Origin of the sequence: Sphingobacterium sp. N143 (assembly GCF_030325625.1) — a bacterium.
In the GTDB taxonomy this organism is placed as follows: domain Bacteria; phylum Bacteroidota; class Bacteroidia; order Sphingobacteriales; family Sphingobacteriaceae; genus Sphingobacterium.
In genome coordinates, this window is the sequence record NZ_JACAIS010000013.1 from 1 (window position 1) to 57,671 (window position 57,671).

Genomic DNA, 57,671 nt, shown 5'->3' on the forward strand with positions numbered 1-57,671 from the left:
AGAGGAGTTTGCTAGAAAAATCAATAAACAAAATATTGCAGCTTAACTATGTGTCCATTTTATTGTTGCAATTCCAACTCTATACCAAAATAAGTTGTTATGCAAAAAATAATTAAAGGCATTATTATAACCCTAATGGCAACAGTCCTATATGCTTGTAGTAAGGATGAAGATGACACTATGCCGCCGACTGAAAATTATGTTCAGGCAAAAATTAATGGCAAATTAGTACAATTCAAATTAAACAGTAGTCACCAAAATAATACGAACTCAATCAGTGTTGTCGGTAATACGGCTGATATTAACAACAGCAATGAGAATACGCATATTCAATTGGCTATCATCAGTGCAAAGGCGATCGAACCTACGACCTATGAGTTGGAGAAGACCTCGACTATGGTTATAACCTATGGTGTGATTAAGAAAAAGGCTGATGGAACCATGGAACAGGACAATTACGTTGCTTCCACCGGTTCGGCCAGTGCTGGTGATCACTTTACGGTCAAGGTTGACAAATTCGCTGAGGGGCATGTGAGCGGTACATTTTCCGGCACCGTAGTGGGAAGTTCCGTGGTTACTATTTCAGAAGGAAAGTTTTCCGTTCCTATTGACTAATGTGGCAACATAATTTTTGATCATTTACGAATGGAATAGGTTAGAGAGCCTTATTCACCAAAGTTTACAATTTCATTATAGGGCAGGTAGAACTCACCATCCGTAATGACCATCTTATCATTCATATTGTTTTCATGGCTAATAGTCCCCTTAAATTTACCCTTAATACCATTTGATTGGTTTATTTCGGTTATTTCCAGTGTAAAATCGCCTGTGTCACGGGCATCATATTGAATGGTACCTTCCTTTGTCTGGATGAAGTATTCCATATCGATGCTGTAAGTCTCGGCTCTTATATCATCGATCCCTTTCCAGGCGCCTCCGTTTTGGGTATAGGTACCTGGGGGGAAATCACCGCCTTCATTCCATAAGTCAAAACCAAATGAATGGGGCTGTTGTTCCAGGGGCTCACTGCCATCCGTCGCCGAAACAAATCCATGGATGACAACATGTTGCCATTTATGGTCATTTCCCCCACCCTGAAACTTTGCCAAGTGTAAAAAATCATGCTGCTCGCCATTGACCTTCGCCTTGAAATAATACGTATTGTTGTCAGTAGAACCGTTGTCGTCCTTGCTACATCCCATAAACAACGTGCCAGTCATCAATATCCATATCGTAACAAATAACAGGGACCATGGCAATCTATTTTGATCGTTTTTCATTTATATATTTTTTTAAGATGCTCAGAGAGAGCTCTCCAAAGAATCATTTTTGACAAGGTTTATTTCATTAAGTTTTAATTTATGGCACAGGTTTGTGACCTGCGCCAGGTGAGTCTCCGGTTTCGACTATTTCATTTTAATAGTGATCCGGTTATCTTCCACTCCCGTGATCTTGTCTTTAGTGATCATTCCACCAGAGTTTTTGATCAGTGTAGTGATGAGCTCTTCCGGGCTTTCATTATGTTGAATGGTAAAGAAAGAAGTAGCGTCCTTATATTTAAGGGACGTTTTCTGCACGCCGGGAGCTGTTTTTAGTTTTGCATTTAATTCGTTCATCTCCGGATAGGAAGCATTCTCAATCACCACTACGGTGGAAACTTCGCCTTTGTTATCTTCGGATTTCTTCTTGCCAAATAAACCGCCTAGTTTTTTTCCCAGCTTATCTGCTTTGTTGGCTCTCTCGGTATTCTTGTCTAGGGTTCTTGAGGTTTTGTCTAGGTGTCTTTCAATTTTATCCAATAGTCCCTGTGCACGAACCATCGTTGTAGAACTGAATGCTATTACAGCCAAAATTAAAAAGTAAGTTTTCATAACATAAATTTATTGTTCATACCAAAGTTATGTCCATAATCAACGGGCAACAATACCTAAGGTTAGGGCTTTTTAACCTCCTAATAATAGGATGTTTAGGAGACTATATCATCTTATGTTCTACAAGCAATACCAATAACTCAGCGATGTTTTTGACGGCGAATTTTTGTAGGAGGTTCTTGCGATAAGTATCCACCGTAAGTTTGCTGAGAAAAAGTTCGTCAGCAATTACTTTGGTTGTTTTTCCCTGTGCCAGCAGTTGCAATAATTGTTTTTCACGTTTGGTCAAGGAGGGGAGTGGGTGGGCTGAAGTGGTGGGTGTCGTCATTATTTGCCGGACGTTGGAGCTCAATACCACCTCGCCCTGCAGGGCGGAATAAATGCCCGTAAGGATCTCTTCGGCAGGAGAGTCCTTGAGGATAAAGCCAGAAGCACCTTGCTGGAGTATCTGCAAAATCGTACTTTGTTCCGCCTGGTTGCTTAGTGCAATTACGATGGTAGCGGGATATTGGGTTTTGATGGTTTTACAAATATCTATACCGTTAACGTCGGGTAATACAATATCTAATAATACGATATCAACCGTATTTTTATCTAAAAAAGACAATATGCTTTTCCCGTTCTCAAAACAGAGCAGATAGTATGGTACTTCGTATTTAACAAAAAGTGAACGCAAGCCCTCCAGCACAATTGGGTGATCGTCCACCAAGGCCAATGTAATACTTTTTTTAGACATAGATTTCAATGTTTACGGTAGTTCCCTCATCAATCGTCGAATCGATCTGAATGGTTCCTTTCATAAGATTTACTCGGTTTTTGATATTGACCAGGCCTATTCCATTGACCTGTTCTTGAGCTTTTGGATCAAAACCACTGCCGTTGTCTTCCACAGTAATCAGGATATTGTTCTTCTCCTGGATGCATTGAACGATAATCTTCGTCGCTTTGCCGTGGCGTAGCGAATTGTTCAAGAGCTCCTGTATCACCCGGTAAATATTAACCTGTACCTGCACAGGAATAGTATCTTTTATGCCACTTGGCTGAAACTCCACTAAGATATTGTCAGATGAGATGGAAACACAAAGATCGCGCAGTGCTACTTCCAGTCCTGAACGGATCAATGTTTCAGGCATCATATTTCTAGATATGCGACGCAATTCGCCTATCGAATTTTCAAGCTGACGGACGGTATCATCAATAACGGAGGATGAAGCATTCTTCCGTTCGGCCGAGAGTTTGATTTTGATGCCTGATAGTGTACCTCCCAATCCATCATGGAGGTCACGTGCAATACGCGCCCGTTCTCTTTCCTCGGCGAGGAGTACGGCCTGGGTAAGTTCAAGTTCTTTCTGTTTTTCCAGCTCCTGTAGGCGGGTGGAGGTCTGTTGCTGTTTGGTTCGGTATATATAAACTGCGAAAATAAAAGCTAAGAGAAAAATAGCTGCACCAATGCCCAAAAGCCAATTGAGCAGGCGGTGGTTTTTCTCGGTTAGCTCTGCTTCTTTTCGTTCTGCCTGAAGTTGTGAAATCTGCCGTTCCTTTTTGGCTGTCTGGTATTTTTTTTCCATTTCCACGATATCGGCCCTGTTCTGGGAGGTATGTAGGCTATCGTTAATGCTGATAAATTTTTGAGACCAGGTATAGGCTTCTTTCATGTTTCCCGTATGGGCATAGGTCTGTGCCAAAAGGTTGTAATATGAATTTCGGTCATTGATGAGCAGAATATTACTCCTTAGCAGATCCTCCATAACCGCTATCGCCTGTTGGTTCCGGCCGAGTTTTCTAAGTATGTTGAACTTAGCATACTTTGCTCTGTTTATATAGTAGTTTTCACCTACATCGGCCTGTATGGCAATGCCTTTGTCATAACTTGTTATCGCGTTTTCATACCTTTCTTTTTTTTCATAATACAGTCCCTCGGGAAAGTAATAAAACAAAAAGGCGTTGGATGACGGGTATTTTTTCAGTATGGTGTAAGCCCTGTCAAGATAAAGTTTTCCTTGATCTGGTCTATCCATGAAAAGGCTATTTTCGGCAAGCACGAGCAGTACTTCAACAAGCGCCCCTTCTCTCTGTGCTTTGTGATCTGTTGTCGATCGTTCAAAATTAACCAAGGCATCAGTCAGGTATTTGTTTGCCTTTGGCCGCTGTTCTGCATTCAGCAGACTGATACCGACAAACTTATTTGCATTGGCAATAGTAAAGGTGTCTTTTGATCGAATGGAAAGGGGTAGCGCATGATTGATATAAGCATCCAGTCCCTGTTTTTCGTTACCCTGCATCTGTTCGAGCACTCCCCTTAAAACCCAGTTATGGCTTCTAAGCCTATATGCTTCGGAATTGTCATAGCGAGAAAGTATTTTATCTGCCTCCGTCGAATAACTGCGGATCATGTTCAGATCTTGGGCTCCCATCATGATATAAGCTCGGTAGTAAAGAGAGGCTCCTTTTAGAAAGGGTATGTTTCCGCTGAGTGAAGTGCCTTTTTCAAGGTATTCTTTAGCTTTTGGTAAATTCTTTACCCGCTTGTAAGCAGAAGCTAATTGTAGTGCAGCATAAGACTTGCTGCTGTCATTCTTTGCTAATGTAAAGCGGTCTTGTAATTTCTGGATATAGCTGCTGTCTTCATAAAGTTTAACGACTATCTGCGCGTTTGCCAATGTACAGCTGAAAAACAGGATAATGAGGAGGAATTTCACGTTTATAAAAGATAATTATAGTCAAATTTATTCATTTTAACATATATATGAAATACCTAAAAGTAGGATGTTATGGACTTATTACAATCCAAAATATAATAACAATTTCATCAAGCGCCTTACCTGTTCCCAAAAACTGAAGCAGAGAGTTCCGATGTGAATTACTAATTTGAAATAGAATGAAAATTGATAAAAAATCCAACTTAATGTTTTGGAAATAAATATAATTACGTTTTCTAAATGCTTTACAAATTGGTGGAGAGAAGCAGGTGGTGCTCTTGAAAGAATAATTCTTGTCGCTTAAATTTATTGAACATTATTAGTATATTCGTGTACCGGTTAGGAACTTTTGTTGGTATAAGTTGGATAGAGTTAACACCATTTTAGCACTGATTACTAGGAGCTTTAGTTATATCAGCTATTTAAAATACCAAAACCTACGCGCCTTGAACCTTGTACGCAGCAGGATTGGCTACCGATATAGGCCTATACCAGCCAAAAGCTATTTTTGGTAAATTATTTTAGAGAATCAATTATTAAAGGAAAAAATGAAATATTTACTGTTCTATTCACTTTTGTTCGGAGCGTATTCTATTACTCATGCACAGGAAAGCCTTAATTTTGGAAAAAAGAAAGAAATCATTTCGCCGGAAGTCAACGGTAAAAATGTAACCTTTCGTTTGTTCGCTCCAAAGGCGACAACCGTAAAGCTCCAGGGGAACTGGATGCAGGGCCAAGGTTGGGAACCGGGAACAGTGGAGTTAAAAAAAGATGCTGATGGAATCTGGTCTTTTTCTAAAGAAGATTTTAGCCCTGATATCTATACGTATTCTTTTATTGTAGATGGGGTTAAGGCCGATGATCCCAGCAACTCCTATCGCGTTCGCGATGTTTCATCGGTAATGAGCATGTTTCTGGTCGATGGACCACAGTCCGCGAACTTTAAAGTTCAGGATGTGCCACACGGTACGGTTTCCAAAAGGTGGTACACTTCAAAAGGCCTGAAAGTTGAACGCAGACTGACTGTCTATACACCGCCCGGTTACGAAGCATCAAATGAAAAATATCCCGTTCTTTATTTGCTGCATGGTATGGGGGGAGATGAAGAGGCATGGATGACTTTGGGAAGAGCTTCACAAATACTTGACAATCTGATCGCGCAAGGAAAAGCGAAGCCGATGATTGTTGTCATGCCAAATGGTCATACTAGTAATGCTGCTGCACCGGGAGAATCTGCAAGGGGTTTTTATAAAATCGATATGCGAACCCCTGATATTTTTAGTGGTGATATGGAAACCTATTTCCCAGAGATTATGGATTTTGCAGAGCAAAATTACCGTGTAAAACAAAATGCGGCAGATCGAGCGATAGCAGGCCTCTCTATGGGCGGATTTCATTCATTATATATTTCTGCCAACCAGCCTAAGACTTTTGATTATGTTGGTCTTTTCTCTCCCGCAATATTACCACCGGAAAACAGTCAGAGCCAGATTTATCATGATCTTGATGCCAAACTAAAAAAACAGAGAGCCAATTCCTATCGGCTGTATTGGATCGGTATCGGTAAAACAGATTTTCTCTTTAAAAACGTATCCGATTATCGTCAAAGACTTGACAAAATGGATTTCAGCTACCAGTATATGGAATCTGAAGGTGGACACACCTGGAGCAATTGGAGAACTTATCTAAGTGATTTTGTCCAGAAAATATTTAAATAAAAAAATTGATGCCGACACTAGACTTATTGCATCGGTTCCATTGAAGACTCCCTGATCGAGGACCTTTAAGATACAATGCTGAAGTCAATTTGACTTCAGCTATTTAGTGGATCAATCCATTTATCAACAGCACTTTCCATGCATCCATGACACGACCGTTTTCCAACATATCCTTGGCTTTTAAATGCAGGCGTGTGCTGCGGTTATCGAGGGGCACATCAAGCAATTCCTTCATTTCATCTGTTTTGCTGAAGGCTTCTACCTCCGCTTCAGTGGGTAGGGTGTTGACCAGTGCTAATAGCCCCAGATTATTCCCGGTTAATACGTTCGAGTATTTAACATCCTTTGGAAAAGCATCTACACCGATCCCCATTCCGGTATAATCTGTTGGTTTGGCAATTTTAAATAAATTAGCCTTATTTACCCGACAATACCAATCACCACCCAGACGGGCCACGGGATCCATTTGATGTGGATCTATTCTACCATTCGCGTCCAAGATATCCGCATTGATGTGCATCCGTTTCACCTCGGCAATAATCAAATTACCTGCTCCGCCGTTTTTCCCCAGCGATATCACATCATTCACGGCACATTCCAATTGAATGTGCGATTCCGCTACCCGGGGAGGTTTCACTGTTTCTGACGCCAGTTCTGTAAACCCCGTTTTTGCAAATTCGTTGACGTCTTTTGGATAATCCGCACTCGTTAAATAAGTCTGCTGAACCATATCGTAGTGTACCATATTAATGACACATTCTGGTATGTCCAATACATTTTCAAGTGTATGCTTTGTGCTGTTATCCCGTGCCCTGGTTGTCACCGAGAATACGCATATCGGCGGATTGACACTGGCCACATTAAAAAAGCTAAATGGACTTAAATTAACTGCCCCATTTTTATCCACTGTGGATGCAAAACATATCGGCCGGGGAGCAATGGCATCGTGCAGATAACCTTGTATTTCCTTTGCTGTTGCTGATGATACATCAATAGTTTTTAACCTCATTCAAATTTTTATTCACGTGCATTCCGGAAAAGAAAAGTTTATAAAAGCAAGCAAAGGAGATGGCTTCTGGTATCCTCTGCGTACGGATGAAAATACAGAACTTTTGTGAATATTAAAAATGCTGTTTCATAAGGAGCCTCATGTGAATTAATTCTTTTTGCAACTTTGTGTATTTTACAATCATTTTTTTTATACCTTTGTTGCAACTAAATTGCAATTAAAGATATTTTACAATTTCACAAACATTAATGAGCAGGTCCTTTCTACTTTTTTCACTCTTTTTTATTCAGGGAAGTTTTCTAAACCTATATGGACAGGAAAAATTAGAAAGAGAAATAGACCTACAGGAAGTCCGAGTGGACGGTAACCGGTATAAGCACGCTATGGAAGGACCTTTATCCGTAAGCTATATCCACATAGATTCCTTGCAGAAGTTTCAGGGCGGTAGTTTAATGCAGACATTGAGTAGGATACCTGGAGTCGGTTCGATAGGCATCGGAGCGAGTCAATCGAAACCCCAAATTAGGGGATTGGGTTTCAACAGGGTGATAACCGTCGAAAACGGCATAAAGCATGAAGGACAACAATGGGGGTTGGATCATGGCCTTGAGATTGACCAGTACAGTATTGGATCTGCTGAAATTATAAAAGGCCCCAGTTCATTTATGTATGGTTCAGATGCAATTGGTGGTGTTATACGATTATCTTCAGTTCAAGAACCAGAGGAAGATGGGGTCAATGGAAGCCTCAATCTTATTGCAAAGTCCAATAACGGTACCCTTGGCAGCTCAGCACAATTTGTAGCCAAGGAGGGGAAATTTGTATTTGGCGGGGGGATTACCCATCTTAATTATGGTGATTATCGGGTTCCGACCGATACAGTGTACGTTTATAATTATGCTGTCGGCTTGAAAAATAACTATGTCCGAAATACGGCCGGCAGGGAAACCGATTTTCAAATAAGAGGGGGATACATCACTGAACGATTTTCCTCCATTATATACTTAAGTAATTATGATACTAAGTTAGGCTTCTTTGCCAATGCGCATGGTCTTGAACCCAGAGGGGTAAATACTGCGCTGTATGACAAATCAAACAGAGATATAAGCTATCCAAGCCAAAAAGTGAATCATTTTAAGATCATCAATAGGAATTATTTTGAGACCGATGACCAAAAAATATGGATTGATATAGCTTATCAGCGGAATAATCGGAAAGAGTTTAATCATTATGTAGCCCATGGTTACATGCCTGCAGTCTTCCCCGATAATATGGGGATTCCAGAAGATCTGGAAAGATTGTACGATAAAAGCATCTATAGTATTCATGTAAAAGATCAATTTACGAAAGGATCACATCAAATTACTGTCGGCGGTAGCGCAGAAATCCAGCATAACCATATTGGAGGGTGGGGGTTTCTTATTCCGGAGTATGATCAACGCGCTGCAGGACTGTTCGCACACGACCAATACAGCATTGATCAAAACACCATGTTGTACGCTGCATTGCGGTACGACTATAGTCACAACCAAAGTAAGGCTTACCGCGATTGGTTTGAATCTGAAACAGAAGATGGAACCCGGGATAAAATTCTACGGGCCGAACATACCTCGAAAACGTTCAATAGCCTGGTTTGGGGCCTTGGTCTTGCAAAGCAATTTGGAACTATAGAAGCCAAGTTAAATATTGGTAAGAGCTTCCGAAATCCAGCTACCCAGGAATTTGCCTCAAACGGTGTCAATTACCATTATTATAGTTACGATATAGGGGATAGAAATCTTTCACCTGAGCAATCCTATCAGGCAGACCTATCCATAGGTTGGAGAAAAGAGGCAGCTGATATTGTCATAACGCCATTTTATAATTATTTTTCAAACTATATCTACCTCAATCCAACATCTCGCTTTGATCAATTTCATGGCGCTGGTAACCAGATTTTCAAATACTCCGAAAGTAAGGTACTTCGATATGGCGGTGAAATTAATGCCAATTTTCGCTTTGTGAAAGATTGGAAACTGGAGGTCTTAGGTGAATTTGTCAAATCAAAACAGCTTTCAGGTTCCAAGAAAGGATACACCTTACCATTCTCTCCTGCGCCATCCGTTTTGATCGGTTTGGACTGGTATCCAAAAATACATCAATTTTTAAACGGTACCTATTTCGCTGTGGACTGCAAGTGGACTGCGGAGCAGAATAATATAGTACCTCCGGAAGAAAAGTCGCCCAGTTATACGCTTTTCAATTTTAGAGCTGGAACAGATTTTAAGGTCAACAATTCAGTCGTCCAATTAAGATTTCAGATCCAAAACCTGCTAGATACAAAATATATGGACCATACGAGCTTTTATCGTCTGATTGCACTACCCGAACAGGGAAGAAATCTCATTTTATCGGCGCGTGTGCCCTTTGGAAAAAAATAATAAACTAGATCATACTATGAATAGAATCAGCAAATCCATCTTGATGTTGTTTTTTTTGACATCCATAATGGCATGTAAAAAAGACAATGAAAGTATAGATGACGAAAAGCCAAAGATCGATTTGACAGCGGAGAATGCCTTTCCGAAACAATGTAGTCAAATTAAGCGTGGAGAATCTTTTAAATTTCAGATGCATTTATCTGACAATGTTGCCTTGGGAAGCTACAGCATTGATGTACATCATAATTTTGATCACCATTCCCATTCTACTGAAGTTGAAGAATGTACCCTTGATCCGGTGAAAAAGCCTATCCAGCCATTTACCATGGTAAAATCAATGGATATACCTGGGGAACCGAAAGAATACATCGCTCAATTGCAAATTGATGTTCCAGCGGATGTTGATCCTGGCAATTATCATTTTATGGTACAAGTTACAGACCTATCTGGATGGAGCACCCAGCGTGGCATCAGTATCCGTATAACAGAATAAACTTGAAAATTATAAATTAATAGATTTTTTAAACTAAATTTTTTTAAATGAAAACTACAAAAATTGGCTTTATTACGCTTTTTACCATGCTCATCTTCGGATTGTTGTCCTCCTGTAAAAAAGATAACGATGATATTCCAGCATTATCAAAGCCGACTATCGATACCATGGAAATCGGCACTGATAACAGTAAGACAGCAGCTGCTGGGGCAGATTTGCACCTGGAGGGAAATATTGTTGCAGAAGCTTTGATCGATAAAATAGCGATAGACATTCATCAAGAAGGTGGCGGAAGTTATAAAATAACTAAAACCTATACAGAAGGAAAGTATGTAGGTGTCAAAAATGCAGTTTTTCACGAGCATATTGATATTCCTTCAGTTGCACCAGCAGGAGAGTATCATCTACATTTTACCGTGACTGACAAAGCCGGCAATTCTACTACAGTTGAGTCGCCTCTAACAATAACGGCAGCAGCAGCTAAGGCCGCTTTTAAACTTGTCTTCACAGAAGTTAAAGGTGAGGCCCATGGCGATCATTTCCATGATTTAGCGGATATAGAAGGAGTAGAGCCTCTTTCGGTAAATTTCGATGCATCAGGCGAACCTATCGGCCATGGTCATTTTCATATCAGTCCAAGCGGAATTTACAGAGTGGAATTGAAACAATATGACGCAACTGGAGCTGAGATCCAAGGACAATATATAAAAGACAAGGCTACTGCGGATAGTTACAAGGCTTTCATTACAGGTGGCGCTTTTATTTTGAATCCAAATAGCGAAAACGCCACCGGTGCAATTTTCCAGCCCAAAGAAACAACTTACAGTGATGGGACCGCCATCCCTTCTGGAGCGATCGAGACAACAGGAATAATTTCATATTTTACTGCCGGAGCAGCTAATACTGGTGAAAAAGAGGTGAAATTTGTACTTAGAAAGCTTAAGGATAAATCAACTAAAGCCAAAATCACGAGAACAGACTGGAATTTATCGAATTATGAGGTGAAGTTTCCAGGAGAAGATGTCTTTCGTTTATCTTTCGAACTGCATGCCGAGGACGGAGCATAAATCATCATTAAAACATAGCCCATAATCATGATGGGCTATGTTAATCTCCCCGCTGTCCAGTTTTTAACGTCCTTCCCCCTGATCAATCCGTTTCTGTATCAAGTTCCAATCGTAATAGTGAAAAACCTTGCCATTGCTCATGGCAACCAGCATTCCTTTCGGGAATTCCCCTCCCAGATCCAGTGATGTTGCTTCTGCTCCATCACATTCAACAGCTGAGACAGGAAAATCAGCAAGCTTTTTGTAGGCATTCGGATTACCGTTTGTTCCTTCTCGCGGGTAGACCACAAAAGAATTGTTCTGCTGGTTAGACAATAATATATAACCGGTGCTATCACCAGTTTTATAGATGGCAATGCCTTCATGGTCAGATTTTGTATCCTGCTGACCAAAGAAGGCAAGTTCTTTATTATCATTTCGTTCCGGGTCGGCATAATATTTCCGGATACCAGACTGCTCATCTGAATAGTACACATACCCGAGCTCGTTATCTACAGCGATGGCCTCTATTTCTTTCTTGCCACTGTATGTGCCGAATTTGCGAACTACTTCACCTTTGACAGAACCATCGGCGTTACCACTGATCTTATATTGCCAGAGGTACGACCCTGAAGGTCCTGATTTGCGCCCGACAATGGCATAGATCGCCGAACCCGAGGAATCTCTCTTTGTATAGATTGCAATCCCCATACCGTCCCTGTTTTCCTCTCCCTCGAATACAGGGATACCTCCATTGTCAACCGATTTTAAATCTGGTAACGTATATACGCGTATCGTATGTGCTTTGCGTTCGGTGGTAATGGCGATATCGACTTTTCTACCATTTAGGTCCAGGCCATAGGCAATATCCACATTATTGGGGCGCTGCAGCCCCGTTACCTTGTTAACGATCTTTCCCTGCAGATCGTATAGATACAATCCGCCACCGACTTCCTTGTCGGTTCCGACAATCAGGCTTTTTGCTGGGTCTGCCGTATTGATCCAAATGGCAGGGTCATCCGTGTCAAACTCCGTCTGTTCGGTAACCACCGTCGGAACTATGGCATCGGCAGCCACAGGTGCAAGCCCCGAAGAGCAAGCTGTCATCATTGCTGCAGATGCTATTATGATCAGTATAGCTAATTTTTTGTTCATTGTCTGTTTGTTGAATAGTAATAAGTTGTTTCAGTTAAACGTAACGCATGCTGTTTTTCTACCCTAGAGGTCTAATTTGACCCCCAGGTTGAATCGGGCCTGATAATATTCCATTTGCATCGTCCTAGCAGATATTCCCTGATAGTAACGGAGAGGTTGGTTTGTTAGGTTGTTTGCCTCCATGAAAATACGGAACTTTGCTGTGATTTTATAGGCTGCATTAGCATCCAAAAATAATTGTTTGTCGTAGTAACGGTCGTCAAATTTGTTGCCACCCAATTCGTCAATATAAGAAGATGTATAGTTGAGCGATACACGGGAAGAGAATTTGCTATTCTCCCATGACAGCGACCCGTTAAACATATGGGGCGCTGCGCCGGGTAACTTCATGTCTTTACGTTCTTCTCCATCCTCATTCGTAATCCCTTTGGCTTTGGAACCAGTGTTCGTATAGTTCAGATAAATACCAAATCCTTTTAGGAAACGTCCCGGAAGGAAATCCAGCTGACGTTGAAAAGCGATCTCAAATCCATATACATCCACATTGTCTCCATTCCTTTGCTGGATAAACTTATACTTATCGCCTGTTGAAATCGGGTTCTTTTGGTCAGGAAAGTCTTGTGCAAAATCATCTGAAGTGTATTGAGTATTGCTATAAGTATAGATAAAATTCTTCAGGTTCTTATAGAAAATACCTGCTGAAATAATACCAACGGAATGAAAATAATGTTCTGCCATTAGGTCGCCGTTATAGGAAAAGGTCGCATTTAGGCCGGGGTTACCGGCTGTTACCAGGCGGTCTTCTCCGCCCACTACACTCACATAGGGCGCTAGGGCGTAATAATTAGGGCGGGCAAGCGCCGTTGTAAATGCGGCACGAACTATTGTGGAAGGGGAAGCCTTATATTTGAAGGACAAGCTGGGCAATAAATTGGTATACGCATTTTTGTTGTTGATCTCGTTAAGCAGTTCTTCCTCGTCCATGACGTAATTTCCGGTATAATCAATTTTTGTATGTTCAATACGTGCGCCCAAAATCATAGCGAGCTTATCATTGAAGTCCTGGTCCCAGCGTACGTATCCGGCATAGATCCGTTCTTTGGCCATGTAATTAGCTGTCAGGTATTCATCGGGTTTGGCCTCTTTTTCATATGCATCTGGATTTTCCAGTTGGAGCCCACCTAGGTAACGATTTGGGACAAACCGACCCGGGACATACTGTTCTCCGGGGTTAAAACCTTTACCTCCATAAAAATCGCTGGCGATATCCGCAAATGGACCTAATTTATCAACCGGCGAATATTCGTAAAAGATATTGTCACGTGATTTTTCCTTTATCCGCAGACGTACCCCGGTACGCAGGCGTCCCTTTTGGTCTTGTATGATGGATAATGGGAAGCGGATATTGGCTTTGAACCCAAATTCTTTTTCCTCGGTGAAATTCTCATTCTCCGTAATCTCATCTAGTTTGAATGCATTCACGTCCTCATTCGCTGACAGCACAGGTTTCTTTGGGTCTTGTAGATCCATATCCATCTGTACTCCTGTTTGCTCGAAACCAATATAACGTTCATTCGGCCTGAATTCGCTTGCTATGGCATAGTTTGCTGCCCAGTCCAGATCAATTTTCGAACTCAGCAGGTGCTCTCCTCCCAGTCCATAGTTCTGAACTTTTTGGCGTTCCAGGCGCGCATTCTTATTTGTTTTGTTGTCAATTCCACCTTTTGTTTCACGGGTTATGGTACCCTCGTATCCATTATCCGTTTGTTTGATCTTCTTATAGGACACACGGTATCTGTTTTCCCTGTCATCACGCCAGTTATACATACCATTGGCATACAATGTATTCCTGTCATTGATCTTATAATCAAATGCAAGTGCTGTACTCCGACGGATACGCTGTACGTCATATTTACGGATTTGTAATTCAGATAGATAGGGCTGGTCTTTATCGGTAAGTGCCCAGACACCTTCGACATTGTCGGACCCGAAACGGTTGTTGTTCAATGAGCCGCTCAAGACGATGCCGATTTTATTATTGGCAAAACGATTTCCATAAACGAGCCCAGCGGTATAGTTTGCTTTCTCTCGGATTGGTCCATAACCGCCTGCCAGTGTCGCTGAGATACGTTGTCCATTGGGGGAAGCTCTAGTGATCAGATTGACGGAACCGCCAATAGCGTCGGCATCCATATCCGGTGTCAAGGTCTTGTTTACCTCAATTGTTGAGATCATATCTGCAGGTATCAAATCCATCTGCACGTTACGATTGTCACCTTCAGCAGATGGAATACGGTCACCGTTCAATGTGATGGAATTAAGGTTGGGGGCTAGACCACGAATAATAATATTGCGAGCTTCACCCTGGTCATTCTGCATCGTGATGCCGGGAACACGTTTCAGGGCATCCCCGATATTGGCATCAGGAAAGCGACCTACCTGATCGGAGGATATAATGTTCGAAATATTCTGATTGTTTTTTTGCTGATTGAGGGCACGGGCCTGACCTTTCAGTATGTCCCCCATGATCAGCACTTCAGAGAGCGTATTGCTAGCAGCTGACAATGTAAGCTCAATGTTGTTCCTTTGGCCGTGTTTCACGGTGACCTTTTTTTCCAGCGGTTGGTAGCCCATATATACAACCGATAAGGTGTAGTTACCTTCCGGGATATCCAAAAATTCAAACATACCGTTCTGTCCTGAAACTGTATATCTGTTACCTTCCAGAATACGGATTGTAGCACCAGGTAAAGAGAATTTATCTGTATCATCGGTTACTTTTCCCGTCAGTACGGTACTTTGCCCATAGGTTATCAGGGTGATAATGGTTAATAATAAGGTAGCGAAAAATTTCATGATTAGTTTTAAATTTTGACAAACCTAGGCAGTTAGTTTTAATGACAGGTAAACCTAATATTAATAATAGGTTAATATCGTAGTGGGTTAAGGAAAGATCAGAAGTAATATTAAGAAATTATGATTTTTTTTCTTTTATATCGGGTTTTAGCCTCTTTGTTTATATATTGAAACCGTTCTCTGGATTACATGGCGTTAAGTAATCTCGAAAGGAATTATTATATTATACACCAAATAGGACGTGCCCTTGATTGTCAATTTTAAACTGAAGTGATTACCAATTAGATTAAAACAATATGAAACGATGTAAATCAGGTTTACTGATCCTCATGAGTATCGTAAGCCTCTTTCTATCTTGTAAACAACAGGTACTTGAACCAGAAGGAGTAGATTCCGTTCAGCCTCGTCTGAAAGCAGCAGTGGCAGAAGCAGCCGGGCTTCCGACAATTGTATTTGCCAGCTATAATGTACGTGTTGATGTTACGGCAGATGCACCAGCGCATAAATGGTCGGACCGCAAAACGATGATAGCTAATCTGATTAAAACACACAAGTTTGATATTTTTGGTGTGCAGGAGGCAAAGGACAATCAAATGGCAGATCTACAAAGCTTACTTCCTGATTTTAACCATCTGGGGTCGGGAAGAGAGGCAAATGGCACGGGAGAACATACAGCCATTTTCTATAACAAGAGCAAGTTTAGTATTCTGGCCAGTGGTAATTTTTGGCTTTCGGAAACCCCAACTGTAAAAGGAAGCATTGGCTGGGATGCCGTACACCCGCGGGTATGTACCTGGGCTAAGATTAGAGACATCGCGTCCAATACCTCTTTCTTTTATTTCAACACCCATCTTGATCTGACAACATTGTCACAGACCAATGGTGTAAAGCTGGTTTTAGCAAAAATCAAGGAAATTTCGGGCACCAATCCAGTGGTCCTATCAGGCGATTTCAATTCTAATCAAACCACCAACCAGTACAATATCTTGCAGACCTCAGGAGTGGTAAAAGATGCCTACACGCTGAATCATTATCCGTATAACCCCAAGGGGCACACCTATAATGGTTGGGATATCAATAGAGTGGCAAATAGCCGGATTGATCACATTTTCGTTTCGTCCCATTTTCAGGTAGATCAGTTCAATATCATTATTGATACGTATAACAACAGCTTACCGTCCGATCATTATCCCGTCCGTGTACGTCTGAACCCTGCGAGCCAGCCCGACCAGCCGGGTACGGTGAGCATTCCGGTCGGCCGGACGATTAGTATCAAAGGAAGTAATGGCAAGTATGTGACAAGCAATAACGGGACAGCAAATATGCGTTGTGACCGTACTACAGCTGGGAGCTGGGAACGTTTTGAAGTGATCAGTGCCGGCACGGGTAAGGTATACCTGAAATCCATGGGGAAATATGTTTCTTCCGAAAATGGTGCTAAACCGATGATCTGTAATAGAGCGACTGCTTCGACCTGGGAAGCTTTCGACTGGATTCCCAATGCTGATGGTACATTTTCACTACGGGGGGCAAATGGCCGATATGTACGATCAGGTGGCGGTACTGACGATATGACCTGTACGGCACCTGAGGTCAGAAGTTGGGAAAAATATACCTACCAGTAGACCGTGTACAGCCATTTAAATCGTACATTATTGTTACGATGTTTTAGAGTTTAATATCCTTCATAAGGCCCTGTTGATAAAATTTTCAGGGCCTTATGAATTGCTAGTTTAATCTATTCTCGCATCCTTTTCCAGCTTTTTGGGCTGCTTTGTAGAGAAGGTTTTTCCGAAATTATAACTTAAACTCAATTTTGCGTATCTCGACTTCAATTTATTCATTGACTCAATCGAAATGACATGACCTAAACTGGCAATAGGAACTTTTTGCAAGTTAAAAATATCTTCAATAGTCAACGATATGTTCAGCTTGTCCCTGAACAATTTTTGTTGTACCCCTGTCGTAATATAGCCTGTTGCCCCATATTTCATCTGGAAACTATTTCTTTTCGATGCATAAAAGCCAAGTATTTGAACCGTAGTCTTTGGCAGAATAGTGATAAAAGTATTGATCGATCCATTAAAGTTTACAATTCCGGGTAACAAAGCATCTTCCGAATTGTTCGATTTGAAAGCCGGGCGTTGGACCGATAAATATGTACTGACATTCACCCTGGCTCCAAACTTGTTTTGAGACATTAAATAACCCCCAATTTGGTTTAGATTGTAATCATTATAATAGTTAAACTCCGGGCTTGCTACTTCCTGATTATACCTCGTGACATAGGTAAACATGTTCTTTGAAGAGTTGCCATATACAGAAAGTATCAGTGAGTGGTTGCTATTAAACTTATGCGAATATTGCGCATCCAACCTATTAGTAAAATAAGGCTTTAAATGTAGGTTACCATTGCTAAAATATCCAAGCGTATTTGTCACCACAAATGGATTGAGCATACTATAGCCAGGCCGTTCAATTCTTCTATTCCCCGATAGTGAAACACTGTTCTTTTGGTCTTCGAAATCATATCGTACATAAAAATTGGGAAATAAATTAAGATAATCATTTTTTATCTGTTCGGCAGTTGAAACGGACCGTAATTTATAATTGAAAGATTCCAGCCGTAGACCAACATCGAAGGAGATGTGCCTATATTTACCACCAAAAGAAGAATAGGCAGCACGAATACTCTCGTTATAGTGAACATCATCTCTACTATTTTTTTCTCCACTTGTGATATTTCCATTGATGGCCAAGTTCCTAAAGTTACTTTCGGTATTCGCGTGGTTATATTTTGCTCCCAGTTTCAGACCAAAGCCTTTTCCTACCTTATGTTCATAATCTGCATTAAATGACCAGACATCATAAGGTCTGATAATAATAAAATTTCGGCTATCGTTTTCTGAGGAATTTATTCCAATGCCAGAAAGATCATACGCCTTTCTCCAAAATGACATATTATTCTCATTGGCGTATTTAGCATAATTTACGCCGATCGAGAGCTTGTTATTCTTTTTAAAATTTTTATCATAGACCAGATCAACAATATGGAAATCATTGTCCAAAAAGTTCAGATCACTCTGCTTGATGAGCCGTTGAAACTTATCATCTCTATTATATATACTGGCGATCCTTTCATTGGGGTTATTACTAAAGAGATAAGCATACCAATAGTTCAGGGAAATGGTGCTCGTCGAATCAATATTATAAAGTAGGTTGGATTTAACGGAATGGGTCCGTTGGGATCTATCGGTAATCTGCTGTTGCCTAAACAGGAAACTAGAATCAGGTAAGTAATAGTTCCTTATGAGATCATTTCTTCTATAAAGGTTTTCCACGTACGAAAAACTATAGCCTAATGAAACATTGAACTTATCCTTTTTGAGATTTAAGTTAATTGATTCGTCTGTTCCCCAAAGCGTAGAAATACTAGCATTTGCCGATCCAAAGAAACCCAAATTGGAATTTTTCTTAAGTATGATATCTAATATACCGCCATCACCTGTGGCATCATACGCTGCGCCCGGATTAGTAAGCACATTAATGGAGAGTACATCGTTGCTTGGCAGAGATTTTAAGTAGTTCAACAGGTCTCGACCTCCCATGTTGACTTTACGACCATTTATCAGTACAGTAGCTCCTTTTCCAAGCAATTGTAATTTACCTTCCATCTCATCGACAGCTAGTCCCGGTACCTGCTTGAGCAGTTCAGCCATATTTGTGCTGTTTCCTATTATGTTATTTTCAGCATTGAATTTATAGCCACCGGTAATAAGCTCTAGGGTTGGTCTCTTGGAAGAGACTGCACCCTCCTCCAGTTTATTGTCTATCTTATGCAGTCTTATAGTACCGATATCTATATTGCTCTCATTCAGCGTTGCAATTCTTCTGATCTGAGGCTTAAACCCCATATGGTTGATTTTGATGTAAATCGGAAATCGATTGTGCTCCAATCGGAAGTTTCCAGTTTCGTTGGTCATAGCTGTTTTTACAGGGCTGTTATTACTTTGATGGACCAACAAGTATATTGAAGCCAATTGAACGGGCTCTTTGGTGATAGAATCGACCACTATACCCGTAACAATAAAAGTTGAATCGATACGGTGAATGTTCGTTGTATGGTATGAACCATAAGATATAGAGAAAAACAACAGAGATGGGATCGCCAGAAGCAATTTTTTGAATAAATCCATACATTTAAGTTTCTTATGCTAAAGCTTGATGACAATTATTTATAGCTAATAACTACGAATAAGTCGAGTTTAGCGTTAGAATGTTGCATAATCTGTCTGAATGAGATTCTGTGAAGTAGTTCTCCTTGTGAACCTTGTTTCTGCCTGAAAAAATATTATATTTATTTCCATGGGCATGAGAAATATGTCGAAGCCAAACAGGTGGTTACGAGTAACTGGAGTGCTATTAATAATAAATGGATAGATAATGACCAATTATAGACTAATATTAAGACCCGATAAAAGTGAATATCCTTCGTATTCTCAGGCGTATTTTGACCTGATCAAAACAGACACGGATATATTGCAGGAATTGGACGATAATTTTTTTAAGCTAAAAAAACTGATTTACTCCTTGCCTGCTGATAGATTGTTATACCGGTATGCTGAGAATAAATGGACCATCAAAGAAGTATTGGTCCATAATATTGACGATGAACGAATTTTTTCATATAGGGCGCTGCGTTATGCAAGAAACGACAATACGCCTTTGCATGGTTTTGAAGAAAACGATTATACCAGATATGCTTATGCCAATGAAAGAAGTTTAGAAAGTATTTTCGGGGAATATGAAACCATCAGAAATGCGACCTTAACACTATTTCAGAATCTGCCGGAAGATTCTTTTATGAGAAGTGGTGGGATGATAGATGTAGGAGGACGTATCAGCAATATGAGGACCGTGAGAGCATTAGTCTATCATATCGCTGGGCACGAACTAAACCATGTCAAAATAATCAAAGAACGATACTTGAATATGCCGATAGAAAGATATGTTTTATAATTCCGAAAAGAGTAGGTCATATGGTAATGACAATTCTGTGCCATTTTTAATTTTTACCATTAATATGCCTTACCCCATTTAAAGTGCCAAACCATATACTCCCATCGTTAGCTTCCGTAATTCCAAAAATCTGTGCTTCACCCGATCTGATGATCACGGGAGGAGTGGTAGGATCCAATAACGATTTTGAATTATATCGGGAGAGGATCCAGCTTGTTACCTTCGTAGCTGGTTGTGAGACATGTTTGAAGTCTCTATTTACTATACTATCCGAGCTAGTCCAAATATTTCCATGTTTATCTTCGTAGATATAGCCAACGAATTGGCGTGTATAGTTTGTGAAGGTAGTACCATCATAGCGCCATAGTCCATCATTTCCACCCAGCCAGATATACCCTTTTTTATCTTCCACGATGGTACGAACATTTTTGAAAGGTTTGCCCTTGTGACTTAGGGTTTTATATCTTTTACCATCATAAACGTAAGCGTACTCACCTGTCCCAAACCATAGTTTTCCTATCTGGTCCTCCGTGATCCAGTTGATGCTGTTGTTGGATAATCTGTCTTTTGACGCAAAATTCTGAAAAGACTGTCCATCATAGCGACTTAATCCCGCTTCAGTACAGAACCAAATATGACCAGCCTTATCCGCATAGATTTCAGTGACCCGGTTACCAGCAAGACCTTCTTTTGTCGTAAAATTGCGAAAGGACTTCCCATCATAATAGTAGACACCTGATCCGACCGTGGAGAACCAAAAGTTTCCTTTTTTATCTTCCAGTATGGAAAAAAAGCGGGCTGAACTGATTGCAGCTGTTATATTGGTAAAGGATTTTCCATCGTATCGAAAGATACCTTTCCAAGAAGCAATCCAAATATTGCCCCTTCGATCTTGTTTTACCGTTCGCACGATTCCACTGGGGCCATGTGTAGCGTCTGCATCGTTGAATAAAGACCTTGAATGATGTATCTGTTGTTTTTCCTGGTTGATCTCGCTGCAAGAGCTGATAAAAAAAGAAAACAGCAGTAAAATAGAGATGTTTTTTGCCTTGTTCATATGCTATCAAAGTTGGTTGAGCGAAAATACTTTGATATCTTTATAGCAGACCGTTCAGGATTGTAAATTAAATTGTAAACTTTGTAAATAATGTCCTCTTATGCGATATGATTTCAAAAATCTCCTCAACAGAAAACGTAGATACATCATTGGTCTAACATTTGTATTCCTGTCCATGGCCTTTATCGGATTGGCCTTCAGTATAGAGGGGAGAAGCGACTTTGATGACTCCAGAACAGAAATCTCACTCCGTAAGCTTGGACATCTGTTACTCTTACAATCGGGTGATAGTACCTCAAGGGTACTTCCTATAGAAAGGATTACAGCAGATGAATACCAGATTAGATTTGAACAGCATCTTACCTTTCAGCCCGATTCCCTGTTAAACACGACGAAAGATCTGTTGGCTAAAACCCCGTTTAGAGGTGATTATATTGTTAATGTCCTCAACTGTGGTACTCGTACGGTAACCTATGGCTTTGCTATAGCTGGAGATAAACACGACGATATTACACCTTGTTTGGGGAGAGAGCAACCTCGTGGCTATTATGCCATTAACATTAAATTCAAGCCAGCAGAACAAGGAGCAGCGAAAGGAACATATATTTTGGGGAGCCTGTCTGCATTGGCCTTTGTTTGTTTTGTCTTTTTTAGACCTGTTGCACAACGAAAAGTTCCCAAAGACGGTCGAGCTGCTCAGCTGATCACGTTAGGGGCATTACAATTTGATCCACAGGAAAAGCAACTGAAGATAAATAACGAAAGTATAGATCTGACCCGAACGGAAGCAAGACTATTGCATATTTTTGCGCTGTCTCCTAATGAGACAATAGCTAGGACGAGACTACAAAAAGAGATCTGGGAAGATGAAGGGGTAATAGTGGGACGGAGCCTGGATATGTTTATCTCAAAGCTCAGGAAAAAATTGGAAACAGCTTCCGATATCAAAATTGTTGTAGTCCGTGGCAAAGGCTATAAATTAGAAGTTAGCTATAAAGTATAATTTTCCAATCAATTTCTTTCAGACGACCAGCGACTTAAATAATATATGGATGAATAAGTGTTGATCAGATACTGCTATTTTTAAATTCTTATATTCTTGCAAAAATTGATATCTTTATTTCCTATAGACCATTTCATATTTTTATTTAAATGCAAAAGTTGAATCAAGATCCCTTTTTATGGACTGAATTGCGGTATGCAATTGTATTCAATCGAGACCAACTTGCATTTAAAACTTTATTCAAAAAATTTTATTCTGATTTATATGAATTTGGCTATGCAATTATTAAGTCACCAGAACCTGTTGAAGATATTATTTCAGAAATTTTCATGAAATTGTGGTTATTGGAAGATAAATTAATGGAAATAGAAAACATTAAAACTTATCTTTTTAGGTCTGTGAGAAATAATGCCATAAAATACCTTGAAAGACAACATTCGCATGTGGATATTTCAGAAATTATTGATTTTAACTATCAATATCCAAGTGTAGAACAAGAATATATCTCCAGTGAAAATCTGAAGGTTATCCAACAGATCATTGACGAATTACCTTCTAAGTGTAAAATGGCTTTTACCTTAGTCAAGGAACTTGGCTGTACTTATCATGAAACGGCTGCCATTATGGAAATTTCTACAAATACTGTTGACCGGCATATCCAACTAGCTCTCCGCCGCCTCAGGGATTCTATTACTTTGAGAAAAATAAAAAGTTAGTAGTCAGCTTTTTAATGTTTATTTTTAATTTCTATTGGTGAGATTTACCTGTTTTTGGTTCTTATTGTAAAGACTCAAAATTAAGATGGATCAAGATCAATTTCTAAAATTATTAAATAAAGAAATCCAGGGGAAACTGACAGCCGAAGAGAAGTTACTTTTGGAGAAGTTGATCATTGACAATCCGGATAATAAAGTCCTTTATCATTTTATTAAAAATCAGCACCGAACGCAGCCATCAGCCAGCGAAAAAACTGAGAAGGCATTTGATCTGCTATGGCAAAAACTGGAAGACAAGGTCCCCGAAAGCGTTCCAAAAAGAGCCTCAGCTAAAAGTCGCTATCTCCTGTATCTAGTAGCTGCTAGTATTATGATCTTCTTTTGTGTCGGCATGTGGTGGTATTCATCTCAACAAGAAGCTATCGAATATAAAATAAGCTATAGCAGTGCTAAGGGCGAGAAACGGATTCTTAACCTCCCTGATGGCAGTACTGTTTGGCTGAACGGCGACAGCAAGCTTTATTTGGCGACAGATTTCAATAAAAAAGAACGTCGGGTTAAATTGGTAGGAGAGGGTTTCTTTGCTGTCGCTAAAAATAAAAAACATCCATTTATAGTATCCTATAAGGATTCCGAAGTAAAGGTATTGGGGACAAAATTCAATATTAGAGCATATCAGGACGAAAACAAAACACAGACGTCACTGGTGGAAGGGGCTATTGAATTGAAAAGTCAAAAGAATGGTGAAACCTACCGGTTAGTACCCGGAGATAAGCTAACAATAGCTTCGAATGGCAATGTGCAGCCATCGAAGGACAAACCCCGTACAATTATGGTAAAACGTACAGCACTTACGGTGCAGGAAGGAGAGAAAATGCCCTCCGAAGCGTTATGGCTAGAAAATAAACTATCCTTTGAGGCTGATCCGATGAATATTGTGGCTTCCAAAATAAGCAAATGGTACAACCGAACTGTGCTAATCGACAATATCGAGCTGGAGAAAACCACCTTTACCGGAACAATGGAGAATTATAGCCTTGAGATGGCTTTAAAGACTATTTTGCTCGCCAATCCAAAGCTACATATCCGTGAAGAAAACGAATCAATTATTTTATATTAACCCTAAATAAACGATGATGAAAGATTATACATAAAGTTTCAAAAAAGGATACACCTCATGATGTATCCTTCATGCTCATGAAATAAGAGTGCGAAGTCCCTGAGAAAGATAAAGCACTCTATGGTTCCATAATCAATTTAAAACTATGAAAAAAAATTTACATGGTCAGGTATTTTTTGCACGAAAGTCAAGCACCATTAAATATGCATTAATGACAAAATTAACGTTAGCGCTCACTTTTGCATTTACCGTAAAGGTCTTCGGAATAAGTACCAAAGCACAGGAAAAGGTATCCCTAAAAATAAAAAATACCGACCTTAAGACTGTGCTAAAAACGATTGAAAAGCAGACAAAAGTCAAATTTATCTATTTTGACAATGTGATAGCCAATAAAAACCTTCCCCTTATTTCTGTCGAGAACCAGAATTGGACTAACGCCTTAGCGCCATTGCTGAATAGATTTCAGCTTAGTATGCAAAATACGAATGAAAACACCTATGTGATCACCGTAAACAATAAAGAAGTTCAGGGGCTTGCCATCAAAGGAAAGGTTTTAGACCGTCAGGGTTTGCCTTTGTCGGGTGTCACCCTGGTCGAAAAGAACAAGGAGCGCGGTACAAGTACAAACGATAAAGGCGAATTTAATTTAAAAGTAAGTGGACCAAATGCGATTTTACTTGTCAGTAACGTTGGCTTTATCAGCCAGGAGATTCCGGTTAGCCAGTCATTTATGAATATTGTCTTACAGGAAGATCTGACCTCCTTGGATGAAGTTGTTGTTGTTGGTTATGGTACCCAAAGGAAGGCCAATCTTACAGGATCTGTCGCCTCAGTTGATATGGAAAAAGTATTGGGAGATCGACCTGTTAGCAGTAGCTCTCAAGCATTGCAAGGGGCTTTGCCTGGTTTACAAGTAACATTTGGTGGAGGCCGCCCCGGAACGTCAACTGAACTCAATATTCGGGGAGTCACTTCCATCAATGGTGGTAGCCCACTGGTATTGGTCGACAACGTCCCGATGAACATGGACGATATCAACCCCAAGGATATCTTAAATGTCACCGTACTGAAAGATGCTGCTGCCTCTTCTATTTATGGCGCCAGAGCAGCCTTTGGGGTTATTCTGATAACCACAAAGAAAGGGTCCAGAAATCAGCCGACCAGCATCAATTACTCCAGTAATCTGACCTGGAGCCGCCCCTCAACACTCCCCGAGAAAGCGAGCCCACTTGAGTTTGTACAGGCATTAAAAGACTTTGGTAATACCTCCAACTGGGCAGGACAAAATGTCGATACTTGGCTTGAAGTATTAAAAGACTATCAAACGGATCCAGCGAAATATCCCGATGGAATAACTGAAATAAATAATACAAAATACCCGCTGAAAGAATATGATTTATACGATGAGGTATTCCAGACAGGGTTTGAACACTTGCATAATCTTTCCATCAGAGGTGGTTCAGAAAAAATCGCCTACAGACTTTCTGGTATGTATAGCAATGAAGACGGCATTATGATGACCAAAAAAGATAGCTATAGCAGATATAATTTCAATGCCTATGTAAATGCCGAATTGTTCAAGAATTTTAATGCAAGTGTCAATGTCTTCTATAAAAAAGATAATCGGTTGACACCTGCCAATATGGGAGAGATGTTTTATCGCGCCTTAACGTTCGGGTCGTACCTTAATCCCGGCGAGACAATAGACAGCGACGGGAAAGCCATTCCCTACGGTACCCCCAACAATTATCTGAAATATGAAGATCCTTCCCGCAGATACGAGGAAAATCTTAGACTCTTTGGTAAACTGGAATATAATCCTTTACCGGGCTGGAACATCACCGCTGAATATACCTTTAGTAAGAATAATCTGAACAATAAAAATGCGCAGAACAGAAATAGGTATATGAATCCGAATAATTTTAATACGGAATACCTGTTCAATCAAGATTTTTATACCCGTTCCAATTCCCTGACAGATTATAATGCCTTAAATCTGTATACCAGTTATAGTCGTACATTGGATGATCATAATCTGAAAGTTTTGGTGGGAACAAACTATGAGAAAAGCTACACTGAGTCGTTTTCAGCAACAAGATATGGAATTTTAAGTCCGGATTCACCTTCCTTGGGCACAAGTACAGGGACACAGAATACATCCGACAGTTTTAGTCAATATGCTATTTTAGGTTATTTTGGCAGAATTAACTATGATTACAAGAACCGTTATCTATTGGAGTTGAACGGTCGGCTAGATGGTTCTTCTCGATTCCTCAAAGGCAGCAGGTTTGGCTTTTTTCCATCCGTTTCTGCTGGTTGGAATGTTGCTGAAGAACATTTTATGGAGGGGCTAAAAAATAGTATTCCCATGTTGAAGTTCAGGGCTTCTTATGGTGAAATCGGTAACCAGGTCGTATTTGACACCGATAAAAATCAAGTTTATTTTCCTGCAATACCCCAGATGGGAACGGGAAATGCCAACTGGATTGATCCGAATACCGGTATCCGCTATCTGACCATCAATCCGCCCAATTTAATCAGTTCTACTTTTTCCTGGGAGAAAGCGCGTACTTTAAACCTGGGGGTTGATATTGCTTTGTTTAACAGTAAATTGAACGGAAGTTTTGATTGGTTCAGACGTCAGACCATAGGAATGCTCTATCAGGGAGCTGACTTACCGGCAGTACTGGGCTCAAAGCCTCCATTCCAAAATATTACAGATCTGGAGTCAAAAGGATGGGAACTGGAACTTTCCTGGAAAGACAGGATTAAAGATTTTAAATATTCATTCACTTTCAATCTTTCAGATAATAGAGGTTTCATTACCAAAATCAATAATAGTGCTGGATTGGTCGATGGTTTCTACAAAGGAAAAGAAATCGGCGAGATCTGGGGATATGTCACAGACCGTTATTATACGGTAGATGATTTTCAGGTAAATAGCTTAGATGCCAATTTGTTAAATGGGACGTTAAAAGAAGGAATCCCCTATTACAAAGGTGTTGCACAGAATCCGGGAGATGTTATGTATGCTGATTTAAATGGTGATGGCATTATCTTCAGCGGTACAGGCACTGTATCCGATCCTGGCGATATGAAGGTTATAGGCAATAATCATAGGCGGTTTCAATTCGGTCTGAATAGTAATTTCTCTTATAAGAATATTGACTTGAGCGTATTTTTGCAAGGCGTAGGAAAGCGGGATCTTTGGTTAAGCAATTTCTTAGTGTGGCCATATAATAACGAATTCGGTACGCTCTATAAGGATAATCTAGACTATTGGACTGCGAACAATACGGATGCCACTTATGCCCGTGTCTATGCAAACGCAGGCTTAAATACGGCGGCAAATCGAAGGACGCAGACCAAATACCTCGCTGATGGCTCCTATCTTCGTGTACGCAATATTACACTTGGGTATACCATCGACAATAAAATTTTACGGAGCAAGGTGGTCAACAACATCAAGGTGTTTGTTTCGGGTGAAAACCTATTTAAAGCCGACCACATGCCAAAAGGGATGGAGGCTGATGGTGAAAACATAGGATCAGGAGGTATTTATCCATTCCTGAAAAAGTACAGCTTTGGCGTTAATGTCACGTTTTAAATCATCAAAAACCGCAGAATATTATGAAAAAGAAATTTATACACTATATCCTTTGCCTGGGGCTATCCACATCGTTAACGAGCTGCAGCAATTTACTGGATCTCGATCCGGAAGGTACATTGACAGAACAAAGTACTTTCACAAATTATAATAACTTTATTTCTTATGCTTGGCAATTCTATGGCACTTTTCCAGGCTATAGTAATGCAGCGCCTGATGCTGAGGTCCATGGTGACCTATTTGCCAAGGCACAGGCAAACGCCACTTCTGATTGGGCTTGGCAGCGGAAGGTGGTTCCATCCACAAGTGACGATTACAGTAACCCATTTGTGCAGATACGATCGATCAATGTGCTTTTGGATAATATAGAAGGTGCAGGTCAATTGTCTGAGCCAGAAAAGAAGCATATCCGTAGCATAGGCTACTTTTTTAAGGCTTACCAATACATGGATCTGCTTAACAAATTCGGTCAGGCGATCTGGGTAGAGCGCACGATTAACGATGGTGATACCGATATTCTGTACGGTACCCCTGGAAGTCGTGATGAGATTGCCGCACACATCGCTGAAATGCTCCGTTATGCTGGAGAAAATATCAAGGAAAACGGGGACGGCCCCAATACCATAAATCGTCAGGTTGTCTTGGCGCTGACCGCACGTTTTGGCTTACGGGAAGGGACCTGGCGGAAATATCATCAGCTTAAAGATGCCGAAAAATACCTCAGGCTGTCAACAGCAGCGGCCGAAAAAATTCTATCCAGTACGATACCACTGTTGAGCAATTATGACCTGCTGTTCAACAGTGAATCATTGGCTAATGTAGCCGAGGTCTTTCTGTATAAACAGTATGAGCTGAATCAGATTACACATAGTTTAGCATCCCTGGCACGTAATTCCTCCGGCAGATGGGATCTCACCAAGAAAGCTGTGGATATGTACCTGATGAAAGATGGGAAAACCCGCTGGATAAGCCCATCATTTGATGGAGATGAAAGTGCATATGCTGAATTCCGGAACCGTGATACCCGTCTATACTTTACCATTCCACCTCCTTATAAAGTTAAAATAGGAGCAACAAATATGCTTTGGGAGTATACCGATGATCCCAAGGACCGGGAGTATATCGATTTGATGGCCACACTTTCAGACGATAAGCATAAAACTTTACCCTGGATGAACTGGGAAGGTCTAATATTGAAAGAAGAACCGCATTATGTAGATTTCACCAATGGACAACCCTATAGTGTGAGTTATACCGGATACCGATTTTACAAATTCAGTAATAAAATCAATAGAATCCAGAATGTGGATATCAACGATGCTCCTATATTCAGACTCGGGGAACTATTGGTAGGCTATGCAGAAGCAAAATATGAACTGGGGGAAATCAACCAGCAAATTATCGATCAAACGATAAACAGATTAAGGGCACGCGGAGGAGTGGCTCCACTGCAGTTAACTGCAATTCCACAGGACCCTAAACGTGATGAGACTGTAAGCCCAGCACTGTGGGAAATACGTCGGGAGCGTGCTGTTGAACTGATGGGTGAAGGATTTCGGTTCGATGATCTCAGAAGATGGAAAAAAATGGATTATGCTGTTGCTCAGAAATTAGGAAGATATATTACCAAGGGGGTGGATGTCCCTGCCAATACGCCCATTCCGGTAGAAAATGGACAGGCAAAAGGCTATATCGCCTACGAAGGTAAAGCACCATCTCCATTTCCTGAGTACTATTATTTGTATCCGATACCAGCGGCAGAACTGGTACAGAATAAAAGTTTAAAACAGAACGAAGGTTGGTAAAAATAATTTAGAACACATGAAAGCACTAACATTTATCGCGCTGAAGAAAGCAGTCTTAGCTACCCTATTGGTGGCAACAACAAGCTGTATTTTTGCGCAAACTGGAAACAAAAGACCAAATATAGTTTTTATTATGGCTGATGATCTTGGTTATGGCGATTTGGGGGTTTATGGGCAGACGAAGATTGACACCAAACATATCGATTCATTGGCCCGAGCCGGTATGAAGTTTGACAACTTTTATGCGGGAACGTCGGTGTGTGCCCCATCACGTTCCTCCTTGATGACCGGACAGCATACTGGGCACACTTACGTCCGGGGCAATAAGGAAATTGAACCAGAGGGCCAACAGCCACTGGCCGATTCGGTGCAGACTATCGCTATGCTGTTGCAAAAGGCAGGTTATACCACTGGTGCCTTTGGCAAATGGGGATTGGGCATGGTGGGTACAAGCGGTGCACCGGATCAGAAAGGATTTGACGAATTTTATGGATACAATTGTCAACGACAATCGCATCGTTATTACCCTACCCACCTCTGGCATAATAAGCAACGGATCGAACTTGATGGCAATGGATTGATGGCAAAGGGTCAGTATGCACCGGCATTGATTCAGGAGAGGACCCTTGCTTTTATCGATGCCAACAAAGATAAACCCTTCTTTCTTTTTGTTCCTACTGTACTGCCGCACGCCGAGCTCGCAGGACCAGAGGATGAGTATTACAAACAATATGCCCATGAGTTTGATGAAAAGCCGTTCCGGGGCAATGATTATGGCCCCAAGGCAACAGTTCCGGGATATGCAGGTGTAGATAAGCCCCATGCGATGTATGCTAGTATGGTAAGCCGGATGGATGCGTATGTAGGTCAAATCGTTGAACGACTACGTCAAAATAACCTGCTGGACAATACCATTATCCTATTCACTAGTGATAATGGGGCGCATAAGGAAGGCGGAGCCGACCCCAACTTTTTCAATAGCTCAGGCGGATTGAGGGGGACAAAGCGTGATCTTTATGAAGGCGGGATAAAGACTCCGTTCATTGCTTATTGGCCAGGTAAAATTGCCGAAGGAAAAACATCAAATTATGTAGGCGCCTTTTGGGATATTATGCCAACGATGGTTGAACTAGCCAAAACAGATCATCCTAGATATACCGATGGGATTTCTTTTGTTCCCACTTTGCTGGGGCAAAGCAAAAAGCAAAAGCAGCATGACTATCTTTATTGGGAATTCCATGAGGACGGAGGACGTCAGGCTGTGCGTAAAGGTAATTGGAAGCTCATATTGCAGCAAGTAATGAGCGGCGCACCAATAGCGGAATTGTATAATCTTAAACAAGATCCAAAGGAGCAGCATAATATTGCTACCGATAAGCCCAGAAAAGTAGCGGAATTACGCCGTTTGATCGAGGAAGCGCACGTTGAAAGTCCTATTTTCCCTTTGACCAAGAAGGCTCAATAAACATTCATTGGCTTAGTTGAGCGAAATAAGTTAAACCCAGAAACAAGATCAGCTTTGTGGTCATAAAACGATGGAATATAAGATGTTCCATCGTTTTATTGTTAAATAAGCATGACAAAGGATCTAAGGTACACTGCTAAATTTTCATAATGCTATTACCTACTTTTTTGATTGACTGGCGGCATAGCCCGTGATCTGCTAAAACAAAGCAGGCCTGAGATTGGTTTTTAATGGGAGATTCCTGATCTCGCTATGCGAGTTCAAGTTTCGGCTTGGCTGGCCAAAGCAATTGAAGTAAATAGCAGTCAAGGGAATATAGAGCGGGCGACACGTATGAAAAGAAGAAAATTTTTAGTGCAAACAGGCCTTGTAGGAGCAGGTTTCGCCTTGAGTGCAGCAAGGCCTGATATTTTGATGGCAACAATTAAAGACGATAAGATGGTAACACCTGAAAATTTAGTTCAACAGAAACGGTTTCGTCCCAGCGATAAAGCTGGATTTGGAGGGGTAGCCCTAGGTAATGGATTTCAGTACAACTCAGATCTTGACTGTCTACAGGCAGTAGAAGCGGCCTGGAAGGCAGGGGTACGATTATTTGATACTTCACCCTGGTATGGTCTGGGCATCAGTGAGCGTCGAATGGGCTTATTTTTAAAAGATCAGCCCCGGGAGAGCTTTACGCTTTCAACCAAAGTGGGACGCCTCCTAGTGCCCAAAGAAGATTTTACCATGGAACAGTTGTTATGGAAGGGGAAACTAAATTTTAGCTATACCTATGATTATAGTGCTTCCGGGGTACGAAAAAGTGTCGAAGACAGCCTACAGCGCCTGGGACTGTCGTCTATCGATGTTGTCTTTATTCACGATCTTTCACCCGATAATGGCGACATGAAGGACAGCTATGCCAGCTATTTTGAGCAAGCCGCTAAAGGCGCTATGCCCGAGCTGACCAAGATGCGGGAAGAAGGGATCATAAAGGGATGGGGGCTAGGGGTCAATACCATAGAACCCATATTGCAAACCCTGGATGTTGCAGATCCCGATATTTTTCTTTCTGCCTGCCAATATTCGTTGATAAAACACGACGACGCGCTGAATCAGGTATTTCCGAAAGTTGCGGCCCGCGATGTGTCCATTGTTGTGGGGGCACCCCTATGTGCCGGTTTCTTGTCGGGTAAAGACCGTTATTTGTATGATGGCAGCTTTCCGGCAGGCGTGAAGGAAAAACGAACGGCTTTGCAGCGCGTGGCTCAGAATCATGCCGTGGACCTACGTACCGCCGCGCTACAATTTTCGGCTGCACCTGCCGAGGTTTCAGGCGTTATACCAGGAGCACATACTGCTGAACAGGCCATACAAAATGCAGCGTCTTTCAAGGCTACGATTCCAGTAGGTTTTTGGGAGGAATTAAGGCATGAAAAACTCATTGCTGAAAATGCACCAGTACCGAAGGCATAGTCAGATCCGCGGAAAAATACCAGCTATTTTGCCGCAAATTGTCAACCTCATCAAGCCAAATATGGGTTTTTACTGCAGTGAGATTACTTAAAGAATATGATCGATTTTCATAAAATTTTTGCGGACGGCGTAGATTTTTCCTTTCTGGTTGAAATTGGCGCAAGGACCATTATAATGTTCCTGTTGATATTAATTATCTTGAGACTGTCAGGAAGGCGGGGCGTACGTCAGTTGACCCTTTTTGAGGTCGCTATTATCATTAGTTTAGGATCAGCTGCCGGAGACCCCATGTTTCAGGAGGATCTTCCCATATTCTACTCCGTGGTTGTATTTATTTGTGTTATTGTGGTCTATAAATCGATTACCTGGCTGGCTTCCCGTTCCGAAAAGGTTACGCTGTTGTTGGAAGGAAAAGTACTGCCTGTGGTAAAAGATGGCGTGTTCGATATTAAGCATGAAAACGATAATAATTTTTCCAGGATGGAATTTTTCGCTGAATTGAGGAACTTAAATGTTGAACATTTGGGCCAGGTGAGGGAAGGGGTGTTGGAGATTGACGGGACCTTAAGTGTTTTGTTTTATGCTGATGACAAGGTCCGTTATGGATTGCCCCTGTTCCCATCAGCCTATAAAGCGGTGACAAGTGTAGCTTCCCCGGGACCCTATGCCTGTATGTATTGTGGGCAAGTGCTGTCTGATCTTGCACATCATTCAGCTGCCTGTCCGCGATGTAATCGAAAGAAATGGTGCAAAGCTTTAAATAATAAAAGAGTTTAAATATACAGGTCATGCCGTTCTATCCATCCCTCTCATTCAAACAAAACTTATCTCCGACCTGTCGGTATCTCCGCGGTGCCGCTTACATACTTTTCTTTCGACGCTAGTTTTATCTCGCGCGGAGTCTTTCCAAAATGCTTTTTGAAGGCATGGGTAAAATGGTGTGGATATTCATAACGACAATATCCAGCTATCTCCTTAATACTGTAATCTCCACTTCCTAGGGCATGCAAAGCCCATTCCATACGATGCTTACAGACAAATTTTTTGACCGAACAGTTGAAGTGCTGTTTAAATATACGTCCCAGTGTGGTTGGATTTGAATTGAACTGCTTACAGAGCAGATCGATATCGATTGGCTCATGCAGATGTCTGAGTATCCACTGTTTGATGAAGGAAGCTTTCTCCGCTCCTCTGACCTCCGGTGGTTGGCTATCCTGATCGGGACTCATTTCATAGTAATGGAGCAGTATCAGCAAGATAATTTCCCTTACTTTGACCCGGAAATAGGAGCGAGAGAGACTGGCTGGCATCGTGTTATCTATAATTTCTTTGAGGCATTCCCTTACCTTAAAAGGAATCGGTTGAGCCTGCGCAAATAGCTTAAAGCCTTTACCCTGGGCAACGGCTTTGTCAAATCGCTCCCTGATCAAAGGGCATACCAGCTCCAATGCGGAAAGGAAATCCAAAGGTAGCATCAGGTCGATACACCGCCGGTCGACCGTATAATGAAGATCACCACGCACATAAGGCATATAAAAAAGATTGAACTGCCCGTCTCTGATTTCAATCGGAAGATTGCTGTCCGATTCCTTGATAGGGATATACGAAGAATAGCCCTCGAGTTCAAACTGAATCTTTAAGAGACCGTTTTTGTGCGTAGTGGGGTATACAAACGGCTTTTTCAAGCTTAACTCCCGATAAATCAAAATATAATCGCGATCCTTCCAGATCTGTTCTTTGACATCTGCATAGCTGATATCATCCATAATGATGCTCATGTAATCTTCCTGGAGCGTAATCAGCCGATGCTCAAAGGCCGATGCGAAGCACAGATTCTCGTCTATCATGGTCAAAATTCGTTGATATAATACTCGTTTTCTCGTTGGTATTTCAACAAAAATACATTTTATTTTTGCAAAATTATTTAGACTTATTAAAAATAGATACTGTAATTCATGTAAAATGGGCAAGAGTAGCCGATTTTGCAACGCAGTGTTTTCAGCATGATTCATCATTAATCTACATACTATATATATTATGAAAAACAATTACATCACTTTTCAATCGCTGGGAATAGTGATTTTATTTAGCCTCATTTTTCCATGTGCCGCATTGGCGCAGCAAATGGGAAAAATAAGTGGGCAGGTCTTTACCACCGACCATAAACCCTTGGCGTATGCATCCGTCGTATTGCGCGATACACGTTTTGGCACCCGAGTGGATGAGCAGGGGAACTTTAGGCTGGAGGCACCGGCAGGAAACTATACCTTGGTCATTACCTATGCGGGATATGCCGCCATGACCAGATCGCTCCGGATCGAAGCCGGAGACAACCAATCCATTGATCCAATTATCATCGAATCAAAATACAACGAACTACGGGAAGTGGTTGTCGAGGATATTCAGAAGAATAAGTTTGCCCGAAAGGAAACAGAGGACATCTCGCGTATGCCACTGGCGAATCTACAGAATGCACAAGTGTATTCGGTCATTCCGAAGGAACTGATCCAGGAATTGGGTGCTACGGATTACAACACGGCCATGAGCCAGGTTGCCGGTGCAGTGGTGAGCAATGGGGTCAACGATAGTGGAAATCAGATTTACATGCGTGGATTCAATGCCTATGTGACCATGCGGAACGGTTTGCCGAGCAATCCACGTACAGCATCCGAGATATTCAATATTGAGCGGGTGGAGGTGATAAAAGGTCCCTCAGCAACCTTATTCGGATCACAGGTCACTTCCTACGGTGGGGTGGTCAACAATGTGACCAAGAAACCTTTCGAATCTTTCCGTGGTGAGGTAGGGTATACCACGGGGAGCTGGGGTATGAACCGTATCACGGCAGATATCAACACGCCACTCAATAAAGACAGGACTGCCCTGGCTCGTTTTAATTTAATGGGAAGTACGCAGGATGGTTTTCAGGATGCCGGAAAACAGAAGGCCATGGGATTTGCAGGTAGCCTCCTGTTCAAACCCAACGAACGCACCACCGTCCGTTTTGACGCAGATATCTATGTTCCCGAAAAAACATTATTAGCTTATGTAAGGAATACCAATAAGTTGTCTTACGGTACAATGGATAAAGTTCCGCTTCCATATGACCGCGCGATGTTGAGTGATGATATCACAACCTCACGGGCCAATATGAATGTCGGGACAGAACTGGAGTACCGCATTTCCGAAAACTGGGTCTCGCGTACTTCTTACCAATTTAATCAGAGCGGGGACAAAGAGTCAATTTTCTTTGTGCCAACTTATCTCAATGATAACCAGATTCAGCGGCGTTACCGTATTTTTGACCGCTATAATCTGACCTACAATTCTTTGCAGCAAAATTTTACAGGTGATTACTACCTGGGTAAAGTAAAGAATACACTCGTTGCAGGTCTTGACTATTCTTATTATAAGAGTACAGATCAGAGCATGTCACCTGCTTTTATTACCTACGATACCATCGGTATCACCGATGCGGCCTGGAAGCCGATCTCCCGGGCTGATATCCAAAAATCCAGGGCTGAAAATAGTCCCGGTGACTCTTATAGCCGATCCAGCTACAAAAACCTGAGTGCTTATATTTCGAATGTAACCAATCTATCGGACCGCTTGTTTGTGATGCTGAGCATGCGCCTGAACCACTATATTAATGGGGATTCCTATAGCTATACCCCCAATGTCAATCCGGCCATGAGCACCGCGGTAACGACTGAGGGTTATAAGCAGACCAATGTATCGCCAAAAATTGGGTTAGTATACCAGCCGATCAAAGATCAGCTGTCTGTGTTTGCAAACTACATGAACAGTTTCACCAATCTGGCTTCTTCACGTGGTTATGCCAGCGAAAATCAGGCTGGCGAACCCGAAATGATGAACTGGAAGCCGGAGCAGGCCAATCAATTTGAAGTGGGGGCAAAGGCCGAATTGTTCGGCGGGAAAGTAAATACCACGGTCAGTTATTACAACATTGAAGTGTCCAACATTCTCTGGACAGTTGCCGATGGCATCAGCGTACAGAACGGTAAATCAAGAAGCCGCGGGTTCGAATTTGATTTTATTGCCAGTCCATTGCGCGGCTGGAACGTAATTCTCGGCTATGGTTACAATGATAATAAATACATCAAAAATACAGCTTCCACACAGGGAAAACGTATGGTATGGACGCCTAAAAATGTTGCTAACGTATGGACATCCTACAAATTTCTTGATGGACGGATCAAGGGATTTGGGATCGGGGTCGGCTTAAATCATGTCGATAAAGTTTACCTGGACCTTGATGAGGTATTTGCAACACCTGCCTATACGGTATTCGGTGCGACAGCATTTTATGATCAGCCCAAATATAGGATTGGATTAAAGCTCAATAACCTGGGCAATATCGATTACTGGGATTTTTATGGAAAACCACAGAAGCCGACCGAAGTGCTGGCTAGTTTGTCCTTCAAATTCTAATCTACAGACTTAAAGAAAAAAGAAATGGCAACGTATACCCCCAAATTGAAACCCAGACCAGTAGTGGTGGACCAGGTCCCCAAGCGGAAAGGAAAGACAGCTTTCATGCGCTTTATTTCATGGATACACCTTTGGCCAAGCATTGTCTCTGGTGTGATTCTGGTTTTTGTATGTCTTACTGGTGTGATCATTGTCTATGGCGACGAGATCATGGATATCTGTGCCGGTGATGCGCGTTTTGTCAAGGAAGTGAAAGTGCAGAAGGCGACGAGTCAAGAACTGTTGACATCCATCAAAAAAGGCAGTCCTGACCTGGCTATTTCGGAACTTGTCTTTTTCAAGGACCCAAAGCGCTCTGTTCGTGCAAGGGTATTTGATGGAAAGAGCAAAAAATTGGCTCATCTTTACATCGATCCCTATACTGCGGAGGTACTCAAGGTCGATACGACCATCTATTTCTTCTATATCACGGCACATCTGCATGCCAGCTTGCTGGCAGGTAAGGTGGGGGGATGGATCGTGGCCATTTCAACGATAATCTTTTTGATCAGCTCCATCACGGGACTGGTACTCTGGTGGCCCAATCGATGGAACAAGACCACGAGACAGGCCAGTTTTACGATCAAGTGGAAGGCAAAATTCAAAAGGCTGAATTATGATCTTCACAACGTATATGGATTTTACTCGTTGATTTTATGCGTGGTATTGAGTGCTACAGGATTGCTTATATTTTTTCATCCACTGGGTGAACTCACGGTAAAACTTGCGGGCGGATCGGCAAACCATGTGGCGGAGAACCTCCCTAAAGCAATCAAAGGGAAAACAGAGCTGGATATGGTACCTATCGTTGATCAGCTTTTCAGCAATGAATATGCAACCAAAAAAAATATCGGTATTTGGATTTACAGACTTGAAAAATCTGGCGCTTATGTGTTCTCTGGGGGGACCTCAGGTCTGAAGAGCACCGAAAATATGGATATTGCCGTTTTTGATAAGTATACTGGGACCCGTATCACTGTCTCCGAGCAAGATAACATCCACGAGAAAGTAGAGAATTATGTCTGGCAGCTCCACATGGGGCAATGGTGGGGGCAGTTTGGTAAACTATCTACCTTTTTGGCAGGCATAGTCGCTACATCTCTTCCTATTACAGGCTTTTTGATCTGGTGGGGGCGCAAAAAAAGGAAATTAAAGCGGCTTGGTTATTAAGTCCACTATAAAAGCTTGATCATGCAGATTTATGAAGAATTGAATGCTTCAAGCAAAACATAGTCTCGGTTGTGATCTGTTAATTGCAAACCATTAGTTAATAGCTGTATTTCCTTGATGGCTCAAACGTAAATTTTCACGGAGGTTTTTCCAATATTTCAGATGATAATGGATTCCCAACATTTCGATGGATGTTGAGTAAACGTAATGTCTTCTTAGCCTATTTATTAATTTATTGAATAACTATTGATGAAAAAATGGCTATCTTTTGTGCAAATACCAGATTGAATATCAAAAGTGAAAAGATGAGCTATCTCGATACGCTAAAATATTGGCGCAACTCCTTGGCGGATGCGACCAGACCAGCTATTAGACTTAATGAAGGTAAAGTAAGTTATGTTATAGAAGGAATAGATGCTATTGATCTTGCAACAGGAAAAGTGTTGCCTGACTTAGCAAAAAAAATCATTGACCAGGAGAGTGTCAAGTTAAATGAGCAAAAAGGCATAAAGGATCGTCAAGATCCTGAATGGGTTCAACTTGATAAAATAGCTGTACTGATTAGTCCCTTTGTTATTAACAGTAAAGTGGGACATAGCAAGGGTATCCAGGACGAAAATCTGATGCTTCCTTTTTTGATAAGAGCCAATTTGGATCGTATAGGAGGTTTGTCTATACCTGACGAAACGATGCCCTATGTTTGCCGGGATTATTTGGAACCACTGCCGCCCCAGTCCTTGGACTATGTGTTTTCCTCGGTCGATCAGGTCGATCAAGCTTTTTCAGATGTTTTTGTCGGAACCGATTGGAAGCAATATTACCGACATCTTGCCGATCAATTTTCTGCAATGACCGAGCAGCATATGAATAGTTACTTAGCTGTTGATTATGAGAAATTTGAACGTTGCGTTTTAATCATTGACGAATCGATCCAAATGGCAGCTGATGGTATTGTTAAGCTTTACGACCATCTTATTCATCTCAATATGGAGGAGCTTCCGCTTTTGACAAATTTGGCACGGTTTGATCCCACTGGTCTCAGGCCGTTGATTCCTTATTCAGAATTCGTTCAAAGGAGCATCTTCCACCTAGGCCAAATGGGGTACGAATATCCACTTTCCATTACGCAAAGGCAAAGTTTATACGAGATCAATCGAATGGAAGACGGGGAAATCCTGGCTGTAAACGGTCCTCCCGGAACGGGGAAGACAACTTTATTGCAGAGTGTGGTCGCCAACGAGGTTGTGAAATCTGCAATAAGGGGGGAAGAGCCTACGGTAATACTAGCTTGTTCAACTAATAACCAGGCCGTCACTAATATTGTTGACAGCTTCCAAAATGTGAAAACAAAAAATGAACCGTTATATTCAAGGTGGATCCCAGCTATCAACAGCTTCGCGTTATATCTTCCTAGTACAGGGAAGGAGGTATCTGAGCAGATACCTTTTCAAAAATTAAAGGGTGGTATAGCAGACCGTATTGAAAACGAGAATTTCTTATACAGGGCAAAACAGATATTTATAGACAACTTTCATCAACAGTTCCCTGCACAGAAATTTATTAAAAGCCCCACGGAAATCGCTGGATTCCTACGGGCAGCGCTCCTGGAGCGTGAGGATGAACTCAAGCAGGGGACTACAAATTGGAACGCGTATATAGAGATCCAACAGCTGATCGGAGGATTACAGTATAAAGGAGAAATTAGTCTTGGACAAGGCGATTTTCTTTCCCAGGTCATTACCATCACAAATGAGCTTAAAGATGGCGAGCGGATAAAAAATGAGTATTATCTAAGAGAACCTTGGTGGATCAAAGTTTTTATCTTTTTGCCCTTCGTTGCTAAAATCCGGGAACAACAGTTGAAAGCTTTGTTCCGCGGTCTTAGGTTTGATCTCTCTGCGGTTGATATAAAAAGGACAAGAGACATCGATCAATTTTTTGAATCAAAGTTTGAGCTCTTGCAAAAGATAGAAGACCGGATTCGTCAATGGGAAGCCTGGAAGGAAAAGAATAAAATCCACACAGATCCACCTTTAAGTGAAAATGATTATTTAGCTGTCGGAAATGACAAAAAGCCTTTTTTCTTTGACGAATTGGAGACTGGCCTTAAGAATGACATGTTTTTCCTTGCCGTGCATTATTGGGAAGCACGTTGGCTGTGCGAGGTTGAGTTGGCCCTTGACGAGAATAGCCATTGGAAAACTGTCGACCAGTTTGCCTTAGCCCGCTGGCGGCGTTTTAGCATGCTTTTTCCATGTTTTGTATCTACTTTTTATATGGCTCCCAAATTCTTTCAGAAGTTAAAGTACGAGGGAATGGATGCCAATGGAAGGAAAAAATGGGATAGTGAACCCTTGTATTCAGCTATTGATTATTTGATTGTTGACGAAGCCGGGCAAGTAACTCCGGAAGTAGGGGCTGCGACTTTCGGTCTTGCCAGGAGAAGTATTGTTGTCGGGGATATTCTTCAGATAGATCCGGTATGGAGCGTGAGTAAACCCGTAGATAAAGCAAATTTGTACAAGCATGCACTTTTAAGAAATGAGGGCGACTATAGTGTATTAAGTGATGCCGGCTTTCTGTGTAGTACAGGGTCGATCATGAAATTGGCACAAAAGACAGCACCACATCACGAAAGAAAAAAGCTGTCTCGCGGTTTATGGTTGACAGAGCACCGCCGCTGCTATGATGAAATTATCAGCTATTGTAACCAGTTGGCCTATAAAGGACTTTTGCAACCAAAGAAGGGAACGGCACCAAAGGATTTAGTGTTACCACCGATGAAGTTTATACATCACGATTTTGATACTGATCCATCGCCGGTCAGTAAGGCAAATCGTGGAGAGGCGTCGTTTATAGCAAGATGGATTTCCGAGCACAGTGCACATATCCTTGCTTATTATCAACAGTTGGAGGCAGCAGCTGCAGTCAAGGAAAATCGGGCTGCCAAGCAATTGATCATCGGAGACCTGATTGCCGTAATCACGCCTTTCGCTAGGCAAAAAGTTATACTCAAGTCGGTCTTGCAAAAAGCAAATATCCCCATGAAGAATCTGACCATTGGTACGGTCCATGCCCTGCAAGGGGCTGAAAGACCCATTATCCTGTTTTCATCGGTATATGGTCCAAATATGAAAAATACTAGCTTTTTCTTTGATATGGGTCCAAATATGTTAAATGTTGCGGTATCGCGAGCAAAAGACTCATTTATTATGTTTGGTCACGATAATTTGTACAGAAACAATACGGATCGAAGTCCTTCATCGCTATTATATAGGTATATGAAGAAAGAGGAAGGGTACAATTAGGGATATAAATCATTTATTAGAATCAGCTTTTCAATTTTAAATTCTATCGCTGATATAAGTAGATCAATGTAAATTATTTGTTAAATTAGATATATGAAGAATAATTTAATAGCCATTTTAAGCCTTTTAACTATGGTGTTATCTTCTTGTTCTGGCGCACGAATTGCCACAATGAGACAATCGAAGATGGAGCAGCTTGAATTAGGCATGTCTAAATTGCAAGTTGTTGATATTCTCGGATCATCCTATTCAATTGCGGAAAAGGAAGCAAATGCTAAGGATACTATAGAAGTTATTTCCTACAGGAATTTTCCTTTTGATGACGAGTTCTATTTATTTAGGTTTAAGAATAATAAATTAGAGAAATGGCATCGCGAATTCCAGCCGATATACAAAGAAATAAAGCCGTAGATTTTAATGTTACCTAGCTTTGTACAAAGGAGCTAATCAATCAACCTAGTTACTGGACTGGCTGATGTCATGACCAATAGTGACCCGATCGTCTATATAATTTATGCTTTTATTTTTTTCTTTAGAAAGAACTCTTAGATCTGTGAAATCACCATCCGAATCATTTCCTGTCCAAAAACCGATCTTTCCCCAAGAGGCTTGAAGCAATGGTTTAATGACTAACACAGGAGTTTTGTCCCTATTGATGTAAGTTTTAATGGCTTCTGCTGATACTTCAATTTTGACATGAAACCAGCCATTCGGATCTACATCATGGAGCAAGGGGGCTTCGTACTTATCTGCAAATTCTTTTCTGAGGTATGGCCAATCATTTTTCGGAAGTGCTATATATTGCACAGCATGTTTTCTCCTGATCGGGTCATTGGATCGAAAATTGAACGGCTGAAAGTAAATTGCTTGATATGTACTGTCATTCGTCCCATGAAAAGCAATACCGACAAAACTTTCCTGCAGAACATCTTTACCTTTGACATCGAATTCAATTGTGCCACTTTCGAATAGAAAATTTTTAATCCAGACTATACCAGCATTAGGCTTTCCTTTGACATGTAAAAACTGCGAATTATTATTGGTTGAAAAAATCGAGAATTTTCTGTTTACAGCTTCCAGACTTTCCTCACTTAGTAAAGGCCTGTAAACTTGTTGTCCAAACAGTTTAACAGATAAAAAAAGCAGAACTAACGAACTAATTGTAATTTTGATCCTGAACATATTATTAAGATTTGATATATATTTTTGGTTTCATTTGCTGATTTAAATCTAGTATATCGCTAACTTTTTATAAATTCATTTGCTGTTCAAAAAAGTTCAAATTAATATTCTGCATAAACATGTCTGAAAACCAGTCTTATATCGATCATTGCAAAGCCTTAATTGAAGAAAAGCTGGAGTGGGGAAATAGTGCTGAATGGCAATCCCAAGATTATGACAATCTCAGTGAACAGATCTTGATTGAAACAAGAACGCTGATCAGCGCGAGTACATTGAAAAGAATTTGGGGAAAAGTAAAATATCAAAGCAAACCCAATATAACAACCCTTGATACATTATCGAGGTTCATCGGTTATCAAAATTGGAGGGATTTTGTCAAGTCCTGTCGAGAAATAGCGGAGCCAAAAGACGTTGTTTCATCTTCCATACCTGTAGTTAAAAAAAGTTTATTTAAAATTCTGGCAGTAACATTAGTTCTCGTTTCTTTATTTTTTCTAGTTGGCTTTTTATTACAGAAAAAAAATGCTAGCAAATTACAAATCGATAACGTGAAATTTAATAGCAAAACTGTTTCGGTTGGCGTTCCCAATACAGTCATATTTGAATATGATGCCGTGCAGTCCAATGCCGATAGTGTATTTATCCAGCAGAACTGGGATGAAAAGAGAAGGGTCAAAGTAAACAAGTTTCACCATCAACATGCAAGTGTTTACTACTTGCCCGGATACTACCGTGCTAAGTTGGTACTGAATGATTCCATAGTCAGAGAACACGACATATTTATAGAAACTGAAGATTGGATAGGGGTATTGTATAAAGATTCTATACCTTTTTATTTACCGAAAGATCGTTATCGTCATAACAGTTGGTATGGTATTTCACCCCAAGAAATAGATCGCTACCTACCTGCTAACGGTGCGCTACCTTCATTTATATTGACTCATGTCAATCGAGGTCTTACGGTAGACAGTCGCTTCTTTTTATTATCAGTTAATATTCAAAATACATTTGCTCATCCGGCTGCTCCATGCAGATATACTGATCTCACAATTCTCGGTACTGAAGGAGCGATAATCATTCCTCTTTCTAAAGCTGGCTGTGTTGGGGAGAATAAGCTAAGAATAGGGGACCAACTCATCAATGGCAAGTTCCACGATCTGTCTGCATTTGGGATTGATTACGCTACCCCTGTTAACGTTGAATGTGATGCACGGTCTGGAAAAATTAAAATTAAATTAAATGGCAAGCTAGCCTATGAAGGGAAAGCTTATAAAGGGATTGGGGATATTGTAGGCATAAGAGCCAAGTTTCAGGGAGCAGGACGTTTAGATTCTTTTCAACTGAGGAAGGCTCAATAAAATAAATCTACGTTGCTTGTCCATTGCCGTGCTTTTGCTGGAGCACTGCAATTCCTTCTATCTTTTTGCAAAGATCCATATTGTATAGTTTAGACACGTTGTCCGATGTAAGGGATACTGCCATATTCAAATATCGTCAAATTCATTTGCATTGCTGTAATCAATAATACAGGCCGAGCTAGGTATATTAATCTTTTTTTATTTAAAAACAACAATGTTGCATTTATGTGTTTTTATATTATATTTGCAACAAAGTTGAATTTAGTGAAAAACATCATCTGTCTTTTTCTTATTTTTTGTTCCTGCCTTTTGCGGGCACACCAGTTGCGTATCCGGATAATAGATACCGCCACCAGCATATCGCTTCCTGGATCCGAAATAAAGATAAATGGGATAGATACTTTGCCCCGAAAATATGTTGGTGATAAGCAGGGAAAGGCAATTATGCTCAAAGAGGTTAGTGTTGCCGGAACCCAGGCCACCCGTGATGCCCAACATTCAGTTCATCAGGTAAAAATCCTTGATGCTGCACGTATCCGTGCGCAGGGAGCTGTCAACCTGACGGATCTGCTATCCTCTCAAATGAATGTACGGTTGGTAAACGATAATGTCAACGGGGCCAATATCATGGTGCAGGGGCTCTCTGGTCAGAATGTAAAGATCTTACTTGACGGAATACCGATTATTGCGGGAGAAAACAATCAGCTGGATCTCAATCAGCTGGGTTTGAGCAATGCAGCAAGGGTGGAGTTCGTGGAAAATGCGATGGCTGTTCAATACGGCAGCAATGCCACCGCAGGTGTGATAAATATTGTCACTAAGGCAACCGATGGTAATAAACCGATTGAGGGCAACCTATCCGCATTCTATGAAACAGCTGGAAAATATAATGTGGATGGACTATTGGGCATCCGATTTGGTGACAGCAGCCGACTGTCAGTCGCTTTGGGTAGGAATCAGTTCCAAGGGTTCTCTACAGATGAGAAGCCCCGGAGCAAACTTTGGAATCCTTCTTTACAGTATTCCGGAAATTTGCGCTATTTCAAAGATTGGAAAAAGTTGCAGCTTAAACTGGCGCACAATCAATTTTATGAGAATCAAATCAATAAGGGAGATCCAGATCCTGGATTTCTTTACCGTACCACCAATGATGTCGAATTTATTACCAACAGGTTTAATTCCGTCCTGGGCCTTTCCGGTGAATTATTTGATAAGTTTAAGATTGATATAACCAACAGTTATCAGCATTATAGCCGGGATAATCATGAGTATCTTGTTAACCTTACAGATGAAACCCGTAAAGAATTAAACCATGCTGACACCTGGTTTGGTAGTTATGCCTTTCGCGGAAACGGTAACTATCGACCACAGGAAGGGAGGTTGGCCTATCTGGCTGGCTATGACATTAACCTCAACCGCTCTAAAGGTCAGCATATTGACCCGCAGGGGTCATCTATGGACGATTATGGGATCTACGGCGGTATAGGCTATCAAGTGGTGCCATCCCTGTACATACAAGCTGCCCTTCGCTGGCTGCACAACTCAAAATTCAGTGCAGATCGCATCAGTTTTCTGGGGACAAGGCTACCTCTAGTACCCGCATTAAATATCAAATACGATATTGTTGATTTGGGATCGATCCGTCTGGCGTATACCAAATCCTTTCGTGCACCAAGCTTGCGGGAGCTGTATTGGGACTTTCAGGATGCCAACCATAGCATCAATGGTAATCCAGACTTAAAGCCTGAGCTTGCGGATAATGTGACAGCGTCATTATCCTTCCTGTGGCAACATGGCAATCATCGGTTCGGATTATCTCCAATGTTATATTACAACCACATCTTAGAAAAAATTGAGCTGGTCGATAAAGATCGAACCACCATGGAGCCACATCGTCAATATGTCAACGTGGCCATGGTTTACCAAAATATCACCCGTTTTTATACCTACGGAGGCAATCTAGGGTTTACATACAGCTACAAAAATATTTTTAGTGTGCGCCCCGCTATTGGCCTATTGATACGCTCGGGCAGTAATTCGCTCAATACAATCTACCGTACCCCCGAAGCCAACGCAACCGTCACATACAACAATGCATGGTCGGGTGTTACCGGTTCCCTATTTTATAAATATAACGGGAAGCTTTCGCGATTTGGACTCAATGCGGAAGGCCAGCTACAGGATCGTTCACAGGGAGACTATCACCTACTGGATTTTAGCCTCGCCAGAACATTCGCGACCAAATGGTTTGTCACTCTGGGCGTAAAAAATATTGCCGGCGTGACAGAAGTGGAGCAAACGAATACCGGAAACGCCAATGGTACAGACTACAGTCCAAAGCTCCCTGTGGCACAGGGCAGACAAGCATTTTTTCGCCTTACCCGGCAATTTTAATTGGGGTAGGCACAGCATATTAAAGATAAATGAAATCATGAATGTAAAAAAATTAAAATTCGGCAGTTTGACGCTACTCTTCCTTGTGGGCCTGGCTTCCTGTAAAAAGGACAAACCTTTTACCGAACTGGAGCCTGTTGAAGGTACCATCGTCGCAGAAGTGGGGGCGGAGCTAAAAAATCAGATTTATTTTGATCTCAGTGAAGGCACGACTTTTACCGTTCCTGTCAATGCCTGGGATATCGCTTTTGAGAGCGAAGGTGGCTTTGTGGTTAAGGTAAACTCAGCCAAGAAATCGGGCGTGTGGAATACCGGACAGACGGATTTCAACGCTGTGACTGTGGCATCCACCACACCCGGGGCCTTTAAATTTGACAATGCGGATGACGAAAAGGGTGGAACAGCAATCGGTAAGTGGGGGACCGCCGGGCTGTCCGATAAAAAGGTGTATGTTATCAATCTCGGGCTAAATCCACCGGCATCAACAACCTTGATCGGATATAAAAAATTTATTATAGAAGGTTTTGCCAATGACGCCTATACGCTTCGATATGCCAACCTGGATGGTTCGGATGAGAAAACGGTACAGATCCCCGTCAACAAGAAAAAAAATTACACCTATTATTCGTTTCAGACAAATGGTATTGTCAATATTGAACCAGATAAAGGGAAATGGGATATTTTAATTAGCGGATATACCCGTCCTGGGGGCGGCCCACCTCCGTACAGTTTTGTCATCAGCGTCGGGGTGCTTGTCAATACCTATAGTGGGGTGCGGGTAGCGGTCGATAATCCTGCCAAGGAGCTGGAGAAAACAGACAGTCCCACAGGTGCTATCAACACATTCCCATCGTCAAATAGTCGATACGAACAAATTACAGTGAGTAACTATACTGCCCTACAGCCCTCCGACAAACAATTGGTGATTGGATCGGACTGGTATCAGATTCTTCAGCCACACCGAAACGGAAATTATAAGATTTATGATTGGAAAACCTATGTCGTCAAAGATACTGATGGCCGTTATTTCAAAATGAGGTTCCTGGCCTACAAAGGTGGGCCTAATGTAACGGTAGGTTATCCGACTTTCGAATATAAAGAAATTAAATAATCCTTAAAATCCATCCATAACATGAGGGTGTTTATTAACAGGCACAAACGAAGATTATTGCAGGCTTTGGCCTTGCTGCTAACGGTGGTTGCGCTATCTGCACTGAATAGCTGGTTTTTGGCTCCGACGCGAATTGCATTTGTCAATTTTCCGGAATTTCGATTATCGGCGATTAGTAAGGCCAAAGACAATCCATTTGTACAGACAGCAATATTAGCCGAAGATCAATTGGATAAAGCCGGGAAATATAGTGCAGTTTTTATATTTGGCCGTGGCTTTCATCTTGATGAGAAGCAGCAAGAACAGCTGCGCCGGGCCAGCCGTTCAGGGACAGCCATCTACGTGGACGGTGCTACTGATCCAGCAATGGATTTTACCAATCTGCAAGGCGATACATTGAAAACTGTAAAAGCCTATCTGGACTATGGTGGGGGACAAAATAATAAAAGCCTGCTCAATTATACCCGAAAAATCATTGACGGAAAATCGCTCTTTGCCCATTCTATTGTTCCCCCGGAAAAGATAGATCGCGATGTGCTGTTTCATCTGGATGAGCGGCTGACGTTCAAGAGTCCCGAACAATTTAAGAATTACGGCAAGAAGAAAGGCTTTATTAAAGACGGTGCTCCCGTCGTAGCCTTGTTAACGTCGGTACCCGGTCCCTTCAACGCCAACCGTGATCACCTAAATAGCCTCATCACAGCATTACAGGACAAAGGCCTGAATGTATATCCGATTGCGGCATCCAGTAGCCGGGCCAAATGGTTGAAACAGCTGCGACCCGACCTTGTGGTCCTGATGCCGCATGGCCGGTTTATCCTGGACAGGCCGGACACTACAGCTGCTTGGCTCAGGGCCAATCATATTCCGGTACTGGCACCGGTCAGTGTATTTGAGCCTTATGATAAATGGAATACGGATCCCCATGGCATGACAGGCGGGCTTCTCAATATGTCCATTACGTTGCCCGAAATCGATGGTGCCGTAGCGCCTTATGCCATTGTGGCCCAGTATCGGGATGAAAATGGTTATCTGTCTTTCCGGGCAATTCCGGACAGGTTAGATAAGTTTGCGGAGATGGTGACGAAACGAATAGCGCTGAAACAGAAAGCCAATAGCGACAAAAAAATAGCGATCTACTATTTTAAGGGGCCAGGTAAAAGTGCACTGGCAGCAGCCAATATGGAGGTCGTGAAGAGCCTTTACAATTTGTTGCTACGCCTCAAGCGGGAAGGTTATCGTGTCGATGGGATCCCTGCGTCTGCCAAAGACCTTGACGCATTGATCCAACAGAACGGGGCGGTATTAGGAGCTTATGCAAAGGGGCGCATTGATGATTTTCTAGCGCAGGGAAAACCCGATCTGATCTCCACTGCCGAATATGAAAAATGGGCACGGCAAGATCTGACGGCACAGCGCTGGCAGAGCGTCATCGCGCGGTACGGCCCTGCTCCGGGCAAATACCTGACACTACGCAAAGCGGATAGTAGCTATATCGCTGTCGCCCGCATCCAACTGGGTAATATCGTGTTGCTGCCCCAACCCATGGCGGGCATAGGCGACGACACATTCAAGATCGTTCATGGGACAGATCAGGCTCCGCCGCATACCTACATCGCCAGTTATCTATGGTCCCGGCATGTTTTTCATGCCGATGCGGTCATGCATTTTGGTACACATGGAAGCCTGGAGTTTACACCCGGCAAGCAAGTTGCATTGTCGAGCAATGACTGGCCCGATATGCTGATAGGCAATACACCACATTTTTACCTCTACACCATTTCCAATGTGGGCGAAGGCATGATTGCGAAAAGACGTACCTATGCCACATTGTTCAGTTACCTGACGCCACCATTTATGCGGGGCGATACCTACAATGAACTGGCTTCATTGGAACAGACCCTACATAAATTTACGGGGCTGGAAGATCCAGCCGTTCAGCAGGCCTATGCCAAGTCCATATCAGTCCGCGCACGGAACATGGGGCTGTACAATGATCTTCAGATCCGGGATACGACACGTGACCTGACTATTCCGCAAGTATTACGGCTGGCTGAACACGTCGAAGAAGTCGGATCGGAGAAGGTGACTGCGGGGCTCTATACCCTGGGGGTGCCCTATACCCCCGAGCAGACGAACGCTACGGTTAGGTTGATGGCCATTGACCCCATCGCATACGGACTGGCCAAGCTGGATGTTATCAAAGGTATCATTCCTGTTTCCAAGCTGGAGCAGCAGACTTTTATAAAAGCAAACTATACCAAGCGTGCCGAAGCTATTATCCGGGATTGGCAACAGGGCCGATCCGTGTCTTTGTCCAGCCTTGTTTCACCGGCTGATCAGGTGCGTGCCAATGCTTGGAAAACGAAAAATGCAGGCCCAAAACAGGGACATCATGGCCGGAGGCATATAGGTCTACCAGCTGAGACTGCGACTGCAAGGAAAGCGAAAGGACCTGGTCCCCGAGAAAAAGAGGAAGCTGCATTCGCAGCGGCCGTGTCAGGTATCGAAACAGCCTTGAGTCATTTGGATGCCTATCGACAGGCTTTGGTCCACAGCACAGAAAATGAATTGCAATCTGTCATGGAAGGCCTGAATGGAGGGTTTATCCTGCCTTCTGCTGGTGGCGACCCGATCAACAATCCACAAAGTCTGCCCACTGGGCGTAATCTGTATGCCATTGACGCCGAAAAAACACCTTCCGCCGAAGCATGGGAGGTGGCCAAAATACAGGTTCAATCACTCTTGAAAAAACATCAGCAAGAACATGGTGGGAAATACCCCAAAAAGGTAGCCTTGACGCTGTGGGCGGGTGATTTTATACAGACCGAGGGAGCTATGCTGGCTCAGATTTTCTATCTATTGGGGGTAGAGCCCGTACGGGATGCTTTCGGCCGGGTGGCAGATGTACGTTTGATGCCGCTTTCCGCCCTTGGCCGACCGCGCGTCGATGTGGTCGTACAGACATCCGGCCAGCTTCGCGACTTGGCGGCATCGCGCCTGGAATTGGTCAACAAAGCGGTGGCTTTGGCTGTTGCAGCCGAAGAAGCGGATAATGCTGTAAAAGCCGGGGCAGAGCTTTCGGAAAAGTTATTAAAGGAAAAAGGATTTTCTCCCCGGGAAGCCCGGGAGCTTTCTACGCTGCGCGTGTTTGGGGGTGTTAATGGCAATTATGGAACCGGCATAACGGGGATGGTCGAAAAAGGGGACAGTTGGGCAGATCGGAGTGAGCTCGCAAAAACCTATCTGCACAATATGGGGGCGCTCTACAATAACGACAAACATTGGGCGGAATACAAAGAAGGACTATTTGAAGTGGCCTTGCAGAATACCGAAGTCATCGTCCATCCCCGTTCGTCAAATACCTGGGGAGCTCTCAGTCTGGACCATGTTTACGAATTTGCGGGTGGGTTGAATTTAACCGTACAGCAGGTGACCGGCAATGAACCGAAGGTATATTTCAGCGATTCCCGTAATCCTTCCCATCCGAGGGTGCAGGAGCTGAAAGATGCGATTTGGGTGGAAGCACGGAGTACCATACTCAATCCCAAGTATATCGGTGAATTACTCCAGGGAGGAGCTTCTTCGGCCGAGGTATTTGCCGAAACATTTCGCAATACCTACAGCTGGAATGTTATGAAACCGAATGCGATCGATGCCGCACTGTGGAATGAACTGTACGCGACCTATGTGGAAGATAAATTACACCTGGGTACCAAGGCATTTTTTGACCGTGAAAACCCCTATGCCTTGCAGGAGGTAACAGCAGTGATGCTGGAGACCGCCCGAAAGGGGCTTTGGCAACCCACTGATAAACAGTTGCAGGAAATCACCAAACTACACCTGGCTGAGATAAAAGATCACGGAGCGGGATGTTCAGGTTTTATTTGTGGTAATGCGGCATTAAACACATTTATATCCGGTCGTTTGCAAGGTGAAGACCGCAGTGCTTATCAGGCTAAGCTGCGTGAGGCCAAAGAATCATCCGTCCGGCCCGACGCCAACAAAAAAGGACAGGTATTGACAAAGGTAGAGGAGAAATCTGCCGGCAGACAACAAACGGCTGCTCCACAGCAGGTAGATTCGTCTATTCGTAAATGGCTGATGTTTGCTGCCGTACTGTTCGTCTCTTTGGCGCTGCTGATCTGGTTTATAAGAAAAAATAATAACCGGATACAATGATTTTTGAACTCGTACAAATTATTTTGATATGGAGCCTGCTGAATACCATCCTGCAGTATACGACCGGAGCCATGGCATGGCCTCTGCTCGGTCTGGGGCTGGTGGCCGCAGGATTCTGTTACTGGACATACCCACTTGCGGTAGAACAGAGTGTCCCGCTACTGAAAAAATTGCCCGAGGATCCTGTGTGGCTGCAAAGGATTACGGTACTTATCCTAGCGGAATTAATCTGGCGCTGGTTACTTGTGCATTCCGCATTACGGGCAGCATTGGGCTATCCAGTAAAGTGCTGGCGGGGTATTTTGCAGTACATCCCATTGCCGGGGTTGCCCGCTGCATTATTTCTGTTTCAGGTCCTTGTTTTTTATGCAGACAGCTCGATTGATTTTGAAACACTTGCCATGCAGTATGCGGTTGGGATAAGTGTCAGCCTCATTGCGATAGGCATGGTTATCCGATGGCTTTTACCCAATCGGACACATCGACTGGAACTCGCTCAGATCATGTTACTCATTACGGCAGTTTCTACCTGTCTGCTGTCAGTCAACATACAATTTGGCCAATTGGGTGCTATGGCGGATAAAGTTGCTGATTATCGCCCATTTGCCGTACTCGTCATGCTCATCCTACTGATGGGTGCTTTCGGTTATATCGTGTCAATTATTAGAAAAAAAAGAAATGGATATTTTAAATAAACTCATCTACTGGATTTCAACTGGATTTCTGGTGCCGACGGTGCTGGGACTGGTATTTTTATTCTTTCGTGCCCTTATGCTACTGGGGTCGTTTTACGGTTTTTACATGGACAGGCTGAAAACAAGGCGGCTGGTCGTACCATTGATCAGTGCACTCAGGCCACAAGATGCCCTACAATTGGATACGGCTAAACTACCCGCATCAACTTTTAAGAGCGCACTCGAACGTATCATTGACCACCCGTTATCGTCTGTGGTACGTGAAAAGGTGCTGACTGACTATGAGCTACTGACCCAAAAGGAACTCGATCTGGCACGTACGCTTTCTAAAGTAGGCCCTATACTGGGATTGATTGGCACGCTTATACCCATCCAGCCTGCATTGGTGGGGTTGAGCAATGGTGATCTCAGTTCGATAGCCAAAAATATGCAGGAAGGGTTTGCATCGACAATTATCGGTTTGATTATCGGAGGAATAGGTTTTATAACGCTACAGATCAAACAACGTTGGTATAATGAAGACCTAGCGGATCTGGAGTTTGTGCATGAATTAATAAACGAGCAAAAATGAGTACCAATAGAAGAAAGAGACGCCTCAGACGGACAGATGACGAGGCTTTGGATCCCATTGCGGCCGTTGCGAACCTGTTTGACTTCTCCTTGGTATTTGCCGTGGCGTTGATGGTCGCACTCGTGACACGCTATGGTATGTCCGAAATTTTGAGCAGGGAGGACTTCAGTATGATTAAAAACCCCGGAAAGGACAATATGGAGATCATCACAAAAAAAGGAGATAAAATAGAGAAATATCAAGCTGATAACAGCAAAGAGACCGGATCAAGCAAAGGTAAAAAAGTAGGTACGGCGTATCAGCTTGATAACGGAGAGATTATCTATATCCCGGATTAAATTCCGTTTATAACATGAGTCGAAAACCTGTTGGTCGCCTTTAGCTATATAATACCTTCATCCATGTCAAGGAAATTGGGAATCATGGCCATTAACAAATCTGTTTTTTGTGTCAACATGGTATGCATTGTCCCGGGGAGTATAGCGAGTTGTGAGGCCGGCATTGACAATTCACCTAAGCTTCCGCCACCAAATAATCTATACAGCGCTATGACGTGCTCAGGCTGGATAATTTACAAAATAAAGTCTCCGTTTAAACTGTCCCAGAACTGTTGTTGCAATTCCATTAAGTCCTGTATAGTAAAAGGTTGACGAGGATGAGATTTAAGAAGTTCGTGCTGCCATCAACTAGAAAAGCACCCGAAGAGGTGCTTTTCTAGTTGATCCTGATAGACTTAGGATATGAATATATGAAAATTGGATTTTTAGATTAGTATGTTAACTTGGATATGGCAGTGATATTCGATACACCAACAAAGCGAGCCCCCTGCGTAGCGGCTGCTTTGTTGACATCAACCTTATAAACATAGAAGTTACCTTCGTTATTTTTCATTACATAGTAAGCTATATTTCCTTGGCTGTCTACGTAAGTCTTGTTATCATAAGGCATCTGTGCGTGATTTGGAATACCACTTACAGCAGTGTATGTTTTGTTGATAACATCAATGATTGCCAAGTTTACAATTCCGCCAGATACACGCGTAAGGCCCCGTCTCGCGCAGGAATGATAAGCTCGTTTTCATCTTTTGGATCTTGAGCCGGAAAGGGAGAGGCAACATGAAGAACATAATCACAACACGCTACTGCCTCTTCCCAATTATTGTCGCTGGTGAGATCTGCTTCTATATATGATAGATTTGAAAAATCTATAATGCCAGCTTCTGTCAAAGCTTTGATTATACCATCCTTTCTTGTTAGTGACCGAAGAGTTGTCTTAACTTGATAACCTTGTTGCAATAACTGTAATACAGTATGAATTCCTAAAAATCCTGTTCCCTGTGACCAATACTGTTGTTTTCTTAGCGTTTTCCATTTTATTTAAATTTTGAAAAACAAAGTTGGGGATTATTTAAATACGGAATTTTGTTTTAAAGGTCAAAATGTATTTGTTGTAGAGGTCATTTAAAATTGTTATTGCAAATAAATTAAAAACAGATAAATATCGGATCACTTGGCTAGAATAACATAGCTTACTATAACTTTAATAAAAGATGCCAATGTAAATACAGTCTTTTCTTGGTAGATGAGGCAATCAACGATGACATATAAAAATATTTTTATATGTCATCGTTGATTGATATAGGTTTTGCCCCATTTTTCTAAAGCTGTAAAAATCTCTTCTAATGATCTACCTAGATCTGTTAAACAATATTCGACTCTAGGTGGAATTTCTGGAAAAACTTCTCTTAAGATAAGATTGTCTTCCTCCATTTCACGCAGCTGAGCTGTTAATGTTTTATCTGATATGGGCTCCAATCTTTCTTTTATTTCAGTAAACCTTAGAGGCTGACCAGGCCTTAATACCTTATAGATTTTCAATTTCCATTTTCCTCCTAAAATTGATAAAGAGGCTTCAATAGTGCAATCAACATCTGGGTTATTTTCACAATTTATTGTTGTTCTTCTGCTGTAGCTCATTTTTTTATTTTATTTTTTTGATTTAATGTGCTTTAAATCAATGATGCAAACCTTGGTTTTAGTTACTTACCTTTGTGTAAGTTATTGTTATTCAGATTTTTGTATGTTAATTTTGTGCTGTCAAATTTAAATGTCATAACAATGAATAGTAAGATTTTAATTGCCGGTGGTTCATCCGGTATTGGCTATGGTATAGCCAAGCACTTTTATGAAAAAGGATGGGACGTCCTGATTACCGGTCGTAACAAAGATAAACTAAATTCGGTAAAAGTAGAGATGCCGCGTATTCAAACCTTGGTATATGATAGTGCGAACGAAAATCATCTAGTAGATCTGATCAATTTTATAGAGAACGATTGGGATGGGAAACTGAATATCCTCGTCAACAGCGCAGGGCATGTAGAGTTGGGAGGTTTAAAAGATATTTCAAAATCGTCATTGGAAGAAATGTATCAGGCACATTTGATCGGCCCCTCTTTACTTAGCTCAAAATGTTTGAAATTCTTGGCCTTAACCAAAGGGCATATTTTAAATATCACGAGCAGTCATGGAATTAAAGTTTATGCTGACTTGAGTGCTTATGGTTCGGCAAAGGCCGGATTAAATATGTTAACAAAGATTTGGGCACTCGAATTGGCTGCTATGGGGATAAAAGTTAATGCTATTGCTCCCGGACCTACGAATACAGATATATTGAGATCAGCTGGATACGATGACCAGACTATTTTGGCCATTCAAGAGAGCGAAAAGAAACAAATTCCTTTACAACGTAGGGGAAATGTTGGAGATATTGTATCTGTTGCGGTATCCATTTTGGATTCTGAATGGACTACAGGGGTTATTTTGCCCGTAGATGGGGGAATTTCTATTTCTTAAACCAGTTTAAGTTTCTTTATTGATTTCATTATCAAATTTGTACAACAAATTAAACAAAACGAAGATGCAAAAAAGAATTAATATCAATTTAACTGAATCTGAAGTTTTGAAAGCCATGATGGGTCTCGAAATCCTCCATTCCAGCGTAGAAATAGATTAAAAAGGGGGGTGGGGCAATTTTTTGCAAATGAATATTTATGCTTCAAGGGAGATTTTAAGATTAACTACATTGTACTTTTACTATATATGGTGATAAGTATAGCGGAATCATTTTATTTAGGGAGTTCTGGTAAAATGGATTTGTTTTATGTATCTTATTTTCAGTTAATTGTAGTTAATGGCATCTGAATTGAATTTATATGATCTGTACAAAAATGTTAAATTTAAACAAAACAAAAATGCAAAAACGAATTAATATCAATTCAGCTGAACCTGAAGCTTTGAAAGCTATGATGGGCCTGGAAACCTACCTTTCCAAAGTAGAAATTTCTAAATCCTTAAAAGAACTAATTAAAATCAGAGCGTCACAGATTAATGGTTGTGCTTATTGTATTGATATGCATACCAAAGATGCTTTGAAGAACGGGGAAACTGATCAACGTATTTTCCTTTTAAATGCTTGGCGTGAGGCGGGAACGATATTTTCAGAGGAAGAAAAGATCGTGTTGTCCGTTGCCGAGGAAGTAACGCTTATCCATCAGCAGGGTTTAAGCGATGAGACCTACAGCAATGCGCTTAATTATTTCACGGAAAATCAAATTGCCCAAATTGTTGTTGCCGTTGTGACAATAAATGCATGGAACCGAATAGCTTTGAGCAGCCATCTTCAGGTGGGGAGCGCATTTGCCTAAACCGAGGAAAAGGATCGAGGAGTAGAATTTTCGATCCTTTTTCTATTAATCGTTGATGAGTGTATTAATACGATCAATATAAATATTATATCTCCCTGTTTTAAACTGATTGCAAATTTATTAACATTAATATATTCAATGACAATGTTTGATTTCATACAATATAGGACTTTATAATAAACAATATTTGGACTTCACAAAATAACGGGCAGCGTTTTGATCGACTAATTTTGTGTTTTATTTAAATTTTATCTTCTATGTGGACAAAAGACAATATTCCGGATTTATCGGGGCAGGTTGCTGTTGTGACTGGAGCAAACAGCGGCATTGGATATGAAACAGCAAAAGCGCTGTACGAAAAAGGAACTGAAGTCGTCATTGCAGCAAGAAATTTGGAAAAGGCAAATAACGCTATAAGAAAAATCAAGCTTGAAAGCAAAGTTGAAGGAAGGCTGAGAGTTTGTCGGTTAGATCTTGCAAGTCTCAGCCAAATCAGTGAGTTTTCTAAAATATTTTTTAACGAATATGACCATTTAGATATCCTTATTAATAATGCTGGTGTAATGTGTCCTCCTGCGTCGAAAACACTGGACGGATTTGAACTTCAATTTGGTGTTAATTATCTGGGGCATTATGCACTAACTGGGCACCTTTTACCCTTGCTTCGAAATTCAGATCAGGCAAGAATCGTTACGCTATCAAGTGGTGCAGCTACTTTGGTGGATGGAATCGATTTTGGGAACCTTCGTTTAGAAAAAAACTATGATCAATGGCGTGAATATGCGACGAGTAAATTAGCTAATATTCTTTTTACTTATGAACTCGACAGAAAATTGAAGAATATTAACTCTCCTATTATTTCTATAGCGTCTCATCCCGGGGTTACGCGCACTGATTTACAGCGATATATCCCTAGAGAGGAATTGGAAAATATGTTAACCGAATTTGATCATGTGATGGAACCTTGGCAAGGGGCTCTGTCTACGTTA

General features: G+C 41.7%; 43 protein-coding genes (1 of these 43 running past the window's edge). 29 read left to right on the forward strand and 14 right to left on the reverse strand.

The genetic code is table 11. The features are described 5' to 3' along the window. Positions 1 to 99: 99 nt before the first annotated feature. Entirely contained in the window at positions 100 to 615 is a 516-nt protein-coding gene (locus HX021_RS20595; RefSeq protein WP_286592492.1) for a hypothetical protein, read from the forward strand. A 50-nt stretch (positions 616 to 665) separates the two neighbouring features. Here the strand turns inward: HX021_RS20595 and HX021_RS20600 are convergent, their stop codons facing one another. From HX021_RS20600 to HX021_RS20615, 4 genes are all read right to left on the reverse strand, one after another. Continuing rightward, the gene (locus HX021_RS20600; protein ID WP_286592494.1) at positions 666 to 1,280 is read right to left on the reverse strand and encodes a DUF5025 domain-containing protein; all 615 of its coding nucleotides are present in this window, start codon (positions 1,278 to 1,280) and stop codon (positions 666 to 668) included. 126 nt (positions 1,281 to 1,406) lie between these two features. Next, positions 1,407 to 1,871 carry a hypothetical protein gene (locus HX021_RS20605; protein WP_286592495.1) on the reverse strand — a complete coding sequence of 155 codons (465 nt, stop codon included), beginning with the start codon at positions 1,869 to 1,871 and terminating at the stop codon, positions 1,407 to 1,409. A 103-nt stretch (positions 1,872 to 1,974) separates the two neighbouring features. Further along, positions 1,975 to 2,607 (reverse strand): response regulator, encoded by a 633-nt coding sequence (locus HX021_RS20610; RefSeq protein ID WP_286592496.1) that lies wholly within the window; start codon positions 2,605 to 2,607, stop codon positions 1,975 to 1,977. Continuing rightward, positions 2,600 to 4,570 (reverse strand): ATP-binding protein, encoded by a 1,971-nt coding sequence (locus tag HX021_RS20615; protein WP_286592497.1) that lies wholly within the window; start codon positions 4,568 to 4,570, stop codon positions 2,600 to 2,602. The genes HX021_RS20610 and HX021_RS20615 overlap by 8 nt, the downstream gene beginning before the upstream one ends. Positions 4,571 to 5,118: 548 nt before the next feature. On the opposite strand from HX021_RS20615, the gene HX021_RS20620 reads away from it, so the two are divergent. Then, positions 5,119 to 6,288 carry an esterase gene (locus tag HX021_RS20620; protein WP_286592498.1) on the forward strand — a complete coding sequence of 390 codons (1,170 nt, stop codon included), beginning with the start codon at positions 5,119 to 5,121 and terminating at the stop codon, positions 6,286 to 6,288. A gap of 103 nt (positions 6,289 to 6,391) precedes the next feature. Here the strand turns inward: HX021_RS20620 and HX021_RS20625 are convergent, their stop codons facing one another. After that, positions 6,392 to 7,297: a flavin reductase family protein gene (locus tag HX021_RS20625; RefSeq protein ID WP_286592499.1), complete on the reverse strand. Its 906-nt coding sequence runs from the start codon at positions 7,295 to 7,297 to the stop codon at positions 6,392 to 6,394. 248 nt (positions 7,298 to 7,545) lie between these two features. Here HX021_RS20625 and HX021_RS20630 point away from each other — a divergent pair, with 248 nt between their 5' ends. From HX021_RS20630 to HX021_RS20640, 3 genes are read left to right on the forward strand one after another with little or no spacing between them, the layout of a single operon-like run. After that, entirely contained in the window at positions 7,546 to 9,717 is a 2,172-nt protein-coding gene (locus HX021_RS20630) for a TonB-dependent receptor (protein WP_286592500.1), read from the forward strand. A 16-nt stretch (positions 9,718 to 9,733) separates the two neighbouring features. Next, positions 9,734 to 10,210: a DUF4625 domain-containing protein gene (locus HX021_RS20635; protein WP_286592501.1), complete on the forward strand. Its 477-nt coding sequence runs from the start codon at positions 9,734 to 9,736 to the stop codon at positions 10,208 to 10,210. 47 nt (positions 10,211 to 10,257) lie between these two features. Next, positions 10,258 to 11,277, forward strand: a complete 1,020-nt coding sequence (locus tag HX021_RS20640; protein WP_286592502.1) for a DUF4625 domain-containing protein — start codon at positions 10,258 to 10,260, stop codon at positions 11,275 to 11,277. 63 nt (positions 11,278 to 11,340) lie between these two features. Here HX021_RS20640 and HX021_RS20645 read toward each other — a convergent pair whose 3' ends face one another. Both HX021_RS20645 and HX021_RS20650 read right to left on the reverse strand, forming a co-directional pair. After that, a complete protein-coding gene (locus HX021_RS20645; protein WP_286592503.1) occupies positions 11,341 to 12,411 on the reverse strand; it encodes a phytase in 1,071 nt (356 codons plus the stop codon). 63 nt (positions 12,412 to 12,474) lie between these two features. Beyond that, a complete protein-coding gene (locus HX021_RS20650) occupies positions 12,475 to 15,267 on the reverse strand; it encodes a TonB-dependent receptor (RefSeq protein WP_286592504.1) in 2,793 nt (930 codons plus the stop codon). Positions 15,268 to 15,563: 296 nt separating this feature from the next. Between HX021_RS20650 and HX021_RS20655 the strand changes: the two genes are divergently transcribed. Continuing rightward, a complete protein-coding gene (locus HX021_RS20655; RefSeq protein WP_286592505.1) occupies positions 15,564 to 16,892 on the forward strand; it encodes an endonuclease/exonuclease/phosphatase family protein in 1,329 nt (442 codons plus the stop codon). A gap of 108 nt (positions 16,893 to 17,000) precedes the next feature. On the opposite strand, the gene HX021_RS20660 is transcribed toward HX021_RS20655, so the two are convergent. After that, positions 17,001 to 19,463: a TonB-dependent receptor gene (locus tag HX021_RS20660; RefSeq protein ID WP_286592506.1), complete on the reverse strand. Its 2,463-nt coding sequence runs from the start codon at positions 19,461 to 19,463 to the stop codon at positions 17,001 to 17,003. Between the two features lie 247 nt (positions 19,464 to 19,710). On the opposite strand from HX021_RS20660, the gene HX021_RS20665 reads away from it, so the two are divergent. Then, a complete protein-coding gene (locus HX021_RS20665) occupies positions 19,711 to 20,286 on the forward strand; it encodes a DinB family protein (protein WP_286592508.1) in 576 nt (191 codons plus the stop codon). 46 nt (positions 20,287 to 20,332) lie between these two features. Here the strand turns inward: HX021_RS20665 and HX021_RS20670 are convergent, their stop codons facing one another. Beyond that, entirely contained in the window at positions 20,333 to 21,343 is a 1,011-nt protein-coding gene (locus HX021_RS20670; protein WP_286592509.1) for a ligand-binding sensor domain-containing protein, read from the reverse strand. Between the two features lie 100 nt (positions 21,344 to 21,443). Between HX021_RS20670 and HX021_RS20675 the strand changes: the two genes are divergently transcribed. From HX021_RS20675 to HX021_RS20710, 8 genes are all read left to right on the forward strand, one after another. Further along, the gene (locus tag HX021_RS20675) at positions 21,444 to 22,346 is read left to right on the forward strand and encodes a winged helix-turn-helix domain-containing protein (protein WP_286592510.1); all 903 of its coding nucleotides are present in this window, start codon (positions 21,444 to 21,446) and stop codon (positions 22,344 to 22,346) included. A gap of 149 nt (positions 22,347 to 22,495) precedes the next feature. Next, positions 22,496 to 23,062: an RNA polymerase sigma factor gene (locus HX021_RS20680; RefSeq protein ID WP_286592511.1), complete on the forward strand. Its 567-nt coding sequence runs from the start codon at positions 22,496 to 22,498 to the stop codon at positions 23,060 to 23,062. Between the two features lie 85 nt (positions 23,063 to 23,147). Continuing rightward, complete coding sequence (locus HX021_RS20685) at positions 23,148 to 24,182, forward strand: FecR family protein (RefSeq protein ID WP_286592512.1); 1,035 nt, start codon at positions 23,148 to 23,150, stop codon at positions 24,180 to 24,182. A 472-nt stretch (positions 24,183 to 24,654) separates the two neighbouring features. Further along, complete coding sequence (locus tag HX021_RS20690; protein WP_502959019.1) at positions 24,655 to 27,789, forward strand: SusC/RagA family TonB-linked outer membrane protein; 3,135 nt, start codon at positions 24,655 to 24,657, stop codon at positions 27,787 to 27,789. A gap of 23 nt (positions 27,790 to 27,812) precedes the next feature. Further along, positions 27,813 to 29,594, forward strand: a complete 1,782-nt coding sequence (locus tag HX021_RS20695; protein WP_286592514.1) for a RagB/SusD family nutrient uptake outer membrane protein — start codon at positions 27,813 to 27,815, stop codon at positions 29,592 to 29,594. Between the two features lie 16 nt (positions 29,595 to 29,610). After that, positions 29,611 to 31,059, forward strand: coding sequence for an arylsulfatase (locus HX021_RS20700; protein WP_286592515.1), 1,449 nt, complete (start codon positions 29,611 to 29,613; stop codon positions 31,057 to 31,059). 252 nt (positions 31,060 to 31,311) lie between these two features. Beyond that, a complete protein-coding gene (locus HX021_RS20705) occupies positions 31,312 to 32,517 on the forward strand; it encodes an aldo/keto reductase (RefSeq protein ID WP_286592516.1) in 1,206 nt (401 codons plus the stop codon). 96 nt (positions 32,518 to 32,613) lie between these two features. Beyond that, complete coding sequence (locus tag HX021_RS20710) at positions 32,614 to 33,294, forward strand: DUF421 domain-containing protein (RefSeq protein WP_286592517.1); 681 nt, start codon at positions 32,614 to 32,616, stop codon at positions 33,292 to 33,294. A 47-nt stretch (positions 33,295 to 33,341) separates the two neighbouring features. Here HX021_RS20710 and HX021_RS20715 read toward each other — a convergent pair whose 3' ends face one another. Continuing rightward, the gene (locus HX021_RS20715) at positions 33,342 to 34,364 is read right to left on the reverse strand and encodes a helix-turn-helix domain-containing protein (RefSeq protein ID WP_286592518.1); all 1,023 of its coding nucleotides are present in this window, start codon (positions 34,362 to 34,364) and stop codon (positions 33,342 to 33,344) included. A gap of 190 nt (positions 34,365 to 34,554) precedes the next feature. Between HX021_RS20715 and HX021_RS20720 the strand changes: the two genes are divergently transcribed. From HX021_RS20720 to HX021_RS20735, 4 genes are all read left to right on the forward strand, one after another. Continuing rightward, positions 34,555 to 36,969 carry a TonB-dependent receptor gene (locus HX021_RS20720; RefSeq protein ID WP_286592519.1) on the forward strand — a complete coding sequence of 805 codons (2,415 nt, stop codon included), beginning with the start codon at positions 34,555 to 34,557 and terminating at the stop codon, positions 36,967 to 36,969. Between the two features lie 24 nt (positions 36,970 to 36,993). After that, entirely contained in the window at positions 36,994 to 38,178 is a 1,185-nt protein-coding gene (locus tag HX021_RS20725; protein WP_286592520.1) for a PepSY-associated TM helix domain-containing protein, read from the forward strand. A 305-nt stretch (positions 38,179 to 38,483) separates the two neighbouring features. Next, positions 38,484 to 41,486, forward strand: a complete 3,003-nt coding sequence (locus HX021_RS20730) for a DEAD/DEAH box helicase (RefSeq protein WP_286592521.1) — start codon at positions 38,484 to 38,486, stop codon at positions 41,484 to 41,486. A 93-nt stretch (positions 41,487 to 41,579) separates the two neighbouring features. After that, a complete protein-coding gene (locus HX021_RS20735; protein WP_286592522.1) occupies positions 41,580 to 41,897 on the forward strand; it encodes a hypothetical protein in 318 nt (105 codons plus the stop codon). 45 nt (positions 41,898 to 41,942) lie between these two features. Here the strand turns inward: HX021_RS20735 and HX021_RS20740 are convergent, their stop codons facing one another. Then, on the reverse strand, positions 41,943 to 42,668 hold the full coding sequence (locus tag HX021_RS20740; protein WP_286592523.1) for a hypothetical protein: 726 nt from the start codon (positions 42,666 to 42,668) through the stop codon (positions 41,943 to 41,945). 119 nt (positions 42,669 to 42,787) lie between these two features. Here HX021_RS20740 and HX021_RS20745 point away from each other — a divergent pair, with 119 nt between their 5' ends. The 7 genes from HX021_RS20745 (at position 42,788) to HX021_RS20775 (ending at position 53,317) form a co-directional block, all read left to right on the forward strand. Next, the gene (locus tag HX021_RS20745) at positions 42,788 to 44,026 is read left to right on the forward strand and encodes a hypothetical protein (protein WP_286592524.1); all 1,239 of its coding nucleotides are present in this window, start codon (positions 42,788 to 42,790) and stop codon (positions 44,024 to 44,026) included. 264 nt (positions 44,027 to 44,290) lie between these two features. Beyond that, on the forward strand, positions 44,291 to 46,420 hold the full coding sequence (locus HX021_RS20750; RefSeq protein WP_286592525.1) for a TonB-dependent receptor plug domain-containing protein: 2,130 nt from the start codon (positions 44,291 to 44,293) through the stop codon (positions 46,418 to 46,420). A gap of 37 nt (positions 46,421 to 46,457) precedes the next feature. Next, complete coding sequence (locus HX021_RS20755; RefSeq protein ID WP_286592526.1) at positions 46,458 to 47,531, forward strand: HmuY family protein; 1,074 nt, start codon at positions 46,458 to 46,460, stop codon at positions 47,529 to 47,531. A 21-nt stretch (positions 47,532 to 47,552) separates the two neighbouring features. Then, positions 47,553 to 51,713: a cobaltochelatase subunit CobN gene (locus tag HX021_RS20760; RefSeq protein ID WP_286592527.1), complete on the forward strand. Its 4,161-nt coding sequence runs from the start codon at positions 47,553 to 47,555 to the stop codon at positions 51,711 to 51,713. Next, positions 51,710 to 52,408, forward strand: coding sequence for a hypothetical protein (locus HX021_RS20765; protein WP_286592528.1), 699 nt, complete (start codon positions 51,710 to 51,712; stop codon positions 52,406 to 52,408). The genes HX021_RS20760 and HX021_RS20765 overlap by 4 nt, the downstream gene beginning before the upstream one ends. Next, positions 52,392 to 52,979 carry a MotA/TolQ/ExbB proton channel family protein gene (locus HX021_RS20770; RefSeq protein ID WP_286592529.1) on the forward strand — a complete coding sequence of 196 codons (588 nt, stop codon included), beginning with the start codon at positions 52,392 to 52,394 and terminating at the stop codon, positions 52,977 to 52,979. Before HX021_RS20765 ends, HX021_RS20770 begins: the two co-directional genes overlap by 17 nt. Next, positions 52,976 to 53,317 (forward strand): DUF2149 domain-containing protein, encoded by a 342-nt coding sequence (locus HX021_RS20775; protein ID WP_286592530.1) that lies wholly within the window; start codon positions 52,976 to 52,978, stop codon positions 53,315 to 53,317. The genes HX021_RS20770 and HX021_RS20775 overlap by 4 nt, the downstream gene beginning before the upstream one ends. A gap of 430 nt (positions 53,318 to 53,747) precedes the next feature. Here HX021_RS20775 and HX021_RS21805 read toward each other — a convergent pair whose 3' ends face one another. The 3 genes from HX021_RS21805 to HX021_RS20790 all read right to left on the reverse strand — a co-directional run bounded on the left by HX021_RS21805 (position 53,748) and on the right by HX021_RS20790 (position 54,955). Continuing rightward, the gene (locus tag HX021_RS21805; protein WP_502959018.1) at positions 53,748 to 53,993 is read right to left on the reverse strand and encodes a DUF4374 domain-containing protein; all 246 of its coding nucleotides are present in this window, start codon (positions 53,991 to 53,993) and stop codon (positions 53,748 to 53,750) included. Between the two features lie 2 nt (positions 53,994 to 53,995). Continuing rightward, positions 53,996 to 54,274 carry a Rossmann-fold NAD(P)-binding domain-containing protein gene (locus HX021_RS20785; RefSeq protein WP_286592532.1) on the reverse strand — a complete coding sequence of 93 codons (279 nt, stop codon included), beginning with the start codon at positions 54,272 to 54,274 and terminating at the stop codon, positions 53,996 to 53,998. A 327-nt stretch (positions 54,275 to 54,601) separates the two neighbouring features. Further along, entirely contained in the window at positions 54,602 to 54,955 is a 354-nt protein-coding gene (locus HX021_RS20790) for a winged helix-turn-helix transcriptional regulator (RefSeq protein ID WP_286592533.1), read from the reverse strand. A 141-nt stretch (positions 54,956 to 55,096) separates the two neighbouring features. Between HX021_RS20790 and HX021_RS20795 the strand changes: the two genes are divergently transcribed. From HX021_RS20795 to HX021_RS20805, 3 genes are all read left to right on the forward strand, one after another. Next, positions 55,097 to 55,831: an SDR family NAD(P)-dependent oxidoreductase gene (locus HX021_RS20795; protein ID WP_286592534.1), complete on the forward strand. Its 735-nt coding sequence runs from the start codon at positions 55,097 to 55,099 to the stop codon at positions 55,829 to 55,831. 398 nt (positions 55,832 to 56,229) lie between these two features. Beyond that, entirely contained in the window at positions 56,230 to 56,682 is a 453-nt protein-coding gene (locus tag HX021_RS20800; RefSeq protein ID WP_286592535.1) for a carboxymuconolactone decarboxylase family protein, read from the forward strand. Positions 56,683 to 56,939: 257 nt separating this feature from the next. Further along, positions 56,940 to 57,671 carry the 5' portion of an oxidoreductase gene (locus HX021_RS20805; RefSeq protein ID WP_286592536.1) on the forward strand. The gene runs 180 nt beyond the window's last position, so only the first 732 of its 912 coding nucleotides appear in the window; it begins with the start codon at positions 56,940 to 56,942; the stop codon falls past the right edge of the window.

Bases quoted from the DNA above. Each gene is read 5' to 3' on its own strand.
- HX021_RS20745 (WP_286592524.1), top strand. From the start codon at position 42,788: ATGTCTGAAAACCAGTCTTATATCGATCATTGCAAAGCCTTAATTGAA.
- HX021_RS20605 (WP_286592495.1), bottom strand. From the start codon at position 1,871: ATGAAAACTTACTTTTTAATTTTGGCTGTAATAGCATTCAGTTCTACA.
- HX021_RS20635 (WP_286592501.1), top strand. From the start codon at position 9,734: ATGAATAGAATCAGCAAATCCATCTTGATGTTGTTTTTTTTGACATCC.
- HX021_RS20705 (WP_286592516.1), top strand. From the start codon at position 31,312: ATGCGAGTTCAAGTTTCGGCTTGGCTGGCCAAAGCAATTGAAGTAAAT.
- HX021_RS20760 (WP_286592527.1), top strand. From the start codon at position 47,553: ATGAGGGTGTTTATTAACAGGCACAAACGAAGATTATTGCAGGCTTTG.
- HX021_RS20675 (WP_286592510.1), top strand. From the start codon at position 21,444: ATGCGATATGATTTCAAAAATCTCCTCAACAGAAAACGTAGATACATC.
- HX021_RS20640 (WP_286592502.1), top strand. From the start codon at position 10,258: ATGAAAACTACAAAAATTGGCTTTATTACGCTTTTTACCATGCTCATC.
- HX021_RS20700 (WP_286592515.1), top strand. From the start codon at position 29,611: ATGAAAGCACTAACATTTATCGCGCTGAAGAAAGCAGTCTTAGCTACC.
- HX021_RS20685 (WP_286592512.1), top strand. From the start codon at position 23,148: ATGGATCAAGATCAATTTCTAAAATTATTAAATAAAGAAATCCAGGGG.
- HX021_RS20730 (WP_286592521.1), top strand. From the start codon at position 38,484: ATGAGCTATCTCGATACGCTAAAATATTGGCGCAACTCCTTGGCGGAT.
- HX021_RS20655 (WP_286592505.1), top strand. From the start codon at position 15,564: ATGAAACGATGTAAATCAGGTTTACTGATCCTCATGAGTATCGTAAGC.
- HX021_RS20660 (WP_286592506.1), bottom strand. From the start codon at position 19,463: ATGGATTTATTCAAAAAATTGCTTCTGGCGATCCCATCTCTGTTGTTT.
- HX021_RS20795 (WP_286592534.1), top strand. From the start codon at position 55,097: ATGAATAGTAAGATTTTAATTGCCGGTGGTTCATCCGGTATTGGCTAT.
- HX021_RS20775 (WP_286592530.1), top strand. From the start codon at position 52,976: ATGAGTACCAATAGAAGAAAGAGACGCCTCAGACGGACAGATGACGAG.
- HX021_RS20625 (WP_286592499.1), bottom strand. From the start codon at position 7,297: ATGAGGTTAAAAACTATTGATGTATCATCAGCAACAGCAAAGGAAATA.
- HX021_RS20755 (WP_286592526.1), top strand. From the start codon at position 46,458: ATGAATGTAAAAAAATTAAAATTCGGCAGTTTGACGCTACTCTTCCTT.
- HX021_RS20800 (WP_286592535.1), top strand. From the start codon at position 56,230: ATGCAAAAACGAATTAATATCAATTCAGCTGAACCTGAAGCTTTGAAA.
- HX021_RS20740 (WP_286592523.1), bottom strand. From the start codon at position 42,668: ATGTTCAGGATCAAAATTACAATTAGTTCGTTAGTTCTGCTTTTTTTA.
- HX021_RS20690 (WP_502959019.1), top strand. From the start codon at position 24,655: ATGCAAAATACGAATGAAAACACCTATGTGATCACCGTAAACAATAAA.
- HX021_RS20770 (WP_286592529.1), top strand. From the start codon at position 52,392: ATGGATATTTTAAATAAACTCATCTACTGGATTTCAACTGGATTTCTG.
- HX021_RS20620 (WP_286592498.1), top strand. From the start codon at position 5,119: ATGAAATATTTACTGTTCTATTCACTTTTGTTCGGAGCGTATTCTATT.
- HX021_RS20670 (WP_286592509.1), bottom strand. From the start codon at position 21,343: ATGAACAAGGCAAAAAACATCTCTATTTTACTGCTGTTTTCTTTTTTT.
- HX021_RS20645 (WP_286592503.1), bottom strand. From the start codon at position 12,411: ATGAACAAAAAATTAGCTATACTGATCATAATAGCATCTGCAGCAATG.
- HX021_RS20610 (WP_286592496.1), bottom strand. From the start codon at position 2,607: ATGTCTAAAAAAAGTATTACATTGGCCTTGGTGGACGATCACCCAATT.
- HX021_RS20630 (WP_286592500.1), top strand. From the start codon at position 7,546: ATGAGCAGGTCCTTTCTACTTTTTTCACTCTTTTTTATTCAGGGAAGT.
- HX021_RS20790 (WP_286592533.1), bottom strand. From the start codon at position 54,955: ATGAGCTACAGCAGAAGAACAACAATAAATTGTGAAAATAACCCAGAT.
- HX021_RS20650 (WP_286592504.1), bottom strand. From the start codon at position 15,267: ATGAAATTTTTCGCTACCTTATTATTAACCATTATCACCCTGATAACC.
- HX021_RS20665 (WP_286592508.1), top strand. From the start codon at position 19,711: ATGACCAATTATAGACTAATATTAAGACCCGATAAAAGTGAATATCCT.
- HX021_RS20680 (WP_286592511.1), top strand. From the start codon at position 22,496: ATGCAAAAGTTGAATCAAGATCCCTTTTTATGGACTGAATTGCGGTAT.
- HX021_RS20600 (WP_286592494.1), bottom strand. From the start codon at position 1,280: ATGAAAAACGATCAAAATAGATTGCCATGGTCCCTGTTATTTGTTACG.
- HX021_RS20695 (WP_286592514.1), top strand. From the start codon at position 27,813: ATGAAAAAGAAATTTATACACTATATCCTTTGCCTGGGGCTATCCACA.
- HX021_RS20720 (WP_286592519.1), top strand. From the start codon at position 34,555: ATGAAAAACAATTACATCACTTTTCAATCGCTGGGAATAGTGATTTTA.
- HX021_RS20595 (WP_286592492.1), top strand. From the start codon at position 100: ATGCAAAAAATAATTAAAGGCATTATTATAACCCTAATGGCAACAGTC.
- HX021_RS20725 (WP_286592520.1), top strand. From the start codon at position 36,994: ATGGCAACGTATACCCCCAAATTGAAACCCAGACCAGTAGTGGTGGAC.
- HX021_RS20715 (WP_286592518.1), bottom strand. From the start codon at position 34,364: ATGATAGACGAGAATCTGTGCTTCGCATCGGCCTTTGAGCATCGGCTG.
- HX021_RS20735 (WP_286592522.1), top strand. From the start codon at position 41,580: ATGAAGAATAATTTAATAGCCATTTTAAGCCTTTTAACTATGGTGTTA.
- HX021_RS20710 (WP_286592517.1), top strand. From the start codon at position 32,614: ATGATCGATTTTCATAAAATTTTTGCGGACGGCGTAGATTTTTCCTTT.
- HX021_RS20765 (WP_286592528.1), top strand. From the start codon at position 51,710: ATGATTTTTGAACTCGTACAAATTATTTTGATATGGAGCCTGCTGAAT.